At 55.5% G+C, this 57,671-nt stretch carries 48 protein-coding genes and 5 pseudogenes (1 of these 53 running past the window's edge); 27 read left to right on the top strand and 26 right to left on the bottom strand.

Annotated elements, in window-relative coordinates; all coding sequences use genetic code 11:
• Nucleotides 1-285 carry the beginning of an AraC family transcriptional regulator gene (locus tag AC2FJZ_RS10520; protein ID WP_496777452.1) on the bottom strand. It extends 717 nt beyond the left edge of the window, so the window shows 285 of its 1,002 coding nt (coding positions 1-285); the start codon lies at nt 283-285; its stop codon lies off the left edge, out of view.
• On the opposite strand from AC2FJZ_RS10520, the gene AC2FJZ_RS10515 reads away from it, so the two are divergent.
• Genes AC2FJZ_RS10515 through AC2FJZ_RS10505 form a run of 3 tightly spaced genes read left to right on the top strand, consistent with a single transcriptional unit; the run spans nt 275 to nt 3,791 of the window.
• Nucleotides 275-1,825: a metal-dependent hydrolase family protein gene (locus AC2FJZ_RS10515; protein WP_496777451.1), complete on the top strand. Its 1,551-nt coding sequence runs from the start codon at nt 275-277 to the stop codon at nt 1,823-1,825. The two genes, AC2FJZ_RS10520 and AC2FJZ_RS10515, sit on opposite strands and share 11 nt — an antisense overlap.
• 26 nt (nt 1,826-1,851) lie before the next feature.
• Nucleotides 1,852-2,616 (top strand): DUF3299 domain-containing protein, encoded by a 765-nt coding sequence (locus AC2FJZ_RS10510; RefSeq protein WP_496673163.1) that lies wholly within the window; start codon nt 1,852-1,854, stop codon nt 2,614-2,616.
• Complete coding sequence (locus tag AC2FJZ_RS10505) at nt 2,613-3,791, top strand: carbohydrate porin (protein ID WP_496777450.1); 1,179 nt, start codon at nt 2,613-2,615, stop codon at nt 3,789-3,791. Before AC2FJZ_RS10510 ends, AC2FJZ_RS10505 begins: the two co-directional genes overlap by 4 nt.
• Before the next feature lie 326 nt (nt 3,792-4,117).
• Here the strand turns inward: AC2FJZ_RS10505 and AC2FJZ_RS10500 are convergent, their stop codons facing one another.
• The 3 genes from AC2FJZ_RS10500 to AC2FJZ_RS10490 form a co-directional block, all read right to left on the bottom strand.
• Nucleotides 4,118-5,209 carry a GFA family protein gene (locus AC2FJZ_RS10500; RefSeq protein ID WP_496777448.1) on the bottom strand — a complete coding sequence of 364 codons (1,092 nt, stop codon included), beginning with the start codon at nt 5,207-5,209 and terminating at the stop codon, nt 4,118-4,120.
• Nucleotides 5,210-5,420: 211 nt separating this feature from the next.
• The gene (locus tag AC2FJZ_RS10495) at nt 5,421-6,386 is read right to left on the bottom strand and encodes an ornithine cyclodeaminase family protein (protein ID WP_496777447.1); all 966 of its coding nucleotides are present in this window, start codon (nt 6,384-6,386) and stop codon (nt 5,421-5,423) included.
• Nucleotides 6,387-6,625: 239 nt separating this feature from the next.
• Nucleotides 6,626-7,441 (bottom strand): IclR family transcriptional regulator, encoded by an 816-nt coding sequence (locus AC2FJZ_RS10490; protein WP_496777446.1) that lies wholly within the window; start codon nt 7,439-7,441, stop codon nt 6,626-6,628.
• A 209-nt stretch (nt 7,442-7,650) separates the two neighbouring features.
• Between AC2FJZ_RS10490 and bhcA the strand changes: the two genes are divergently transcribed.
• From bhcA to bhcD, 4 genes are read left to right on the top strand one after another with little or no spacing between them, the layout of a single operon-like run.
• Entirely contained in the window at nt 7,651-8,841 is a 1,191-nt protein-coding gene (gene bhcA, locus AC2FJZ_RS10485) for an L-aspartate--glyoxylate aminotransferase BhcA (protein ID WP_496777444.1), read from the top strand.
• 11 nt (nt 8,842-8,852) lie between these two features.
• Entirely contained in the window at nt 8,853-9,827 is a 975-nt protein-coding gene (gene bhcB / locus AC2FJZ_RS10480; protein WP_496777443.1) for a beta-hydroxyaspartate dehydratase BhcB, read from the top strand.
• 10 nt (nt 9,828-9,837) lie between these two features.
• Nucleotides 9,838-11,001 carry a 3-hydroxy-D-aspartate aldolase BhcC gene (gene bhcC, locus AC2FJZ_RS10475; RefSeq protein WP_496777441.1) on the top strand — a complete coding sequence of 388 codons (1,164 nt, stop codon included), beginning with the start codon at nt 9,838-9,840 and terminating at the stop codon, nt 10,999-11,001.
• 15 nt (nt 11,002-11,016) lie between these two features.
• Nucleotides 11,017-12,006 carry an iminosuccinate reductase BhcD gene (gene bhcD, locus AC2FJZ_RS10470; protein WP_496777439.1) on the top strand — a complete coding sequence of 330 codons (990 nt, stop codon included), beginning with the start codon at nt 11,017-11,019 and terminating at the stop codon, nt 12,004-12,006.
• Between the two features lie 185 nt (nt 12,007-12,191).
• Here bhcD and AC2FJZ_RS10465 read toward each other — a convergent pair whose 3' ends face one another.
• From AC2FJZ_RS10465 to AC2FJZ_RS10420, 10 genes are all read right to left on the bottom strand, one after another.
• Nucleotides 12,192-13,706 carry an aldehyde dehydrogenase (NADP(+)) gene (locus AC2FJZ_RS10465; protein ID WP_496777438.1) on the bottom strand — a complete coding sequence of 505 codons (1,515 nt, stop codon included), beginning with the start codon at nt 13,704-13,706 and terminating at the stop codon, nt 12,192-12,194.
• Nucleotides 13,707-13,778: 72 nt separating this feature from the next.
• On the bottom strand, nt 13,779-14,459 hold the full coding sequence (locus AC2FJZ_RS10460; RefSeq protein WP_050604403.1) for a GntR family transcriptional regulator: 681 nt from the start codon (nt 14,457-14,459) through the stop codon (nt 13,779-13,781).
• Nucleotides 14,460-14,573: 114 nt separating this feature from the next.
• A complete protein-coding gene (locus AC2FJZ_RS10455) occupies nt 14,574-15,599 on the bottom strand; it encodes a trans-3-hydroxy-L-proline dehydratase (protein WP_496673194.1) in 1,026 nt (341 codons plus the stop codon).
• A gap of 76 nt (nt 15,600-15,675) precedes the next feature.
• A complete protein-coding gene (locus AC2FJZ_RS10450) occupies nt 15,676-16,926 on the bottom strand; it encodes an NAD(P)/FAD-dependent oxidoreductase (protein ID WP_496777436.1) in 1,251 nt (416 codons plus the stop codon).
• Nucleotides 16,927-16,994: 68 nt separating this feature from the next.
• On the bottom strand, nt 16,995-17,927 hold the full coding sequence (locus AC2FJZ_RS10445) for a 4-hydroxyproline epimerase (RefSeq protein WP_496777435.1): 933 nt from the start codon (nt 17,925-17,927) through the stop codon (nt 16,995-16,997).
• Complete coding sequence (locus AC2FJZ_RS10440; RefSeq protein WP_496777433.1) at nt 17,918-18,877, bottom strand: dihydrodipicolinate synthase family protein; 960 nt, start codon at nt 18,875-18,877, stop codon at nt 17,918-17,920. Before AC2FJZ_RS10440 ends, AC2FJZ_RS10445 begins: the two co-directional genes overlap by 10 nt.
• Nucleotides 18,878-19,287: 410 nt before the next feature.
• Nucleotides 19,288-20,529, bottom strand: a complete 1,242-nt coding sequence (locus tag AC2FJZ_RS10435; protein WP_496777431.1) for an NAD(P)/FAD-dependent oxidoreductase — start codon at nt 20,527-20,529, stop codon at nt 19,288-19,290.
• Nucleotides 20,530-20,541: 12 nt separating this feature from the next.
• Entirely contained in the window at nt 20,542-21,555 is a 1,014-nt protein-coding gene (locus AC2FJZ_RS10430) for an Ldh family oxidoreductase (protein WP_496673208.1), read from the bottom strand.
• A 56-nt stretch (nt 21,556-21,611) separates the two neighbouring features.
• Entirely contained in the window at nt 21,612-23,132 is a 1,521-nt protein-coding gene (locus tag AC2FJZ_RS10425) for a trimethylamine methyltransferase family protein (protein ID WP_496777430.1), read from the bottom strand.
• A 14-nt stretch (nt 23,133-23,146) separates the two neighbouring features.
• On the bottom strand, nt 23,147-25,600 hold the full coding sequence (locus AC2FJZ_RS10420; protein ID WP_496777428.1) for a GcvT family protein: 2,454 nt from the start codon (nt 25,598-25,600) through the stop codon (nt 23,147-23,149).
• A 229-nt stretch (nt 25,601-25,829) separates the two neighbouring features.
• Here AC2FJZ_RS10420 and AC2FJZ_RS10415 point away from each other — a divergent pair, with 229 nt between their 5' ends.
• The gene (locus AC2FJZ_RS10415; protein WP_496777426.1) at nt 25,830-26,726 is read left to right on the top strand and encodes a LysR substrate-binding domain-containing protein; all 897 of its coding nucleotides are present in this window, start codon (nt 25,830-25,832) and stop codon (nt 26,724-26,726) included.
• Nucleotides 26,727-26,761: 35 nt separating this feature from the next.
• Here the strand turns inward: AC2FJZ_RS10415 and AC2FJZ_RS10410 are convergent, their stop codons facing one another.
• Nucleotides 26,762-27,445, bottom strand: coding sequence for a DnaA N-terminal domain-containing protein (locus AC2FJZ_RS10410; protein WP_496777425.1), 684 nt, complete (start codon nt 27,443-27,445; stop codon nt 26,762-26,764).
• Nucleotides 27,446-27,913: 468 nt separating this feature from the next.
• On the opposite strand from AC2FJZ_RS10410, the gene AC2FJZ_RS10405 reads away from it, so the two are divergent.
• Both AC2FJZ_RS10405 and AC2FJZ_RS10400 read left to right on the top strand, forming a co-directional pair.
• On the top strand, nt 27,914-29,221 hold the full coding sequence (locus AC2FJZ_RS10405; protein WP_050604413.1) for an AAA family ATPase: 1,308 nt from the start codon (nt 27,914-27,916) through the stop codon (nt 29,219-29,221).
• A complete protein-coding gene (locus AC2FJZ_RS10400) occupies nt 29,218-30,327 on the top strand; it encodes a ParB/RepB/Spo0J family partition protein (protein WP_496777423.1) in 1,110 nt (369 codons plus the stop codon). The genes AC2FJZ_RS10405 and AC2FJZ_RS10400 overlap by 4 nt, the downstream gene beginning before the upstream one ends.
• 739 nt (nt 30,328-31,066) lie before the next feature.
• On the opposite strand, the gene AC2FJZ_RS10395 is transcribed toward AC2FJZ_RS10400, so the two are convergent.
• Nucleotides 31,067-31,981: a LysR family transcriptional regulator gene (locus tag AC2FJZ_RS10395; protein ID WP_496673229.1), complete on the bottom strand. Its 915-nt coding sequence runs from the start codon at nt 31,979-31,981 to the stop codon at nt 31,067-31,069.
• 145 nt (nt 31,982-32,126) lie between these two features.
• On the opposite strand from AC2FJZ_RS10395, the gene AC2FJZ_RS10390 reads away from it, so the two are divergent.
• The 7 genes from AC2FJZ_RS10390 (at nt 32,127) to AC2FJZ_RS10360 (ending at nt 38,178) form a co-directional block, all read left to right on the top strand.
• Nucleotides 32,127-32,621: a TRAP transporter small permease gene (locus AC2FJZ_RS10390; protein ID WP_496673232.1), complete on the top strand. Its 495-nt coding sequence runs from the start codon at nt 32,127-32,129 to the stop codon at nt 32,619-32,621.
• Nucleotides 32,618-33,916 carry a TRAP transporter large permease gene (locus AC2FJZ_RS10385; protein WP_496777421.1) on the top strand — a complete coding sequence of 433 codons (1,299 nt, stop codon included), beginning with the start codon at nt 32,618-32,620 and terminating at the stop codon, nt 33,914-33,916. The genes AC2FJZ_RS10390 and AC2FJZ_RS10385 overlap by 4 nt, the downstream gene beginning before the upstream one ends.
• A 36-nt stretch (nt 33,917-33,952) precedes the next feature.
• Nucleotides 33,953-34,945 carry a TRAP transporter substrate-binding protein DctP gene (gene dctP / locus AC2FJZ_RS10380; protein ID WP_496777419.1) on the top strand — a complete coding sequence of 331 codons (993 nt, stop codon included), beginning with the start codon at nt 33,953-33,955 and terminating at the stop codon, nt 34,943-34,945.
• Between the two features lie 65 nt (nt 34,946-35,010).
• Complete coding sequence (locus AC2FJZ_RS10375; protein ID WP_496777417.1) at nt 35,011-35,322, top strand: (2Fe-2S)-binding protein; 312 nt, start codon at nt 35,011-35,013, stop codon at nt 35,320-35,322.
• The gene (locus tag AC2FJZ_RS10370; protein ID WP_496777415.1) at nt 35,309-36,706 is read left to right on the top strand and encodes an FAD-dependent oxidoreductase; all 1,398 of its coding nucleotides are present in this window, start codon (nt 35,309-35,311) and stop codon (nt 36,704-36,706) included. The genes AC2FJZ_RS10375 and AC2FJZ_RS10370 overlap by 14 nt, the downstream gene beginning before the upstream one ends.
• Nucleotides 36,703-37,818, top strand: a complete 1,116-nt coding sequence (locus tag AC2FJZ_RS10365) for an NAD(P)/FAD-dependent oxidoreductase (protein ID WP_496777414.1) — start codon at nt 36,703-36,705, stop codon at nt 37,816-37,818. Before AC2FJZ_RS10370 ends, AC2FJZ_RS10365 begins: the two co-directional genes overlap by 4 nt.
• Before the next feature lie 15 nt (nt 37,819-37,833).
• Nucleotides 37,834-38,178, top strand: coding sequence for a RidA family protein (locus AC2FJZ_RS10360; RefSeq protein ID WP_496673249.1), 345 nt, complete (start codon nt 37,834-37,836; stop codon nt 38,176-38,178).
• Between the two features lie 213 nt (nt 38,179-38,391).
• Here AC2FJZ_RS10360 and AC2FJZ_RS10355 read toward each other — a convergent pair.
• Both AC2FJZ_RS10355 and AC2FJZ_RS10350 read right to left on the bottom strand, forming a co-directional pair.
• A pseudogene (locus tag AC2FJZ_RS10355) lies at nt 38,392-38,589 on the bottom strand (IS6 family transposase); the annotation flags it as partial.
• 301 nt (nt 38,590-38,890) lie between these two features.
• Nucleotides 38,891-40,078 carry a YbfB/YjiJ family MFS transporter gene (locus tag AC2FJZ_RS10350; protein ID WP_496777412.1) on the bottom strand — a complete coding sequence of 396 codons (1,188 nt, stop codon included), beginning with the start codon at nt 40,076-40,078 and terminating at the stop codon, nt 38,891-38,893.
• 191 nt (nt 40,079-40,269) lie between these two features.
• Between AC2FJZ_RS10350 and AC2FJZ_RS10345 the strand changes: the two are divergent.
• The 3 genes and pseudogenes from AC2FJZ_RS10345 to AC2FJZ_RS10335 form a co-directional block, all read left to right on the top strand.
• Nucleotides 40,270-40,829: pseudogene (locus AC2FJZ_RS10345) on the top strand (IS6 family transposase); the annotation flags it as partial.
• 321 nt (nt 40,830-41,150) lie between these two features.
• Nucleotides 41,151-43,211, top strand: coding sequence for an adenylate/guanylate cyclase domain-containing protein (locus AC2FJZ_RS10340; RefSeq protein WP_496777410.1), 2,061 nt, complete (start codon nt 41,151-41,153; stop codon nt 43,209-43,211).
• A 390-nt stretch (nt 43,212-43,601) separates the two neighbouring features.
• Nucleotides 43,602-44,468 (top strand): Rossmann-like and DUF2520 domain-containing protein, encoded by an 867-nt coding sequence (locus tag AC2FJZ_RS10335; RefSeq protein ID WP_496777408.1) that lies wholly within the window; start codon nt 43,602-43,604, stop codon nt 44,466-44,468.
• Between the two features lie 145 nt (nt 44,469-44,613).
• On the opposite strand, the gene AC2FJZ_RS10330 is transcribed toward AC2FJZ_RS10335, so the two are convergent.
• Nucleotides 44,614-45,249, bottom strand: coding sequence for a glutathione S-transferase (locus AC2FJZ_RS10330; protein WP_496777639.1), 636 nt, complete (start codon nt 45,247-45,249; stop codon nt 44,614-44,616).
• 168 nt (nt 45,250-45,417) lie between these two features.
• Here AC2FJZ_RS10330 and AC2FJZ_RS10325 point away from each other — a divergent pair.
• The 3 genes and pseudogenes from AC2FJZ_RS10325 to AC2FJZ_RS10315 form a co-directional block, all read left to right on the top strand.
• A pseudogene (locus AC2FJZ_RS10325) lies at nt 45,418-45,561 on the top strand (IS6 family transposase); the annotation flags it as partial.
• Nucleotides 45,562-45,902: 341 nt separating this feature from the next.
• Nucleotides 45,903-46,295, top strand: a complete 393-nt coding sequence (locus AC2FJZ_RS10320) for a hypothetical protein (RefSeq protein ID WP_496777406.1) — start codon at nt 45,903-45,905, stop codon at nt 46,293-46,295.
• A 102-nt stretch (nt 46,296-46,397) separates the two neighbouring features.
• Entirely contained in the window at nt 46,398-47,414 is a 1,017-nt protein-coding gene (locus AC2FJZ_RS10315) for an amidohydrolase family protein (RefSeq protein WP_496777404.1), read from the top strand.
• A 378-nt stretch (nt 47,415-47,792) separates the two neighbouring features.
• On the opposite strand, the pseudogene AC2FJZ_RS10310 reads toward AC2FJZ_RS10315, so the two are convergent.
• A pseudogene (locus AC2FJZ_RS10310) lies at nt 47,793-48,078 on the bottom strand (helix-turn-helix domain-containing protein); the annotation flags it as partial.
• Nucleotides 48,079-48,572: 494 nt separating this feature from the next.
• Between AC2FJZ_RS10310 and AC2FJZ_RS10305 the strand changes: the two are divergent.
• The 4 genes and pseudogenes from AC2FJZ_RS10305 to AC2FJZ_RS10290 all read left to right on the top strand — a co-directional run bounded on the left by AC2FJZ_RS10305 (nt 48,573) and on the right by AC2FJZ_RS10290 (nt 52,204).
• Nucleotides 48,573-49,145, top strand: a complete 573-nt coding sequence (locus AC2FJZ_RS10305) for an RNA 2'-phosphotransferase (RefSeq protein ID WP_496777403.1) — start codon at nt 48,573-48,575, stop codon at nt 49,143-49,145.
• A gap of 44 nt (nt 49,146-49,189) precedes the next feature.
• Nucleotides 49,190-49,786: pseudogene (locus AC2FJZ_RS10300) on the top strand (DDE-type integrase/transposase/recombinase).
• Nucleotides 49,787-51,191: 1,405 nt separating this feature from the next.
• A complete protein-coding gene (locus AC2FJZ_RS10295) occupies nt 51,192-51,881 on the top strand; it encodes a hypothetical protein (protein WP_496727133.1) in 690 nt (229 codons plus the stop codon).
• Between the two features lie 74 nt (nt 51,882-51,955).
• On the top strand, nt 51,956-52,204 hold the full coding sequence (locus AC2FJZ_RS10290) for a ParB N-terminal domain-containing protein (protein WP_083445296.1): 249 nt from the start codon (nt 51,956-51,958) through the stop codon (nt 52,202-52,204).
• A 293-nt stretch (nt 52,205-52,497) separates the two neighbouring features.
• On the opposite strand, the gene AC2FJZ_RS10285 is transcribed toward AC2FJZ_RS10290, so the two are convergent.
• The 6 genes from AC2FJZ_RS10285 to AC2FJZ_RS10260 all read right to left on the bottom strand — a co-directional run bounded on the left by AC2FJZ_RS10285 (nt 52,498) and on the right by AC2FJZ_RS10260 (nt 57,440).
• Nucleotides 52,498-53,172, bottom strand: a complete 675-nt coding sequence (locus AC2FJZ_RS10285; protein ID WP_496673269.1) for an RNA ligase — start codon at nt 53,170-53,172, stop codon at nt 52,498-52,500.
• 608 nt (nt 53,173-53,780) lie between these two features.
• A complete protein-coding gene (locus AC2FJZ_RS10280) occupies nt 53,781-54,770 on the bottom strand; it encodes a 2Fe-2S iron-sulfur cluster-binding protein (RefSeq protein WP_496777401.1) in 990 nt (329 codons plus the stop codon).
• Nucleotides 54,771-54,846: 76 nt separating this feature from the next.
• Entirely contained in the window at nt 54,847-55,332 is a 486-nt protein-coding gene (locus tag AC2FJZ_RS10275; protein WP_496777400.1) for a hypothetical protein, read from the bottom strand.
• A gap of 83 nt (nt 55,333-55,415) precedes the next feature.
• Nucleotides 55,416-56,579 carry an aromatic ring-hydroxylating oxygenase subunit alpha gene (locus AC2FJZ_RS10270; RefSeq protein ID WP_496777399.1) on the bottom strand — a complete coding sequence of 388 codons (1,164 nt, stop codon included), beginning with the start codon at nt 56,577-56,579 and terminating at the stop codon, nt 55,416-55,418.
• Between the two features lie 10 nt (nt 56,580-56,589).
• Nucleotides 56,590-56,853, bottom strand: coding sequence for a hypothetical protein (locus tag AC2FJZ_RS10265; RefSeq protein ID WP_496674516.1), 264 nt, complete (start codon nt 56,851-56,853; stop codon nt 56,590-56,592).
• Complete coding sequence (locus AC2FJZ_RS10260) at nt 56,850-57,440, bottom strand: TetR/AcrR family transcriptional regulator (protein WP_496777398.1); 591 nt, start codon at nt 57,438-57,440, stop codon at nt 56,850-56,852. The genes AC2FJZ_RS10265 and AC2FJZ_RS10260 overlap by 4 nt, the downstream gene beginning before the upstream one ends.
• Nucleotides 57,441-57,671 lie beyond the last annotated feature (231 nt).

Raw genomic sequence — 57,671 nt, 5'->3', positions numbered from 1 at the left:
GGCTTGAGCGAACGGAGGCCACTCTTGCAGGTCAAATGTCTCCCCTACGTTCAATCCAAGGTATCGATCCCCGGACACGTCTGAGAAGGCATTCACCAAACCGTAGACCAGCTCTGAGTGAACGAACACGGATGGGTCAGACAACAGTTCGGCCTTCAATCCGACCTGGTCCAATGCTGGTTGCGGATTGATCTTGTGTTCGGTGAGATATTGCAAAAACGGAGCAGCTAAGGAGAGGCGAATAAAGCCCTCGCTATGCTCTTGAGAGGTGGAGTTGAAAGGCAAGCTCGTCACCCTTGTGATGATTAGTAGTTTTGATTGGTGGCCATTTTTACGATCACATTCGAACATGCCAATTCAAAAGTGGCAACCGAGGCAAAGTTTTCCGGACTACAGTTGGCAAAACATGAATATGAAGGGAGTACTTATGTCCGGTCTACGAATGTCGCTTTGCTCGACGGTAATTGTCGCTGCAGGTCTTGCTTTTTCAGCGTCCGCGCAGGCTCAGGATCAAGAAGAACCCCAAACGTTGTTTACCAACGTGCACATCTTCGATGGCGTGAATGAACAGCGTATCGAGAATGCCAGCGTATTGGTCGAGGGCAATCTGATTAAGGCCGTATCAACCGACGCAATCGATGCCCCCGACGCTACGGTCATTGACGGAGAAGGTAGGACACTGACCCCCGGCTTCATCGAAAATCACGCACACCTGATGCTGCCAGGACCCACGTTGCCCGCAATGGAAGCCAACAGCACTTGGGAAGACCTCGCGATTCACGGCACTCAAATGGCTGAGATGTACTTAATGCAAGGCTTTACCACCGTAAGAGATGCAGGTGGCGCTAATGGAGGTCTTCGCCGCGCAATCGACACCGGGACCATTGCCGGGCCGCGTTTCTACCCTGCGGCTGCTTTTCTAAGTACGCGTGGTGGCCATGCTGATTTCGCCAACTTTACGGCGCCTGTTGGCCAGTCTTCGAACTTCAGCCGTCTGAATATGGCCCAAGAAGTCGACAGCGTCTCTGACATGTACAAGTTTGCTCGTAACAACTTCCGGATGGGAGCAACACAACTGAAGTACATGCAATCAGGCGGTGTAGTTTCAGTGTTTGACCCGTGGCAGTTATTGGCAGGATCGACGGCAGAGTTAGAAGCGGCCGTGCAGGTTGCCAACGAATACGAAAGCTACGTCATGGCCCATTCCTACCGCAAGGAAACGATCATGGCGGCGCTGAATGCTGGTGTCCGATCAATTGAACACGGGTTCATGTTTGATTGTGAAATATCGGCGTTGATGGAAGAGAAGGGGGCCTACATCACAACCAATCTCACCGCATTTGATCCAAATCTCTTCGATATTCCTGCCATTCGAGATGTCCCAGCCAGCTTACGAAAGGCACAGTCCGCTACGCAGGCTTTTGGCGACTACATAAAAAACATGAATGAGTGCCCAGCCAAAAGAGGGTTTCACACGGATTGCGTAGGTTCTGTAGCCGCCTGCAATATTCAAATTGCCTATGAAAAACATCTCAATAATGAGTTCTTTGGCTCTCACGCCTCGTTGGTCGCAATGACATCTACTGGCGGTGAAATCGCTGCTTTGTCCGGACCGTTCATGAACCCCTATCCCGAGGGCAATCTGGGCGTTATCGAGGAAGGAGCCTATGCGGACATCCTGCTGATCGATGGTAACCCACTTGAAGACTTCTCGGTTGTTGGCACGGGTGATCAGTGGTTTGGTGCCGATCCGAGGCCGGAAAGCCCTGAAACGATCCGCCTGATCATGAAGAACGGCGTCATCTACAAAAACACACTGGATTGACCTGTCTAAACAGCCGGAGAGTATTTATGCACCATTGGTTTCGCTCCTTAGTATTTGCAGGGTTGGTTTGGTGTGGTCATCCTGTCATGGCGACGCCAGGAACCGCGTTGGACTGGTCTGACCTGCCTGACCCGTCCGCGCAGGTCTTTGAAGACCCCTATCGCGAACTTAGCGCGGAACAGTTCGACGATGTCCTTTACGTCGTACGGATGCGCGGCAGGCTACAGCAGGATAGTGGCAGCGAAGAAGAGAGGCAGAATTGGCAAGAGCTTCTGACCGAGACTGAGGATGCCTTGGTGTCAGACGGAATTGACGTCGACTGGCTACTCGATCAGCGCGAGGTTGTGACTGAACGTCGAAGAAAGGCAGGAACGAGCGGAAATCAACAATTCGATGGTCAAACTATCACACTCGCGGGCTTTGCCATTCCTGCTCCGAGTGATCCGGACGGTCGGCCTGTGGCGTATTTGGTGCCAGAAAGAGGGATGTGCAGCCACATGCCTCCTCCCCCGCCCAACCAAATGATTCGTGTACGGCTGAATGGCGACTGGACGCCCAGCTATTTCCACGAACCCGTTCGGCTGACGGGCACGCTGACGATCGATCCTTCTGTTCAGAATATGATGGTTGTGGACGGCCTCATGCCTATGAATGCGACTTTCCAGTTAGAGACGGAACGTGTCGAAACTCTGGAATCCGAGGCAGACAGTCTGGAATGGAAGCAGCGTGCCGCTGATCGTATCCGGGCGGCGAGAAATCGCAAGACCGGCGGGGCAAAGGCGTCTGAATGATTAGACTTCTAGTTGCCGCATTGAGCATTGCCTTCGCTGATGCAGCGTCGGCTCAAGGTTTGTCTGGGCCCTCTTCGGTCGAAGCTGATCTAGAGCCCGGAGATGGTCTAACTGATCCGCAATATCGTTCCGATTTTCCACGCAATGTCGCACCGAGTTGGTTTCAATGGAAAGACCGACTGGCTGAGGGTGGGTTCCGGTTCAACATTGATTACTTGGCATTGGGCCAATCCACGAATGCTGATCTGGGAACCGGCGAAGCGGCCAGCGGAATTGCGCGCCTCTACGGTAGTTGGCAGGCAACTGAACGGGGATCTTTGACATTCAAGATCGAAGACCGGCACAGTTACACTGATGTTGCCCCGCAATTCCTTGGGCTAGATGGTGGAGCCCTTTCGATCACGGGAACAGCCTTCAACGATAGTGGTCTGCTGCTGACCAACCTGTTCTGGACCCAAAGGGCCGAAAACAGTTCGTGGACGCTGCAATTCGGGCAGATTGATGTAACAGACTTTGTGGACATCTATGGATTGGTAAGCCCCTACAGTGGTTTCCAAAACCTGTCCTTCAATACCAACCCGACACTTAACGCGCCCAACCAAGGCCTTGGTATTGCCGGTGGGGTAAAGCTGAGCGAGAACCTTTACGCCGTTGCCAGCGTCTCAGACGCAAACGCCGACCCGTCTGATCCTAACTTTGATGTGTTCAGCGATGGCAATCTTTTCAAATCACTCGAATTTGGTTACACTTCCGGCTTTGATCGCATCTATTTCGACAATGTCCATTTGACTCTCTGGCATGCGGATGCGGCTGACGATGGCAGTCGAGCGGAAGACTACGGCGCTGCGTTTTCTGCCGCATGGTTTATTGACAATAAGTGGATGCCGTTCTTTCGGGCTGGGGCCTCAAAGGGGACCGCAGCACTTTATGACCGGTCCGTCTCTGCGGGTCTGGGCTACTATGGTCGCAATACCGATTTGGCCGGGCTGGGCCTGAACTGGGCCGAGGCAAGAGGCATAGACGGTGACCAGTTCACGCTCGAAGCATTCTACCGGTTTTCAATCTCACCCGGATTGCAGATCACGCCATCGGTACAGTTCATTTCCGACCCGCTTCTGAGCCCCAATCAGGACCAAATTACTCTGTTCGGTGTAAGAACCCGGATTGTTTTCTAATGCCGGTGAACGCAGTCGCCAATGGGTTGTGTCAAAGGGCGACCAAGGGAGATCAACAGGACTTTGCAAAGTCCGCTTTCTGCGCGTCGCCTTCATTGGAGCACCACGCAGCATCAGTCAAATTGGGCTCACAGCAGACCTCGGTGCAGACGCAGCACAAGCCCCTGCCCCGTTCTCCACGATACATCCAACGACCCAAAGCCGAACTTGAGCACGGTTTTCAAATGCTACGGTCGCAGCCCGCATTCCGGACTTTAGCGGTAATCGCAAAATCGCAATCAATTTGGAGGTCGGGACCGCGGACAAAGTTGCCGTTACTCACTGTCTCAGGTCTGATCGGACTTCTTTCTTTTTTGCCTGTTAGCAACGCGCGTCTCAGAAGACGACGGTGTTGGTCCAGAACTTGGCTCGCCTACAGAAACCCAACAAGAGGACATCCGCGGATCTTCTTCTGTTCTAATTCTGGGTAAGTCGTCATGTATGTCGACCCACGGGATTTGACTTTCCACCCCATAGTGCAGTTCGGGTGGAAAATCGGCTGGGTTGTCAAGTGTTCCAACCCGGATTGAATAATACCCGATGTCGCTAATGTCGGTATAAATGCTCGTCCCACAATTCTTGCAAAAGGCTCGCTCAGAGAGCTTCGAAGAAGCATACAAACCGGGTTTCTCACCCTCGAAAGTCACATTTGGCTTCTCAAAAATCGCCCATGCATTCACAGGAGAGCCAAGAGCTAGTTGGCAATGCCTACAATGACAAAAACCGACTGCAACTGGCAGAGACCAGATCTGATACCGAATTGCGCCGCACAGACATCCACCTGCAGTGACCGGTTCACTTTTCGCCGCTGTGAGGAAAGGCCACCCAATTGGCTTCACCTCTTCACCGGAAGCTGTCAAAGTCGAACGATAGGCGCGGACAGGCTGAATGATGTTTTTCAGCTTTCGATGGCCAATATCTACAAACGAATGCTCAATCTTTTCTTTGACTTGGTCCAAAACGCTCCCGGAGACGCAGAGCTCACCGGGTTTGGCAATTTCTTGAAGTCGGGACGCCTGATTGACACCGTCTCCAAAGATATCGTCGCCTATGACAACAATATCACCAAGATTTACTCCAATGCGAAAGGTGATTTTTTGTTTACTCGGGTTATCGGCTTCACGGTCAGCCATAACCGTCTGGACTTCCAGCGCGCAAGCGACCGCATCAACAGCAGTAGGAAACTCAATCAGTAGGCCGTCGCCCATCGATTTGACTACACGCCCGTTATGAGTCGAGACCAGACGTGAAACGATGCCGTCAAAGTACATGCCGAGCCGCGCCAGAGTGCCTGCCTCGTCTCTTTGCATAAGGCCCGAGTACCCTACGACATCGATCGAAACGATAGCAGCAAGTTTTCTGATCTCTGGCTTTGGCATGTGGTCAAGTTACGGCAGTTTAACAAGCACGCATAGTCTGCGTCGTTGGTTGCGATGATTATGATCCCGCCTGAATTTCAACCACGCCACATCGCATTTGAACGACTGTCTGGGGCTCAGGAACGGTCAATCAGTGAAATCTGTAACATCTGGTTTGCGGGCGGAAGCTGCCGTCCGGTACGTGGAAGTGAATATCAGCTTCTAACTCTTTTCAGAGCGAAGCTCCCAATTTAGCAGCCTTCACACGGTAAAAGGCTTCTACCGCGATCGCGGTGTCTTGTGCGCCAGTTCCCGTCAAGTCGCAGATCGTCACGGCACCAGTTGGGCGCGAAAATTGGTCCGCTCCTGAAATGATTGAACCGAGTTCTAGTACTTTTCTGCTGCCTTCGCCTAAATTCTGAAGCTCGCCGCCGATGACACACTGATCAATCACATCACAAACCACAACGTTTGCGCGCTCGAGTACGTTCGAATGTAGTTCTTGTTTACCAGGCAAATCCGACCCCATGGCAGTGATGTGCAAGTCACTGTGAAGCCATTCGGCCATGATGATTGGTTCCGTCGCAGGGGTCGTAGTGACGACAACTTGCGCAGACGTCACCAACTCCGCGAGGGACTGGCAGGGTTCCACCGGAATTCTAAGAAGATTTGCCATTTCAGCACAATATCTCGAAACAGATACCGCGTTGCGCCCAAAAACCAGAAGGCGTTCGAATCTACGCACAAGGGCGAGGCTTTCAATCTGATATCGGGCCTGTACGCCTGTGCCGACCACGCCGACAGTTTTGATTTCTTGGGGTGCCAGGTGCTTTGCAGCCACCGCACCGGCAAGTCCGGTGCGCAGGTTCATCAAATATCCGTTGTCTAGGAATATACAATCAAAGGCACCTGTCTTTGCGCTCATCAAAGCGATGATACTACTGCAACTGGGCAGTCCGATCTGCGGGTTCCGAAAGTAGCCGGTGGCGATTTTGACAGCAAGATGCTCAAGGCCATTCACAAAAGCGCCCTTTGTGTCGACAGCGCTATCCTCATCAACGTCGATATGCATAATAGGCGGCATTGAAACACGCCCTTCCGAAATCCACGAAAAGGACTGTTCGGTTGCGCCGAGCGACCCTTTGTCAATCGGAAGACAATTTCTCAACTCTGCTTCAGTGACAACCAAGGTGCTCATCGCAACTACTCCTTAGCGCGTATGCGAAGGGTAATGCATATCGCCCGCCTCACCCAGTGCTTCTTGCTACAGATCATGATTACGACTTCGCCCATGTGCCACTTGTCATTCGGCCGTGGACGATCCGTGTCATCTGACAAGACCCGCTGCCCCAAAAGACGCCAAGACCACACCAAGCTGCTGCCGATCAGTTTAGGACCATCACTGTAGCACTCAGCCGCGTACAAAACGGCCAGGCATCAACGCGCCTGACCGCCGATTGCCGTTGTGATCTCTCGCGCTGCTTCAAGGACCATTTCACCGAAATAGGCGGCGTTGGACTTGTTGATCCGTGCCGTCGGGCCCGAAACCGAAACACCCGCGCAGGGGATACCGAACTGGTTCAAAATGGCAGCGCCTGTGCAGGACATGCCCGAGTACCGCTCTTCATCATCAAACGACCAGCCGCGTTGCCGGATTAGAGAGAGGTCTTCCAGTAACGATGTCTCAGACCGATGGGTGCGATCCGTGTAGGGCTCGAATGCGATATCAGACAAAAATGTATCAAGCGCGTTTGAGGTCATTTCGGCCAGCAGGGCTTTGCCGGTTCCTGACGCGTACATAGGTGCCCGTGCACCGTGTGGAAAAAAGGCACGGATCGGATTGCTGGTTTCGATCTGATTGACGAACACCACATACTTGCCATCCGGCATCGCCATATTTGCAGTCTCGCCCGAGTCGCGCATGAGCCTGCGCAGGATCGGCCGACCGATCTCGACCACATTGTTGCGTTTCAGATAAGAAGTGCCGGTCCGATAGGCTTCGATCCCGATCATCCATTCCTGGCGCTGTTCATCAAAACTGACATAGCCGCGATTGGACAGGGTGGTCAGGATGCGATGCGTTGTAGCCGTTGGTACACCGGTTTCCCTGCTGAGATCGCTGAGCGTGCACCGCTCCAGCGCAGCCACCGTCGTCAATGTTTCCAACGCCCGGTCGAGGGACTGCAATGTTCCTGCCGAGCTTTCCTTGAAAATTGATTTGGGTCGTCCACGCGGTTTTTTTTGATTCTGCACCGGTATTTTCCTGTGTGATTAGGGGGCTGATTTTAGGGTTCGCAGCATTTTTTTCAAAACCAAGTTTTCTTTCCTCATTTATGAAAAATCATCTCTTTCATTTCTTTCAACGCGTTAAGTTAATTTTTCACTCAGTGAAAAACTTTTTCGAGAAAATTGCAAATCCCCCACCTTGGTAAGATCATATTACCAATTCGGAGGAGTACGCGATGTCTCAACAGAACCCAGTTTTCATTCCGGGGCCCACCAACATCCCCGACCGTCTGCGTCTTGCGATGCAGGTTCAGACCCAGGACCACCGCGCACCGGATTTTGTCGAAACTTTCGCGCCGGTGCTTGAAGACACCAAGAAGGTGTTCGGTACAGCTCAGGGCCAGGTTATCACCTTTCCGGCCAGCGGCACGGGCGGGTGGGAGGCGGCGGTGACCAATACACTCAGCCCGGGTGACGCGGTTCTGGTGGCGCGGTATGGCATGTTCAGCCACCGCTGGATCGACCTGTGTCAACGGCATGGGTTGGATGTGCGGATCATTGAGTGCCCTTGGGGCAGTGGCGCTCCGGCACAGAAATTTGCCGAAGCTCTGGCCGCCGATAATAGCCATGAGATCAAGGCGGTTCTGGTGACCCATAACGAAACCGCCACCGGCGTGCGCTCGGATATCGCGGCGGTGCGCAAGGCGATGGACGCCAGCACGCACCCGGCGTTGCTGTTTGTGGATTGCGTCAGTTCGCTGGCGTCGATGCCGTTTGAATTCGACGACTGGGGCGTTGATATTGCTGTGTCCGGCTCGCAAAAGGGCTTTATGCTGGCCACTGGCATGGCGATCTTGTGTGTCAGTCCCAAGGCGCTGGCCGCGATGGAGACGGCAAACCTGCCACGCACTTTCTTTGACTTCCGCGACATGATGAACGCCAACGCATCCGGTGGTTTCCCTTACACCCCACCACTGCAGCTGATCTACGGGATGCGTGAAAGCCTGAAGATGCTGTTCGAGGAAGGGCTGGATAACGTCTATGCCCGCCATTTCCGTCTGGCCGAAGGCGTGCGCAAGGCCACGTCTGCCTGGGGGCTGGAACTGGTGGCGCAGTCGCCGGATCTTTACTCGGATACTGTCAGCGCGATCTTTGTTCCCGACGGCTTCGACAGCAATGCCCTGACGGATCACGCCTTCAATGCCTATGGCGTCAGCTTTGGCATTGGTCTGGGCGAGATGAACGGCAAAGCCTTCCGCATCGGCCATCTGGGCAGCCTCACGGATGTGATGGTTCTGTCTGGTCTGGCGACCATCGAAATGGCTATGGCCGATCTGGATTACCCGATCGAGTTGGGCAGCGGTGTGGCGGCGGCGCAGGCGTATTTCCGCGTGGGCCACGCCACCTCCATGCAATCCGCAGCGTAAGGAGGAATTTGATGTTGGACGCGATGACCACAGCCGATTGCCTGACCCTTGCAGATATGCGCGAGGCGCATGAGCGGATCAAACCCCATATCAACCGCACCCCGGTTTTAAGGTCCGATTACCTTGATGAACTGACCGGCGCGCAGCTGTTCTTCAAATGCGAGAACTTCCAGGAGGCCGGGGCTTTCAAGGTGCGCGGGGCCTGTAACGCGGTCTTCGGCCTGAAGGACGAAGCCGCCAAGCGCGGGGTCTGTACTCATTCCTCAGGCAACCATGCGCTTAGCCTGTCTTATGCAGCAGGTCGGCGAGGTATCCCCTGCAACGTCGTGATGCCGCGCACCGCGCCGCAGGCCAAGAAAGATGCAGTGCGCCGCTACGGCGGCATCATCACCGAATGCGAACCCTCGACCAGTTCGCGCGAGGCAGTATTTGCCGAAGTGCAGGAACGCACGGGTGGCGAGTTTGTGCACCCCTATAACGACCCCCGCGTGATCGCGGGTCAGGCGACCTGCTCGGCGGAACTGCTGGAACAGACCAACGGTCTGGACGCGGTAGTCGCTCCCATTGGTGGTGGCGGCATGATTTCGGGAACCTGCCTGACGTTTTCCAATCTGGCACCCGAGGTGAAGATCTATGCCTCGGAACCGGAACAGGCCGATGATGCCTATCGCAGTTTCAAGGCCGGTCACATCATCGCTGATGACGCGCCGGTTACCATCGCCGACGGGCTGAAAGTGCCGCTGAAGGAAAACACCTGGCACTTCGTGTCGAATTTTGTGACCGACATTCACACCGCCAGTGAGGACGAGATCATCGCGGCGATGAAGATCACCTGGAAATACCTGCGTATCGTTATGGAGCCCAGCTGCGCGGTGCCTCTGGCGACTATCCTGAAACACCCCGAGGTATTCAAAGGCAAACGCGTCGGCGTGATCATCACCGGCGGTAATGTGGATCTGGATAAACTGCCCTGGACCCAGGGCTGAGGAGGAAAACATGAACAAGCCTGTGAACATTGATCAGCTTGAGGTTGGCTTTGACATCCCCGCAGCCATCGGAATGGACGCGTCCGAGATACAGACCCCGGCGCTGGTGCTGGATCTGGACGCTTTGGAACGCAACATCAAGAAAATGGGCGATTACGCCGAAGCCCATGGAATGCGCCACCGGGTGCATGGCAAGATGCACAAATCCGTCGACGTGGCGCGTCTTCAGGTCGAGCTGGGCGGTGCCTGCGGTGTCTGTTGTCAGAAAGTGTCCGAGGCCGAGGTCTTTGCCCGCGGTGGCATCAAGGACGTGCTTGTGTCCAATCAGGTGCGAGACCCGGCCAAGATCGACCGGCTGGCGCGGCTGCCCAAGCTGGGTGCGCGCACGATCTGCTGTGTCGACGATATCGATAACGTGGCCGACCTGTCAGAGGCGGCTGAGCGCCATGGCACCCAAATTGAATGTCTGGTCGAGATCGACTGCGGCGCGGGCCGCTGCGGCGTGACCACCACGGCGGATGTAATCGCCATTGCCAAGGCCATCGACGCGGCCCCAGAGCTGAAGTTTGCCGGCATTCAGGCCTATCAGGGTGCGATGCAGCACATGGACCTTTACGAGGATCGCAAGGCCAAGATCGACATCGCCGTGGCACAGGTGAAAGACGCTGTGGACGGGTTGAAGGCCGAAGGGCTGGACTGCGACATCGTCGGTGGCGGCGGCACCGGGTCCTATTACTTCGAGAGCACCTCGGGCGTTTACAATGAATTGCAATGCGGCTCTTACGCGTTCATGGATGCCGACTATGGCCGCATCCTCGACAAAGACGGCAACCGCATTGACCGGGGAGAATGGGAAAACGCTTTCTTCATCCTCACCAGCGTGATGAGCCACGCCAAGGCCGACAAGGCCATCGTGGATGCAGGGCTAAAGGCTCAATCCGTGGACAGCGGGTTACCGGTGATCTTCGGACGCACCGATGTGGAATATGTCAAATGTTCCGACGAGCATGGCGTTGTTGCAGACCCCGGGGGCGTTCTGAAGGTCAATGACAAGCTGCATCTGGTGCCCGGCCACTGCGACCCGACCGCCAATGTGCATGACTGGTATGTGGGCGTGCGGGGCGGCAAGGTCGAAACCCTTTGGCCCGTTTCTGCGCGCGGCAAGGCGTTCTAAGGCGAGAGAAGGATCATGAAAGATATGCCCGAAAAACCCCTGCTCATCGTTGGAGAAGACCTCTGCCAGCAACTGGTCGGCCGCGCTGAGGCGTTTGACGCGGTACAGAACGTCTTCGCCGCCATGGCGCGTGGTGACGCCTATAACTTCCCCGTCATTCGTGAGGCCATCGGCTATGCCGACGCGCTTTACGGCTTCAAATCCGGCTTCGACCGCGCCGGTCAGGTGCTGGGCGTCAAATCCGGCGGTTATTGGCCCGGCAACATGGACAAGGGGCTAACCAACCACCAGTCCACCGTCTTCCTGTTCGACCCCGATACCGGGCGGTTGTCGGCACTAGTTGGCGGCAACTACCTGACCGCCCTACGCACCGCTGCGTCCTCGGCAGTGTCCATCGCGCATCTGGCCCGCAAGGATGCCAAGGTGCTGGGCATGGTCGGCGCCGGCCACCAGTCCACCTTCCAACTGCGCGCCGCAGCTGAACAGCGTGATCTCGAAAAGGTGGTCGCGTGGAACCCCCACCCCGAGATGCTGCCGCGTCTGGGCGAAGTCGCCGCCGAGATCGGTCTGGAGTTTGAGGCGGTCACGCAAGAAGAGCTGGGCGCGCAGGCAGATGTCATCATCACCATCACATCGGCCTTTGAGTCTTTGCTGATGAAAGACTGGATCAAGCCCGGCACGCATCTGGCCTGTATGGGCACCGATACCAAAGGCAAACAAGAGGTCGACGCGGCGCTTGTATCCCATGCCACTGTTTTTACCGATGAGGTCGCCCAGTCCATCTCGATCGGTGAGGCGCAGCACGCCATCGCTGATGGAACGCTCACAGAAGACCGGATTACCTCCATCGGGTCGGTCATCAACAACGACCACCCCGGACGAACCTCTGATAACGAGATCACCCTTTTCGATGGCACAGGTGTCGGGCTTCAGGATCTCGCTGTCGCGTCCGTTGCTGCGCGGCTGGCAGATCAAAGCGGAAAAGCCGAACGCGCCACGTTGTGAACACTAGGATCGGAGGACGCCACGCCCACACTCGATCAAACGATCCTGTCTTCGCTGATCACTCTGTGGGTGCTCTCGGTAACCTACTGACTAAAAGCGGCGGCACCTGATCCAGGTGCCGCCGTTTCTTTTACCAATCAGAACCCGCTCGGGTTGCACGCGGTCTTTTAAGCGTTCAGGACAGATCAGCCGATCTGTTCCGGCAACAACGCATCGGGCAGGTTCTGATAACACACCGGGCGCAGGAACCGCCGGATCGATAGCGTCCCGACCGAGGTTGCACCGAAATTGGTCGATGCCGGATAAGGGCCGCCATGCACCATGCTGTCGCAGACCTCGACCCCGGTTGGGAACCCGTTGGCCAGGACACGCCCCGCTTTGCGTTCCAGGATCGGCATCAACGAACGAGCCGTATCCAGATCGGCGTCATCCATATGCAGGGTGCAGGTCAGCTGACCTTGCAAACTGCGCGCCACGGCTTGCATCTCTTCAGAGGTCTCGGCGGTCACGATAACACCCAACGGGCCAAAGACTTCCTCGGCAAGCGCTTCATTCGACAGCCAGGTCTTGGCATCTGTCCGATACAGGTAAGGTGAGGCGCTGCGCTGGTCACACACCGAAGTCAGAACCTCCTGAACGCCAGCACTTGCCGCGATGCGAGTCTGCCCGGCGCGGTAAGCATCAGCGATACCGTCCGTCAGCATGGTTTGCGCCGGAACCTCGGCTAACGCGGCCTGTGCAACGTCGGCGAAACGATCTGCGGCCTCGCCAGCCAACATCACGGCCACGCCGGGGTTGGTGCAGAACTGCCCTGCTCCCATGGTCAGCGATCCGGCCCAGCCTTTGGCCATGTCTTCGCCTCGGTTCGCTAGCGCAGCATCCAGAATGAACATCGGATTGACCGAACCAAGTTCGCCAAAGAACGGAATCGGCTCGGGACGCGCGGCGCAGAGGTCAAACAGAGCACGACCGCCAGCCAGAGACCCAGTGAAACCGACGGCCTTGATCAAAGGATGCTGCACCAGCGCCGATCCCACGGCGCGGTCGCCGCCCTGGATCAGGCTGAACACACCAGGATGCAGGTTGCAGCGTGCGATAGCAGCAAGGACAGCTTCGGCCACAATCTCGCCCGTACCCGGATGGGCACTGTGCCCCTTGACGACGACAGGACAACCGGCGGCCAATGCCGCAGCGGTATCGCCTCCGGCCGTGGAAAAGGCCAGCGGGAAGTTCGAAGCGCCAAACACCGCAACCGGGCCGATCGGGCGTTGGATCATTTTCAGGTTAGGTCGCGGCAAGGGGGCGCGATCCGGCAATGCCGCGTCGTGGCGGCGGTCCAGGTAATCACCGTTCAGGATATGCGCAGCAAACAGGCGCAGCTGGCCGGTCGTCCGGCCCCGCTCGCCTTGTAGGCGGGCTTCGGGCAGACCGGTTTCCTGCGTTCCGATTTCGGTGATTGCATCGGCGCGCGCCTCGATCTCATCCGCAATGGCATTCAGAAAGGCCGCACGGTCTTCGCGGGTGGAATACCCAAAGCTCCAGAACGCCTCTTCCGCAGCCTGCGCGGCAGCATCGATGTCTGCAATACGTCCTTTCGAAAACGGGTGCGACGGCCCATGCGCGGGCTGCGACGCGAAGAAATCATCCCCAGCCAACCAGTTGCCGGCGATCAGATGTTTACCATGCGGGGTGAATGTCATTGTGACCTCGTTTGTCAGAATCTTCTGATTGTGGATATTGTATCCAAAATGACCCGACTTACAAGCCCCACCTCATGACTCCTCGGCCGCGCGTTTAGAAGCGATCATATCCAGAAGTTGGTCTTTGGTGCGTTGAATATGGCTTTCCAACAGCGCGCAAGCTTCATCCACCTTGCCCGCTTGCGCCAGCCGCAGCAGATCGCGATGTTCCTTTTTGGCAGGTTCGCGCTGCTTCATCACACTCAGGTGCATCCGCACATACCGGTCAGATTGAAGGCTGACGCGATCCAGCAACTCATTGGTCAGTTTCCGCTGCGAGGCAGCATAAAGCGCCGAGTGATACTGATAGTTCAATATCCCCCACGTCCCCACGTCGTTTTCGTCGTATGACGCCTCCATCTGGGCCAGGATTTCCTCGCATCGCGCAAAGTCAGTCGATGTCATAATTGGAATGGCCCGTCGAAACAGGTCTACTTCGATCAGGATACGCAGATCAAAAATCTCACCAATCTCGCTGAGCGAATGTTTCGTAACCGACCCACCGCGGTTGTTGGCCCATTGCACCAGACCTTCGGCATTCAGACGTTTAAGCGCCTCACGGATCGGCATTCGCGAAACAGCGTATTCTTCGGCCAATGCCTCTTGGCGTATGGTTTCGCCCTCGGCAAGCTCACCGCTCAGGATGCGTTCGCGCAGATCATCAGCAATGACATCCGGTAAGCTTTGCTTGGTGATCGCACGTTTTCCTGCCATGTCCGAATATTCCTGCTGCGTTTTGGTCAGACCTATCGATTTTTCACAGTTTTTCCAAGCCGAACCGAAGATTAGGCATCTGCAGGACCTCAGCCAGGACACGCACCAGCGTGTTTAAACACCCCAAGTGTCCGACAGGCGATAGCCACCCGGCCATGGATCATCCGGGTCCAGCATGTGCTGATGAATGCCGGTGATCCATCCGCGGCCACTGATTTCGGGAATGATCGCCGCGCGATCCCCAACTTGCGCGGTGTCGATGATCCGCCCGGTGAAACGGGACCCGATGATCGACACCGCTTCGAAACTCTGGCCAGGTTTCATCAGCCCTTTCGCTGCCATAATCGCCATCCGTGCAGACACCGCCGTTCCCGTGGGCGAGCGGTCAACCTTGCCTGGCTGAATCGCCACCGCAGACTTTCCGGTGAATCCGGCTTCGGTTTCACTGAGCGGGCCGCAGAAGGCACAGAACGAGATATGGTCCCAATCCGGGTTCTCGGGATGCGAAAACCCAAGCTGTTCATTCGCGGCATTGGTGATCTTTATGCCCAGCCGGGCAATATCGCGAGCTTCGTGTTCAGCGATTTCGAAGCCCAGCGCCTGCGCGTCAACCACCACGAAACTGTCGCCGCCATAGGCCGTATCCACGGTGATCGCGCCCACCCCCGGCACCTCAAGCGGAACTGACAGCTTGTCGGCGAAACTGGGCAGGTTCTGCACAAAAATGCGCTGGGCCTTGCCATTGCTGCATTCCGCCCGCACCCGGACCAATCCACCCGGGGCCTCAAGAACCATTTGCGTTTCGGGTTCCTGCATCGGAATGATCCCGCCATCCAGCAGCACGGTCGAGACACAGATCGAATTCGATCCGGACATGGGCGGCGTGTCTTCGGGTTCCATGATGATCCACGCTGCGTCCGCTTCGGGGTGTTTTGGCGGCACCAGCAGATTGACATGGCGGAACACTCCACCGCGCGGTTCGTTGAGGACAAAATTGCGCAGCGTCTGGTCCTGCGCAATGAAACTGCGCTGCGCCCAGATCGTGTCACCGGGTGGTGGCGTGACACCCCCAACGATGACATCCCCAACTTCACCTTCGGCATGGGCCGAGATCACATGTATCGTTTTGCTGCTACGCATTTGGTTCCTCAGTCATGGTATGTGACAGGCGCCCAGCGCCCCGGAAGTCGATATGATTGTTATCGCCCATTACGGATCAAAACCGTGTGGATGCATAAGGCGTCACGTCAAGCACTGGCTTCGCATCCATGGCCAGATCAGCGATCAGCTCTGCCGTGCCTGCGGATTGAGTGAGCCCCAGATGGCCGTGGCCGAAGGCGTAAAGAACCTGCGGCGCGCGGGCCGCACGATCGATGACCGGCAGGCTATCTGGCAACGACGGACGAAAACCCATCCATTGGGTGCCGCCTTCAAGGTTCAGCTTGGGCAGGAACCGTCCGGCTTTGGCCAGCAATGTGTCGGCGCGTTTGTAATTCGGGGCCAGTTTCAGCCCTCCAAGTTCCACTGCACCGCCGACACGCACACCGCCATTGATCCGTGTCACAACAAATCCATGCCCACCAAAAGTCAGGTGCGTCCGCAGGTCAAAGGCTCCCTCTGGCAGGGTGGTGTTGTAACCCCTCTCCGTCTCAAGAGGGATGTGATCCCCCAGAGAATTCGCCAATTGATGCGACCATGCCCCGGTCGCCACGATCGCCTGACCGGCTGAAATTTCACCGCTGGCCGTCGTCATGCGCACACCCGCTTCGGTTGGCGTCAATGACGTGACGCCTGCAACTTCAACACGACCTCCACGCGCGGTGAACTGAGCCGCCAGATGGCTGGTCCAACGTGCCGGATCGACCGTGTTCATCCAGGTGGGTGTAAATCCTGCATGGGTAAACCGACGATCCAAACCGGGCTGAATATCGGCAATCGCATCCGGACTGTCCAGCAGATCAAAGGGGATGCCATGATCCCGGCGCAGGTCCCACGTGGGCAGGCTGGCACGGAACTCGGCTTCGCTTTCGAACAACTGCAATTGACCATCGCGCTGTATAAGCGCCTCGCCATCCACTTCTTTGATCTGACGTTCCAGCGCCGCGCGGCAATGATCCATCAAATCGGCTTGCGCCGACAGCGACGCAGCATAGCGATCCCGCCAACTGGCCCGCCAGAACCGCAGCATCCAAGGCGCAATATTCAACGCATAAGCGGGTGGCACCGACAGCGGACCCAGCGGATCGAGCAGCCATTTCGGCGCTTTGCGCATGATCCCAGGCGTGGCGAGTGGCACGATGTCGGTAAAGGCAAACGCCCCGGCATTGCCTTTTGACGCCCCTGCCCCGGTACCTTCGCGATCCAGCACCAGAACCTGCTTGCCGCGATATTGCAGCTCCAACGCAGCGCTGATCCCGACGATACCCGCGCCGATCACAACAATATCTGCTTTAGTGTCTTGCTGCATGGCCAGATGTTCTCAGTTATTTCGTCATGTCCGGGGGCCGCATTACACCGGTCCCCGGTTTTGGTGTGTCACAGGTAGATCCCTCCGCGGAACGGATCGTTCTGCGCAAAAATCAATTTGCCCTCGGCCATAATATGCGCCTGACCGGTCAGGGTCGGGATAACCCCACCAGTTGGGCCGGGTTGATAGCTCAGCCGATAGGGGCTGCCGATCACACTTTCCTGTATGATCTCATCCCCCGGCGCCAGCACCCCATCCGCCGCCAGACAGGCCAGACGTGCCGAGCTGCCCGTGCCACACGGGGATCGATCGTATTCATCGTCCGGGCACAGCACGAAGTTGCGGCTGTGAATGCCCTGCGACGGGGATTCGCCCTGCAAGATCACGTGATCCACGTCTTCTCCGTTCTCGCCGGTCAAACCCTGCGCGATACAGGCTTCGCGGATAACAATGGTCAGATCTGTCAGGGCGCGGATGTTGCCGGTCTCCACCGCAATCGGGCTGGGGTCGACAATAAAGAACCAATTCCCGCCATAAGCAAGATCACCCGTCACCTGCCCATGGCCTGCAACTTCAATCGACACCGACGCCCGTACTCGGCGGCTTTCGATATTGGTGACGCGTACAGTATTGGCGTCCAGCAGATCGATCGAGATCAAGCCAGCAGGCGTTTTGATCCGGTGTGCACCCGGTGCGATCCGGCCCAGATGCGCCAGCGTCACCCCCAGCCCGATGGTGCCATGTCCGCACATGCCCAGTACGGCATCGGCATCGAAATAGATCACCCCGGTTTCGCAGTCCGGGTCTTCAGAAGGCACCAGAAGCGCACCAACCATGCCGGGCTGTCCACGCGGTTCCAGCAGAACCGATTTATAGAACGCTTCATGCTCGGTGGCCAGAAGGCGGGCACGTTCTGCCAGCGGCCCCGATCCCAGATTAGGGCCACCATCCAGGATCACACGCGTGGGCATCCCACCGGTATGGCTGTCGATCACATGCATTCAGCAATCACTCCGCCCTGGCTGGACCAGTCGGCGAACCAGGTACGGAACAGGCTGTATTGCTGTTCGCAGTAATTGCGTTGCGCATCCGACAATTCGTCGGTTTCAACAAAATGCAGGCGGTATTCCTCTTCCCCGTTCAGAACCAGCAGATGCTTGTAGTACAGCACCAAATCGGTGCCCTCGTCAAAGCTGGCCAACACACCAAAGGCTTCTTCCAGCTCTCGCGCGCGCAGACGGGCTTCGGCATGTCCGGCCGCTGCTTTTTGGCACAAAGCAGCCAATAGCAACGCCTCTTTCGGCAGCGCCGTTCCAATCCCGGTGATCGACCCCGTAGCACCACAATTGACAAAGCCGTGATAGACTTCGGTGTCCACACCCACCATCAGCGTGACCTGATCGTCTTGCGAGGTGATATGCTCGGCAGCATAGCGCAGGTCATCCTTGCCGCCGAATTCCTTGAACCCCACCAGATTGGGGTGCTCGGCCCGCAGGGCAAAGAACAGCTCGGCCCGTGTGGCAAAACCATAGACCGGGCTGTTGTAAATGATGGCCGGAATGTCCGGCGCTGCGGACAAGATCGCCTTGAAATGGTTACGCTGCGCCGCGACAGAGGATCCGCGCGACAGCACGCGCGGGATGACCATAAGCCCCGCCGCGCCCACCTTCTGCGCGTGCGCGGCCAGCGCCACGGCAGATTTCGAGTTGATGGCGCCGGTGCCGACGACCACGGGCAGGCCGGCGTCGACCAAACGTTCAACGCCTTCCATCCGCTCAGCATCCGACAGCAGCGGCCAGTCACCCATCGATCCGCAATACACCACGGCAGACATGCCTGCCTCGATCATTTCCTTGCCCTTTTTCACCAAAGCATCGAAGTCCGGTGTCCGGTCGGCTTTGCATGGGGTCATCAAGGCTGGCATGGTGCCGGTGAAGATATTCTGGGACATTATTGATAACCTTCCTCGTTGTTTCAGGTGGCCCGTGCGTTCACGGCACAACCCGCATGGTGGCGTATTTCGACAAAGTTGAACCCACCGGAACAAGTGGGTCCGAAAACATCCAAGGAGACGCTGAACAAGACGTCACCACTTGCATCCGACTGCGCAGAAACAGCCGCAATGGGAAAAAAACCCATCAAGACAGCCAGCTTTCTGACCATGCGTTCCCCTGGAATCGTGTTCTGATAATGGGGTATCGTATATTGTATCCAAAATCCAGCAATTTGTTATACCCATCCCAAAGACGCAATTTGGTACGACAAACACTATCGCCGCATACGCCGCGCTTCATCAATCAGGGCCAAGCATCTCCACCTGCAAAACGCGTCACGGACGCATCACCGCAGTACGATGCGAGATCAGGAAAACCGGTCGGGTGAAAAAGCCTGAATAACGATGTGACGGCGTCGCCCCGCCATATCGTCCGCCACAAGCCGGGCCGTAGTGGCCGCCAATGTCAGCCCCAGCTGACCATGGCCAGTGGCAAAATGGACGTTATCCAGACGATCGCTGCGTCCTATGATCGGTCTGGTGTCCGGGGTGAAGGGGCGGTACCCGATACGACGCTCGGCAGCTTCCGTTTTCAGACCAGGCAAGACGCGATGTGCCCGTCGGACAAGCACGTCGGCCCGATTCCAGTTCGGCTCCGCATCCAAACTGGCGAACTCGATCGTACCGGCAACGGCCAAGGCTCCGTCATAAGGGGTAACGCCAAACCCGCCCTTTGGGTAGAAGATCGTATGTTTCAGTTCCACGCCTGGATCTGACAACGCGGTTGAGTACCCTGCCACGCCCTCCAGCCGGATTGGCACACCAAGATCACGCGCCAAGCCTTTTGATCGTGCTCCCGCGGCCAAGACAACATGATCAGCAGATAACTCAGCTCCATCAGTGAGCTTAACTGAACGCACCTGTCGGCCCTCGCGGTCAAACCCCGCGGCCCCTGCCCGTTTGACTATGCCGCCACGTTTAAAAAACGTCTGGTGCAGGGCTTCGACCAAGCGCTTGGGGTCGGTCACAAAGCTCCAATCCCGCAACAGCGCTGCATGTTTGAAATCGGGTGCTATGGCGGGGTCAAGCTCATGGGCTTCGTGACCAGAAATTTCGTCAATAGTGCACCCAAGTTCGCGTGCAAGATCAAAGGCAGCCCCCATGGTCGCCTTGTCAGAGTCATCATCAAACAGCTTGATGATGGGGCGTTCCACCAGCATTTCAGGATGACCGATATCCCCCAACTGAGCCTTGAAATCCGCAGTGGCCGAGAACGTCAGCCGCGCAAGATCCGCCGCGATGGCACGCATCTTTGATGGGCGGGCATTCGCTGTGAAACGCGCAAGCCAAGGCAACAATTTCAACGCTGAACTTGGACGCAACGATAAAGGTGCCTCACTGTCCAACAACCACCCAGGCACTTTCATCATCATTCCGGGCTGCGACAGCGGAACAACTTCACCTACGGCTATGCAGCCGCATGACGCCCAACTGGCCCCCTCACCGACGGTGTTAGGCTCAAGCACTGTCACCTGATGCCCCTCAGCCTGCAGCGCCAGTGCACAGGAAATACCGACAATACCGCCGCCGACAATCGCAACCTTTGCCATCTAAAAGCGGTCCTATTGCAAATCATGCAGTTGCGACAGCAACTCCGTGCTGACAACGACGCCCTGTTGCTGCGCAGTAGCGCGGTTTCTCAACCGCCCGTCACCCGGAACGCGGGCCGTACCGTTGCCTTCGATTTCGGCACAAATACGTTTGACGTAATCATCAAAACCCGGGTTCCCGAAGCGCGCGGGATCAATTGCGATCAGAGTGGACCCGCCTTTGATATTCAAGGCGCCATGCTCCACCCGTTTGGCATTGTCCACCGATAGCGTTCCACCGGCGAGTGCTGCGCCCAGAACCTCGATCAGAAAGGCAATCGCGGCCCCTTTATGCTCACCAAAGGGTAACAGGCTGCGGGTTTCCAGAATGGCATTTGGATCGGCAGTGGGCTGACCATCCGGGGCCAGGCCCGCCGGACGCGGCAAATCGTGCCCCTCTGCCGCCGCCATACGAATATCCATCAGAGCGACCATCGAGGACGCCTGATCCCAAACAACCGGCTCGGCCCCTTCGCGCGGGCAGGCGAAAGACATCGGGTTGGTCCCGAAAACCGGGCGCACACCACCCTGCGGCACCACCATCGACAGTGAGTTCACAACACCCAGCGCCACCAGCCCCGCCTCGGCCAGCGGCTCGGTGTCAAAACGCAACGCTGCCAGGTGGTGGCAATTGGCACAGGTGAACGAGGCAATGCCGTTTTCATGCGCCATCGCAATCAGCTCGTCCCGTGCCGCGCCCGCTGCAAGCTGGTAATAGCCGTTGTCGCCATCCCCGCGCAAAACGCCGGGAGCGATACGCTCGACTTTGGGGGATGCCGCCGGATTGGCATATCCCGAGGTGAAACTTTGAACATAAACCGGCAACATGCGCAGCCCATGACTGCGGGGACCGTCCCGTTCGGATCGGGTGACGATATCCGCCAGCACGGCGCTGCCACGCGCATCCACGCCTGCCGCCACAAGGACCGATCTGGCCAATTCCCTGACCTCTTCGAGTGAGAGCGTTTTCGTCGAGATTTCCGTCATCGAGGTGATCCTGTCCTTGTGTGGCGCAGCCGGGCGCGCCAGCGCCCACGTCGGGGTTAACTGCTGTATTCCCGGCGCTTTTTGGCAACAAACTCGTCCAGCGCGCCGCGTTGATCGTCAGGCATCGGAGGCCGCACATAATTGTCCAACATCCGCCGCGCGGCTTCATTGCCAACAATCTCGGCCGTTTTCGATCCCTCTGCCTCCCACTGTTCAAAACTGTCATTGTTTTGCAAGAAGTTCATATGCATCGGGTTTTCGCGCGTGTGGTCCGTACCCAGGAAATGCCCTCCGGGGCCGATCCGGGCGATGTCGTCCAGCAACGAGTCCAGATTTTCGTCTTGAAGCCCGCTGAAAAAGCGGTGGAAGTTTTCAAGCTGCATCGTGTCCTGCACCCATTTCGAGTAGCTGACCCCCAACGCCCCTTCCAGAAAACCCGCCGAGTGGACGATATAGTTCGCCCCGCCCAGCAGCACCGGCCACATCGTGTTGGCGGTGTCAAAACCAGCTTGCATGTCGGGCGACTTTGACCCGGTCCACATAGTGCAGGTCCGCCACGGCACCTGATAGAACCGCGCCATCTGACCCACGAGCAGGTTCATCAGACCCGGTTCAGGCGACCCCATCATCGGCGCGCCCGTTTTCATCGACACACCCATGATCGCCACGCCCAGAACCATTGGCGCGCCCCGACGGATGATCTGGCTGTAAGCCATGCCCGCCAGTGATTCCGCAATCAGCAGCGCCACACCCCCCTGCGGGCTGGCCGGGGTCGAAGCCCCTGCCAGTACAAAGGGCGACAGCAGGCAAGGCTGGTTGGCTGCTGCGTAAACGCGCAGGCTTTCCAGCATGGTCTCATCCCATACCAGCGGCGTGTTGCAATTCAGCAGCGCGGCCATCACCACGTTATTGTCCACAAACTCTTCGCCAAACACGATCCGGGTCATGTCCACCGAGTCACGCGCCGCCTGTTCCGACAAAACCGAACCCTTGATCGGCTTGTCGGTCAGAGTCAGCGCGGCATGCACAAGCTCAAGATGGCGCTGCGGAACCGGAACGTCCTGCGGTTCCACCGGCAATATGCCCGGAACCATCATCGACTGGCTCATCTGGCTCATCTTGAAAAAGTTCTGTGCATCCTCCAGCTGCGAAGGACGACGCACACCGTCCAGATCATAGACAAATGGCGCGCCATAGGCGTTGGCAAACACCGAATGCTCATTGCCCACCCGCAAAGACCTCTCTGGGTTGCGTGCCGCATAAGACCATTCCGACGGCACCGACGAAATCAGGTCCATCAGCATATCGCGCCCGATACGGACGCGTTCGCCCTGCACGTTCGCGCCGAATTTTTTCCAGTCAGCCAATGCTACCGGATCGCGGAATTCAATGCCGGTGGTTTCCAAAATGGTCATGGCGGCATTGTGGATACGCTCGACCCCTTCGGGGCCCAGCAGATCGATCGGTCCAATCTTGCGGTTCAGGGTCGACAGATAAACGGGGGGTGGGTTGGTGCGGGCCTGAACGCGCGCTGCGCGCCCTCCGCCACGGCCGGGCCGACCTCTTGCTTGTGCCATTTCAGCTCTCCTTCTCAGGCCCGCGCGCGTGCGCTGGAGGGGTCGACGGCGCAAATGTCAATCACCTCGGCATCACGCATTTCATTGTGAACCATCACCTGCATTTTCGTGCCCGGCGTTGTCATGTCCTGTGTCACCAGGGCCATCGCGATGTCATGGTTGCAGTAATATGAGAACCCGCCCGAGGTGACGCGCCCGATCAACTTGCCATCGGCATAAACACCTTCATCAAACATCACCGAGGTCTCGCAGAACGGCAGTTTCAGTGTCACCAGCTTCCTGTAACCGCCCTCTTCCTTTTGCTTTTGCAGCGCAGCCTTGCCGATGAACTCCCGCTCGACCATCTCGCCATTGACCTTTTCGGTCATGGCAACAAAGCGACCCAGATCAGTTTCGTACGGCGTCATATCCTTGCAAATCTCGCGGTTGATCGCGCGATAGGATTTCTCAAGCCGCATGGACTCCAGCGCTTCCAGACCAAACGGCTTCACCCCAGCCTTCAGAAGCAGATCGACAAGATGGCGGTTGTAGCCGACGGGGTGGTGCAATTCCCAACCCAGTTCGCCGGTGTAAGAGACGCGCAGCAGATGTACGCCCTTGGCATACCCTACTTCACCCATCTGCGCCGACAACCACGGGAAGGCTTCGTTCGACAGGTCGTTGTCGGTCAGCGGTTGCAGGATCTCGCGTGCTTTTGGACCGGCCAGAGCAATCACGCCCAGCTGTTCCGAGATATCCTCCATCACGACCGAGCCATCCTTGGGCATCAGGCGCTGCAACTGGTCCCAGTTGTACGCCCGCCAATTCGGGGTCGAGATCAGATAGAAATCATCCTCGGCATACCGAACGATGGTGTATTCAGCATCCATGCCGCCTTTGTCGTTCAACATCAGCGACAGGGTCATGCGGCCAATTTTGGGCAGCTTGTTGGCCATCAGACCGTCCAGCCATTTCGCGGCACCGGGACCGCGCACGGTGAACTTGGTCATCGGCGACATTTCGATAAACCCTGCCTCTTCGCGGGTTGTGCGCACCTCAGCCTGCACCAGTTCCATATGGTTGGTGCGCCGGAAAGAGTGCTCCGGGATCGCCTCTTCAGGCGATTTGGCGAACCAGCGGGGGAACTCATACCCGTTGAAGCTGGTCCAGACCGCACCATGCGCGGTTAGCAGATCATAAGATCCCACAGTTTTCATCGGGCGCGCGTCCGGGAAGTCCTCGCCTGGAATATGCGCGTCCATGTGGGTGCCCCAGGTCTCGCGCACCTTGTCCATGGTCCAGCGTTTCGAGGCGTAGTCCGAAAAGCGGCGCGGGTCGAGTTCGGACATGTCTATACCCGGATCGCCATTCACGATCCATTTCGCCAGGCGATTGCCGACTGTGCCACCCCACAGAATACCGCCCGGCATCCCCTCGGCCAGCCACAGGTTTTCGTGTCCCGGCGCAGGGCCGGCCAGTGGCAGCTCGTCCGGGGTCATCTGAAACGGACCGCGGGTGTTGGCCTTGATACCAACCTCGCCCAAGGTCGGCACCCGTTCGATGGCGCGTTCCCACTGGGTTTCTACCGCATCGAAATCCTCGGGTAGCAGGTCGGCCCCGAAATCAGGCGGTACGCGGTCCTCGGCAAACAGCTTGAGGTCTTTGGTGAATTCATAGGGACCAAACTGAATGCCCCCCACATCCTCGCGCAGATAAGCGCCATAATCCTCATCCCGCAGGATCGGGAACTCCGGCAGGCCCTGTGCGCGCCGTTCCTTCAGCAGCGGTACGGTCTCGGTCGTCCAGTACTGGTGCACGATTGGAATACAGGGCAGATCCAGCCCCACCCGCCGCGCGTTTTCGCGTGCATAGTTGCCGGTGGCAAAGATCAGATGCTTACAGGTGATCTCACCCTTGTCGGTTGTCACTTTCCAAAGCCCGTTCTCCAGCTTTTCATAAGATTGCGCTTCGGTGTTCTGATAAACTTTGGCCCCTGCGTCACGCGCCAGTTTCGCCAGCGCCATGGTGATGTCAGCTGGGTTCACATAGCCGTCTTCGGTATGCAGAATACCGCCCCGGATATCTTCAGACTGGTTCAGCAGCGGGTGAACCTCGGCAACCTGTTCCGGGGTCAGCAGCTTGCATGGCACGCCGGCGGCTTCGGCAATCGAGATATACGACTGGAACTCGTCCCAGCGTTTTTCGGTGTTTGCAACGCGCAGCTGGCCGACTTTGCGCAGACCGACCGAGCTGCCCATCTTTTCCTCGACTTCAGAATAGATGCGAATGGTTTCCATCGTCATCTTCGACACGTTGTGCGAGCGTACAAAAGTCACCAGCAGACCCGCCGCGTGCCAGGTTGAGCCCGAGGTCAACGTCGTCCGCTCCAGCATCACGGCATCGGTGCACCCATTTTCGGTCAGGCCGTACAGGATCGAGGCCCCGACACAGCCGCCCCCCACAACAACAACTTCGGCATGTGACTGCATTTGAATTCTCCTCTTCCGCTGCGCCTAAATCCCGGCCAACGTTGTTCCGCGGGGCGGACACTCGATTTGACCGGAACTCTGCGCAAAACGCGCTGCTTTGGGCAAATCCTTGCGCTCATGGGCCAAGATCGCAATTGCAAAAATATTCACTCTGGGCAAATTCAGCTAATGCCAATAATCCTGAGAAAGCGAAAATAACTTAAAACCACCAGATACAGGTCAGACTACCTTGCCCATTGGCCCATATGAACTTCCACCGCTCAGCTCACTGATCAGTTTCGAGGCCGCGGCCCGACATGTCAGCTTCAAACAGGCCGCAAGCGAACTGAACGTTACCCCCGCGGCCATCAGCCATCAGGTCAAAGCGTTGGAGGTCGAACTCAATTGCGCGTTGTTCCACCGCCACCACCGAGGGGTCGAACTCACCGAAAGCGGCGCCTATTTGCTGGTCTCTCTGCAACGCGGGTTTGAAGGGATCAGCGAAGCGCTCAGGCAGTTGCGGTCGCAATATGATCGCTCTGGCGTCACGATTCGATCCAGTACAGCCGTCAGTTCGCTGTGGCTGACTCCGCGCCTGGCGCGGTTCTGGAAGAGTTACGGGCATATCTCTGTCACGCAGGTCGTCACCGATCTGGGATACGACACGCAAAAATGTGATATCAGTATCCGCTATGGTGATGCCTCTCGGGAACGCGGCACGTGTCATGTTCTGTTCCGAGATCGGATCATGGCCTTGGCCAGCCCGCAGTTTGTCCGCCAAAATAAAATCGAACAGTTACAGGATCTGGCCAGCGTTCCCCTGATCCACCTGGACGCGCCGGGCACCGGCTGGACCGGCTGGCAGGAATGGGCCACCGGCTTGGGCTATTCGGGGTCGCTTAAATCCGGGCACAGAGTAAACAATTACACCATCGCCCTGCAAGCCGCGCAGGATGACATGGGGGCTGTTTTGGGATGGGAAGGATTGACGGCCGGATTGGTCCGTACGGGAAAACTGTGCAAGCTCTTGCCGCAGACATTATCGGCTCCGCTGGATTTTTACGTGGTGCTTCACAACAGCTCTTCGGATCGCGCGGCTTTGGTTTACAGATGGCTGGCCGAAGATTCCGAACCCGGGGCCGAATGATACAGTAGACGCGCAGATCTTGCAGAGCGCCCCATCTACTCGGCGGATTCCACACGAACCGTTCTAATACTGGGATCAACCCGGCTATAGGCTGCAAGCAAGCGTTGGCTCCACTTTTGCGAGATATAATCAGCCATGAACCGCGACGGCGCCATCAAGGTGACAGAGCCCCCTGCCCGATCGGTTTCGGACAGATGCTGAAACCAGCTGGCCCACAGTTCTGGATCACGCCCATGCAGAATTGATTGCACCTGTGTCCACGCATCCGCCTCGTCAGAAACACTGGGACCGGGTTTCGCGGTGAATGGCACGATGTTTGTTTCCGGCTCAGGCACTTCCGACATGCGTGCAAGAAAATCGGATCCAATGACCGGCCAGATGTCCTGTGTGTCGATCATGATCTGCTTGAGATCAATTTCATAAACAGCAACTCGTCCACGAGCTGCAGGTCTTTTGACCGCTATCCACCCTAATGCGCGAAATTTAGACATTTCGCGCTTTACTGTCCGTTCATTCACTGTCCACAGGCGTGCAATTTCCTCACGCCCAATCGACAATTCATTGCTCCGCCAGTTATACCGAGTCGTAATCAAGGCAATGATGCGCAGAATACTGCGTTGTCGATGTTTGTCTCCGGACAACGCGTGAACGGTTAGCGCAGAGAGTATATCGTATTTTATGGCCGCCGCATTCCGCCCGACCGGTTTCGCCAGCTGCATACCCGTTCTCACCGCTCTATCTGCCTCAGACGGGTTAGCCCCGCCGTGTTCGCGCCGTTTGCCAACGCTTTTCGTCATCTTGGCCTAATTAGCGTCCAAACCTTCGATTCTGTCAAGAAGAGTCTGAATCCGGGCGAAAATTGCTGACCCAAAAATCAATAAATGAAAAAGAATCTGGTGAATTACTGGTGATGGGGGACATCCTATTTGTCCCCTTATTGGGCCCTTATGTCCCCCTATATGTAGGTTTCCTGCCCTACCTGCCCCCCTAAATGCCGGGGCCAGGGGGTATAAGATTCGCTGGGCGGCGCAGCCATGCACCCGAATCGATTTTGACCCCTCAACGCCTTGTTTTCTTACCCGTGGGTAAGATTACAGTTTCATCATATTTTCTTTTGCGTAAAGTGCAAATCGGTCGTAAATAAGAAACGAACAGAATTTAACGTTCCAAACAAAGAGACCTGAGGCATGTACACGCACGAAGACCTGAATGCATTGCGCAACCAATCCCTCAAGCTGCAGGGTTGGATTCGCCAGCAGACCTTTAGTCCAGAGATGGAGAAGACCCTCCGCCGATTTTCCAGCTGGGAGGTGTCCGAGCTGATCTTCCGGGTCAACCAGTCGACCTTTCGCGGCAAGCTGGCGGCAGATCCGTCTTTGCCGGGCGGAGAGGTGGAGCCCGACGGACGTCAGCGGTGGTTCAGCCTGGAAGAGGTGAACGAGCTGCGTCGACGCCTCAAGGTGAATCGAAAATCCCTGATGCCCCCGCGCCCCGAGGGCAAGCGCGCCATTCGCGCTGCTGTCGCCAATTTCAAAGGTGGGGCCGGTAAATCGACCGTGGCGCTGCATCTTGCGCATGCTTCTGCTCTGGATGGGTATCGCGTCCTGGTGGTGGATTTTGACCCTCAGGCGACGCTGAGCCATTCGATGGGTTTGACAGACGTAACCGAGGATTACACGGTCTGGGGGATTATGGCGCGCGATCTTATCCGCGAAACGGAACGTATGAACAATCGGTCCGTAGCCGCCCAATCAGGAACCGCCCTGCCCCACCGGGAATTGCCGCCTGCAATTACGGATATGGGTCTGGGTGATCTTCGAATTGGCGACTTCATCAAAAAGACGTCGTGGTCGACCATTGATGCCATTCCGTCTTGTGCCAACGCAGCCTTCGTCGAATTTGCCTCGGCGCAGTATCGACACCTTAACCCCGAGTGGTCGTTTTTTGCGGCCGTGTCCCGGTATCTGGATCAAATTCCGGATGATGCTTATGACCTGATCATTTTCGATTGTCCTCCGGCCATTGGGTATCAGTCCATGAATGCGGTGTTTGCCGCCGACATGCTTTATGTCCCGTCAGGCCCCGGATATTGGGAATACGATTCCACCACGTCCTTTATTGGTCAGCTGGCCGAAGCGTTGGAGGATCTTGCTTACGGTTTCGATAAAACCTTACCCACGGGTAAGATTGGGCTGCCAAAGACATTTTGCGAGTTGAGGTTCTTGCTGACGCGCTACGAGCCCGGCAACGCGCTGCACTTCGCGATGTTTGAGGCGTTCAAGAAAGTCTTTGGCGCGCACGTCGCAGAGCATCCGGTTGAGATGACCCGCGCAGTTGAACAGTCCGGACGCTTCCTCAGTTCAGTTTACGAAATGGATTATCGTGAAATGACGCGGGAAACCTGGCGCCGCGCCCGTTCGACTTTTGACAATGTATATGAGGAATTCCGGGACGTCATGCTGTCGGCCTGGGACAAGCTGGAGGATGACGCATGAGCCGCAAGCGCAGAATGTTCGATATCGACATACCGGCAATGGACGACATTCCTGTCGGCAAAGTTCCGGACAAGGTCCTTGAGAAACGGCGCGGCCCGATGGCGGCCGCAATTTCTGAAAACGCTGATGCGCTCCGGGATCAACAATCGACTGAGCAAACCATTCGGGCAGAAAACGACCGCCTTGCGCATGAACTGGTTCGATTGCGGAGCGAGGGATTGGTGACGGAACACGTAGCTTTAGCAGATGTTCTGTCTGAAAAACTGACGCGGGATCGCAAGCCAGGACCGGATCCTGAATTGGATGAGCTCAAAGCATCCATTCGGGAAATCGGGTTGTCCAACCCAATCCGGCTTGAGCGTCGAGCGGACGGCCGGTTTGAACTGATTCAAGGTATGCGACGTTTGTCGGCTTATCAGGCGTTGTATGAAGAAACCGGAGAAGAGGCATACGCCAGAATCCCGGCAGGTATTTCCGAGTCCAGTGATCTCGACAACAGCTATCGTCGCATGGTGGATGAAAACCTGATCCGTAAGGATATCTCTTTCGCGGAAATGGGTGCTCTGGCGCGGGCTTATGCGGACGATCCGGCAAATGATTGCCCGGATGTGGACAAGGCGGTTTCAACGTTGTTCAAGTCGGCCAGTTACACCAAGCGCAGCTATATTCGGTCTTTTGCCAGTTTGCTGATGATGCTGGACAAGGTGTTGATGCATCCCAATAACATTCCGCGTAACGTTGGTGTGGAATTGAAGCGTAAGTTCGACGCGACGCCTGGTCTAGTGCGGCAGGTAAGTGATACTCTGATGAGTGAGCCGGATCGAAATGGTGGCCGGGAAGTTGAGATCCTCAGATCTTATCTGAACGAACAAGAGAGCAGGGTTCCCAAAAAAGCCGCTTCAGATGCTGGCAGCAAGCCACGCCGGGCAAAGACAACGTTTCAGGTGTCCGGAAGGGCAGGGATCGCAAAATGCTCGGCTTCAAGCGGGCGGCTTGATCTGAGGTACGATCTCGACTTTACCCGGGTTGATCGGAACACGTTGGAAGAGGCGATTGCAGCGTTTATTGATGCTCTGCCCGAGGAAGATGATCTTACCCACGGGTAAGGTTTTTTTGACAGGATATTTGAACGGGCGCGGATAGCAAATCCGCGCCCGTTCTTATTCCCGACGTTGAAATTCACATTCTCACTCCGCACCGCGTGGTCAATAAAGATGCCGTCTGTTGACGCCATCTCTGACGCGGTTCATTGAGGCCGCGTGGTCCTTTTGAGATGCTCCGCATTTGAACAGAGAGCATGAAAACTATCGCGTGTTCACAGGCCAATTCTCGAAGGCCCCGATGGCGTGGGTCCGCATCAGTGAATTGCGAAGTGTTCAGACATCTGCGCGGATTTTTCTTTGAAGAGTACTCTTGCGAGACCCAAACATGTCATTCGAGAAGGTGCTATGCGCTGCGTCTTACCTTCTTCAGGCCTACAACGCGGCTCGCGGATTTTCTTTGAGCGGAGAATGCCAGCAGGGCAGGGCGGGAATATTTTGTCTTGCATATTCGAGCGCATTTGGCTTGCGGGGCGGATTCGCGGAATTGGCATAAAAATCACCGTAAGACTATATCTGAACAAGTGTGCAAAAATCCTAAGAAATGACCATTAAATACAATTCACTTGGATGTGTCGCAAACATTTTGTCTGGATTGAAGGGCCCGCAGGTTCCGACGTGGGGTTCTGTTGCAAAGATTTGAGCCTGTTGAGTTGTTTCAGCAATTCGCAGAACTGGCCTCATAACTCCACTGCGTTCGCCTAAACACGTCATCGTTCTCAAAAGAGTGCAACAGAACCACCTTTCAGAACTGTCTGTTGATACGCTCCAGAGCGGCCCCCAACTGCTGGACAAATTCACTTGCCAGGGCCGACGGGGGGCGATGCGCGGGTTGCATGATTGAAACGTTTAGAACGACATGGGGACGAAACGCCCGGAAGACGACGGGCCTGGGCTCGGGCCGCATGTTGACGTATCCAGCAGCAGTAATCGGGTCGCAGATACAGTAACAAAGCCCTTTTTCCACAAGGGTCAATGCCGGGTTGAAAGTCCTAAGTTCGAACCGTTGTTCGAACCGGGCTTTTTGACTCTCGAATGCCCTCTGGGTCGCGACCAGGTTAGGATGTCCTTCTTGCAGCCCGGCCATTGGTTGGCCCGACAGATGACCGGCTTCGACTGCGTCCAACTCGGCCAGTGGATCGCCCTTTGGGATCGCGCACACGCATCTCATGTCGAAATCGACGGTATCAATCGCCGCTGTGGGTTTCGGGGTTTCGCCTAATCCGATGTCATATTGCTGAGAGGCAACCCATTCCTCGATCACTGGTGACGCACGCATCATCAAAGAAGCGCGTACATCTGGTTTGTCCAACAGGAATTCGCTCAGAAGCTGCGGCATCAAAAGACTGCTGGCCGCCGGCATGCATGCTATGTTCAGGCGCCCCTTTGTCAGGGCCCCAATCTCGCGCATTGTCCGGGTTGAAAGCGACAGCCGATCCAGAACTGCTTCAGCCTCGGTGATGAAGTACTGGGCTTCGGGGGTAGGGGCCATTTTACCGCGTTGCCGGCGGAACAGGGCGATGTCCAACTCGGCCTCGAGATTGGCAATCAGCGCGCTGACGGCAGGTTGGGTCCGTCCGAGGATTCGGGCGGCTTCAGACACGGAACCTGTCCGCATGACTTCGCGAAAAGCCTGCAATTGGCGAAAACTGAGATTCATGCGCTGTTGTTAATCCTCAATTTTTGGACAAGTCATAAAGAAACTTTATTCAACAATCAATTTAATCGTTTTGACTTAATGCCCCAAGCTCGTGATCTTCCTCACCACGAATGCACCGCCTGCATTCGTCATGTGGGAGGGGAAAATGACGCGCTTTGCAAGTGTCCTGCTGACAGTGCTGATCTGCCTGGTTGCTCTTGGGCAATTCGTGCAGGTGATCACGCGCTATGTGCTGGAAATTCCGGTTATGGGGCTGGAAGAGAGCCTGCTTTATCCCACCCTGTGGCTATACATGTTGGGGGCGGTCAACGCTTCGCGTGAAAACACACATATTCGCGCCAATGTGCTGGAAATCTTTCTGTCTACCGAACGTCAGCATCAGGTTCTTGCGGTCATAGGTGAGGTCATCAGCTTGATCGTTGGTATCTGGCTGACAACCTGGGCATGGGATTTCACCAAATACTCAATGCGTGTCTGGCGCGAAAGCCCGACGCTGTATCTGCCGACTTTCTATGTCGATGTCGCTTTGTTTGTCGGGTTGGTCCTGATGATGATCTTCACGGCCTGGCATCTGCTGATGCATCTGCGCGCCTTGTTTTCCCCCATTCCTGAGCCCGCCGTTGAAGGAGGTCTAAAATGATCGAGATCGCGCTTTTTGCCGTACTGGTTTTGGTCATTCTGCTGACTTTGGGCGTTCCGCTGCCCTATTGTTTCGGTGCCGGTCTGATGGTGATGTATTTCGCCGGTGACGTGGTCATGAAGGGCAACATGCTGTGGGGGTTCCAGCAGCTTGGAAACCCGGTGCTGCTGGCCATTCCGCTGTTTGTTCTGGCCGGAACGATCATGTCCGTATCCGGCATAGCGGCTAGTCTTTTGAATTTTGTCAATATCTTCATCGGCCACCTTAGAGGCGGGCTGGGCGTTGTCGCCACCGTGTCCTGCGCGCTTATCGGAGCGATCTCGGGCTCGGGCCTGACCGGTGTCGCAGCGATTGGTCCGTTGCTGATCCCAGAGATGGAGAAGCAAGGTTATCCTCGCGAATACGCAACGGCGCTGATCGCAAATGCTTCGCTTCTGGGTCTGCTGATCCCACCCTCGGTCACCATGATAGTCTATGGCTGGGTGACAGATACGTCGATCCTGGCCTGTTTTCTGGCGACGCTTGGGCCCGGCCTGCTGATCATGGCCAGCTTTTCTGCGGTCAACATCCGTATGGCCCGCAGGTTCCCCTTGAAACTGAACGAACCCCTCCAAGGCGCGGCCTTCATGTCCGAGGCAACCCAGCGCGGTTTCAAGGCCACGCCCGCCCTTCTGATGCCGGTTATCATTCTGGGCGGCATTTACGGTGGCATCATGACCCCGACTGAGGCCGCCGCCGTGGCGGTGATCTATGCGATCCCGGTCGGGTTCCTGATCTACAAAGGACTGGACGTTCGCACCTTCTTAGGTGCGGGTAGAGAGGCCGCCACGTCGGTCGGGGCGATCATGCTGATGATCCTCTTCTCGATGATCCTGTCTCAGATGTTTGTACTGGAAAGCATTCCACAAGCCATCGTGCAGGCGATCTTTTCAGTGACCGAAAACAAGGCACTGCTGCTGGTACTGATCAACATCCTGCTGTTCCTGGTAGGGATGGTCGTCAATGACGTCACTGCCATTATCCTGATTGCGCCACTGCTGTTGCCGCTGATGCAGGCGATCGGGGTCAGCCCGATCCAGTTTGCCGCGATCATGGGCGTCAACACCGCAATGGGAGGTGTGACCCCCCCTTATGCCTCGATTCTGTATCTGGGTGCGCGCATCGGCCAGGTGCCGGTCACAAAGGTGATCCGCCCGGCCATGACCCTGATCCTGCTGGGATATCTGCCTGTCGTCTTTCTGACCAGTTTCTGGCCGGACCTGTCGATGTGGCTGCCCCGCTTCTTTGGCTACTAAGCCACCCACTTCATCACTCACGGAGGAGACTTATCCATGATGAACTTTCTGAAATCCACCTGTATGGCCGCTGCCGTTGTGGCAACCGCCGGTATCGCTGCCGCGGATACGCTGAAGATCAGCCATATCCGTCCTCAGGGCGCAACAATCGACAACGAGTTGCGCGCCTTCGCAGAAGAGCTGAAGACCGTCACGGATGGCTCGGTTGAATTGAACCTGTTCCCAGCTTCGGCGCTGGGGGACTATACCTCGGTGCAAGAGCGCATCTCAGTTGGCGCCATCGACATGGCCGTTCAGCCCGCAGCCACGGCCGTTGATCGCCGCATGCAAATCTCGGCGTTTCCCTATGTGGCGGCGAACTGGGAAGAGGCAAAAAAGATCTACGGACCGGGCGGTGCAATCCACGGCGCGATGAAAGATCTCTATGCCAAGCAGGACATCACCATGCTGGCAGCCTATCCGGTATACTTCGGCGGCGTGGCACTGAACACCGACGCTTTGAACCCAGGCGATCCAACCTCAGCCAAGGGCATCAAGGTCCGCGTGCCGGGCATCAAAAGCTTTCAGCTGACCGCCGACGCATTGGGCTATATCTCGTCGCCTATCCCGTTTTCGGAAGCGTTTACAGCGGTGCAGACTGGTGTGGTTGACGGTGTCGTCGGATCGGGTGCCGAGGGGTACTATGCCTCGTTCCGCGATGTGACCACGGCTTATGTTCCAGTCAATACGCATTTTGAAGTTTGGTACATGATCATCAACTCGGGCACGTTGGCTGACATGAGCGACGAAGATCGCGCAGCGCTGGAAACGGCAGCGATGGAGTTCGAGGTCAAGCGCTGGGAAACTGCCGAAGCTGATCAGAGCACGTTTGAGCAAAAGCTGGCCGACAACGGGGCCACGATCGTTTCGCTGACCGACGAAGAGCTTGCCGCCACTGCAGCCCATGTGCGCGCTCAGGTCTGGCCGCAGGTCCTGCAGGACGTTGGTCAAGAATGGGGGCAGGGGATTCTCGATAAGATCGGCGAATAACCCTGAACCTGGGCAAGGCGTGCTCCTCCCTGCGCCTTGCCCTGCTTTTCGACGGAGATGCTCTAATGTTCAGATCCTTGCAGTATGACGACCGTGACCAGGTGACGCTGACCATAAATGGTTGGGAAGTCGGCGCGCGCGAGGGTCAGACCGTGTGGTCCGCCATGGCGGTAAACGGTCAGGTCGAAACCCGGAAAGCGGCACTGTCAGGCGATGCACGCAGCGCGTATTGCGCGATGGGCGTCTGTTTCGAATGCATGGTGGAGATCGACGGTCTTCCGAACCAACAGGCCTGCCTGAGGCGAGTGTCTGAGGGTATGAACGTCACCACTCAGCGTATTACAGAAGAGTCAGAGGCGGACGATGCAGGCCTTTGACTGTGCGATTGTCGGCGCAGGTCCGGCAGGTATGTGCGCCGCCATAGAACTGGCGCGGGCAGGCGTTCAGGTGGCTGTTCTGGATCGCGCGCCAAGGGCAGGCGGGCAGATATACCGTTCGGCCGCAAACAGCCCGGTTCCGGATGTCGCCGCCCTCGGCGCGGACTATGCCGCCGGAGCGGCCCTGATTTCCGAGTTCGAACAGGCCAACCTGACACATTTCACCGGCGCGGATGCTTGGCATTTGGGCGATGACGGACGCATCCTGTTTTCTCACGAAGGCAACACACAAGAATTGCGCTGCCGAGAAATGCTGTTGTGTCCCGGAGCGATGGAACGACCGATGCCGATCCCCGGGTGGACTTTGCCCGGCGTCATGACCGCCGGAGCGGCACAGATGATGCTGAAATCAGATGCAATCGTGGCCGAGGGTGCCATCTTCGCGGGTTCAGGCCCGTTGCTCTATCTGATCGTGGCACAGTATCTGCTCCTAGGAGTGCCGGTGACGGCATTGGTCGATACCACGCCTCGGCAGCACTACCTTGATGCTGCGCCGCATCTGCTCCGGGCACTACGACACGCAGGTCAATTGCGCAAAGGCCTGGCATTGCTGCGAGAGATCCGCACTTCAGGTGTTGCGATCCACTCCGTCGCCGAGCGGTTGAAGGTGGTCGGTGACAATAAGGCTGAAGGGCTCAGGTTCGTTGCGGCAGGCAGGCAGCACGAAATCACCGCCGACACTGTATTTCTGCACCACGGTGTGCAACCCAATCTGAACATGACGCGGGCGATGGATCTGGATCACCAGTGGAATTCCGAACAGATGTGTTGGCAGGTTTCAGTGGATGATTTCGGGCAAAGTTCGATTGAGCACGTGTCAGTGGCCGGCGATGGTGCAGGCATTGTCGGTGCCGATGGCGCATGTGCCGAGGGTCGTCTGGCTGCACTGAATATTTTGCGCCGTCTTGGCCATCTTTCGCGGGCCGAGCGAGATCAAAAGGCGGTTAAAGATCTGTCCGTTTTATCGTCACTAAAATCGTTTCGACGTTTCATTGATTGTCTCTATCGCCCGACCGATGCATTGCGACTGCCGCATGACCCGGAAACACTAGTCTGCCGTTGCGAAGAGCAGTCTCTGGACGATTTGCGTAAAGGGTTCGACCAGGGTGCTCAGGACCCGAACACCCTGAAGGCCCTGACGCGGTGCGGAATGGGTCCATGTCAGGGTCGGCAATGCGGCCATGTGGTGGCCGGACTGTTGGCGCAGTGGCGCAATGAGCACCCCGAAACGGTTGGTTACTATCGGTTGCGCAGCCCTCAGCGCTTGCTGACGCTGGACGAATTAAGTCGGTATCACACAGTACAGGCGGAAGCTGCAGAATGAAGGCGGATGTTTTGGTCATCGGCGGCGGGATACAGGGCTGCGCCACGGCATTCCATCTGGCGCGTCAGGGAGTATCCGTGATCGTGGTCGAGAAAGACTATGCCGGGCGTCATGCATCGGGTGTCAACGCTGGCGGCGTGCGTCTTTTGGGGCGCGATATGGCCGAAGTGCCGCTGTCTAAAACATCAATGGAGATGTGGCAGACTCTGGATGACGACTTAGGGCACGACACGGGTTTTCGTCGTCATTCCCTGATCAATATTGCTGTGGATGATGCGGATCTGGGCGCGCTACAGGTGCGTGAGGACAAGATGCGCGCGGCGGGATACACGCACGAGCGTATTATTGACCGGTCCGAATTGATGGATCGTCTGCCACATGTAAATCCCGATTGTGTGGGCGGCGTGATCTCGGATTTGGATGGTTATGCGATCCCTTATAAGGCCACGGCGGCATTTCACAAAGCGGCTGAAGACTTAGGCGCACAAGTGATTGAAGGCGAAGAGGTTCTGGGGCTCAGACGGATCGGAAATGTATGGCTGGCGCAAGGCCGGCAACACCGCTACGAGGCCGAAACCGTCGTCAATTGTGCGGGTGCCTGGGCGGACCGGATCGCGTTAATGATCGGAGACAACGTGCCGCTCAGCCACGCGGCGCCGATGCTGATGATCACGGCCCGGATGCCGCATTTCGCCAAGCCGGTTGTTGGTGCGGTCAGTCGCCAGCTCAGTTTTAAGCAATTCGAGAATGGCACAGTCCTGATCGGCGGCGGCGCCAAAGGTTTTGCAGATCGCGCCAACAATCGTACCCGGTTGGATTATTCGAAACTTGCTGCCGCCTGCCGGACCACAGCAGAGTTCTTTCCGATCATGCACAAGGCCAGCATCAACCGGATGTGGGCGGGGCTTGAGGCATACATGCCAGACAATCTGCCAGTCCTTGGTCCGGCTGTGAATGCTCCCCGTGCCTTTCACGCATTCGGCTTTTCGGCGCACGGTTTTCAGATGGCCCCCGTGGTCGGTCAGGTCCTGGCCGATTTGGTCACCGGCAGGCGTAGCCGTTTCAATTTATCGCCATTCCGTATCGATCGCTTTGACCGCAAGGTCCTCTAACAGGAGACTTCCAACATGACGATTACTCGAATCGAAACCGGCCAGCGCATGAGTCGGATCGTCAAGCACAACGGCACTGCTTATCTGTGTGGGCAAACTTCGGATGCAGCCAAGGTCGCTGACCAGACACGTGACATTCTCGCTAAAGTTGAGGATCTTCTTGCCAAGGCAGGAAGCGATAAAACCCGGATGCTGCAATGCGTGATCTGGCTGGCCGACATGGCGGATTTCGCCGAGATGAATGAAGTTTGGGATGCCTGGGTGTCGGAAGGACATGCGCCGGCTCGTGCGTGTGGCGAAGCCAGACTGGCGCGCGACGTGTTGAAGGTCGAGATGATTGTAACGGCAGCATGCGATTGAGTCGGACCATCCGTTCGCTCCAGTTCTTGATAAGAGCAAAGGTTCTGTCGCAATCTTTTTCCCTACCTGTCAGGTCGATCGTAGTTTTGGTAGCGTATGCTCGAATTTAACAGGAGCAGACAGTGACGATCTCATTTAGGCGCGCGCATTATCCGAAAGAAGTGATCTTGCACGCGGTTTGGCTCTGCCGCAAACTTTGGCGTGGTTCGAAGCTTTCCGTTTCTGTGCCTCGCGAGCGGCTGCGGGTGAGTACTTCGCAACCCAGCGGTTCAGCGTCACATGATCGACCGACACACCACGTTCCGCCATAATCTCTTCCAGGTCGCGGTACGAGACGCTGTATCGAGCATAGAAATAGACAGCGAACAGGATCACCGATTGTGGGTAGTGCGCACCTTCTAAATCGATCACCGGACACTCCTAAACATCGTCGCAGACCAACAACCAATTGGATCAAAGCACCCAGAGGTGCAGCCTACTGACCAAAGTTTGCGACAGAGCCCATGCGGCACCATTGCTTGTGCAATATCGCGATCAGCTATGCACGTTCAATGATGATATTCAGGGCACGGCGACCGTAAGTATTGTTCAAGCAAGAATTGAAGGCCGACACTCAGAACGAGAGGGTCCAACCATTTCCTCCCGGCGTTTCCCACTGGGCCTTCTGCGGGGAATGAAACGCGGTATCTCAGCCTGGTTCTGATTACGACGACTACGCCACCCCTGGCCTGAGCGGTTTTTGTACAGCAGCACAAAGAGCGCCCACAAGCAGGACGGCAGATGCCACGATCAGGCTGTCTCCTATTTCTCCGGTTATGTCGCCGATGACGCCGGCCCCAATAGGTCCCAGTGCCTGTGAGACGGCGAAAACAATTGTAAAAAAGCTAATGGTTGCACCCCAGTCCTGTTGGCCCACGTTCTGGCGGACAAAGCTGGTTACAGCAGTGGGCGGCATAAAGACCGATAACCCAAACACGAATGCCGACATAATCAACCCATATCCATTTGGAACGAGGATTGGCAGAGCTGAACCAAGTGCAACTCCGATCAGGATCAGCGCCAATGGCGTTCCAGACGCAAAGCGGGCCAGTACGCCTCGCCAGATAAAGGGAGATGCCATAATACTGAATCCAAGGACCATCCACGTCGCGGCGGTCAAAAGGGCGCTGGAATGCTGCTCTTTCATCCAGACAGAAATGAAAGTGACGTACACGATATACCCCATTCCAAACAGTGCGTACCCACCAAGTTCGCCAAGCATCTTGCGCACCGGAGGAATGGAAGGAAGCGCGGCGTCATGCTTGGTTTCGTTCAACGTTCTGGAAGCCCAAATCGAAAATGGGCAAATGGCGAGAGCTGCCAACCCAAGTCCGATCCACGCCCAGTCCCAGGATTTGGGGCCGAAAACGTCCAGCATGGTCGGAAGGGTTGCGCCGCATAGCGCGATACCCAATCCTCCGCCGCCGCCAAAGTACAAGGCGATGGCCAGTGCATTCCTTCGGGCGCAATTCTGGAACAGTGATGCCGCCAGAACGCCGCCAGACACAAAGGAAAGAGCGCCGAACAATCCCACCAAAGTACGACAGGCAGTTTGAAATACGAGGCTCTCATCAAATCCAGTCAGCAGAAGACACAGTGCGGTGGCCACGGTACCACCCGCGAATAGTCGCGACGGAGAAATATGCCGGATCAGGAAAAGTGTTAGAATTGAACCCATTATATAGCCGATCGAATTAGCCGTATTCAGCCAACCCGATTGAGTAAGGCTCCAGCCGAGACTACTTTTCATAGATGGCAGAATAAGACCGTAAGCAAATCGACCAAAGGCATTGGAGATGCTGACACCAAGCGCAAGGCCCAGCAAAATGAACCAGGGGTTGGCAGGTTTTGCAGCGGTCATGAAAATCCTTCCAGGTAGGACAACACCGTGCCTCAAGGTGACTGGCCGTGCAATCCCATCAGACCCGGCACTGATGTTTTTTGGTTTGGCTTGGGCAACTTAAGACTGCATATATTCAACAAGTTTTGGGGTGTTGTCACGTTAACCGTCGTTCGATTGCTCATATTTGGATTTGGAAGTAGGTGACATCGATGAATTCATCGTCGATCAGCTACAAGCGCCACCGATTTCCTCCTCATATCTTCGCCCACGCGGTGTGGCTGTGCGTCCGCTTCAATTTGAGCCTCCGCGAAGTTGAAGAGATGCTGCTGCAACGTGGTATCGACGTTTCTTACGAAACGATCCCACGTTAGGTGATCAAGTTCGGACCGCAGATTGCTCGAAACTTGCGACTGCGGCAGGGCCGTCCAGGCGATGTCTGGCATCTCGATGACGATGTTGTGAAAATCTCTGGTCGCAAGTATTGGCTTTGGCGAGCGGCCGATCAGCATGGCGTCGTGCTGGACGAAATACTCCAACCGAAACGGGACAAACGGGCCGCAAAACGGCTGTTGCGTAACCTGATAAAGCGACTTGGTTTATTCCAAAGCGGATCATCACGGACAAACTGCGGTCGTATGGTGCTGCCAAGCGGGAGGTTGCGTCAGGCCTGGATCATTTGTCGCACAAGCGGCTGAACAACTGTGCAGAAGACAGCCATCTCTCATTTCGAAAGCGGGCGCGGACAACACCGTACAGTCCTCAAGTTGGATGAAGGCTTTGTCCGCGGTCCGGTCATCCGACTCTAGACAAATGCTGCGCGCTGCACGAACGGCAGCAATGCGGAATGCAATCGCAGCATCTTGTGCTATCGGTGGACAGCTGCTTTGGGCCGCAAGTCCACCTGCGTGAAGTGTCTGAAAAAATTGCAAAGGTCAGGTACTGCGGATAATGTTCGGGTGTCCGCTTCAACACAGTCCTTGGCTTGCACCTAACAGTTACGTGAGATTTCGGGACTGGCTCTAAGAAAACTTTGCTCTTCTCGTTCTCCCAAATCAATACTGAAGCACATGTCTTTGAAAGCAGGATTTTTATGCGAATTAGCGTAGGCGTCGCTGTCTCAATTCTGGTTGCCGTGTCTATCGGCGTGTCGACGTTTATTGTCCATTCTCTATGGTGGGCAACAGCGCGCGATAATAGCCGCATGCTCGCAGCAGAAATCAACAGTCAGATTGCAAACACCGTGCGTATCGAAGTTGGTGTGACGCTCGAGTCGGCCGAGGCCGCCTGGGCAGCCGTGCGAACGATCTTTGTCCAAAACGTTGTCGCGACGCGACAGGCCGACAAGCGAGAGTTTGTCTTTTTGTCACAATTGCAGGCGCAACCGAATATCTCGTGGATGTTCTTCGGCTGGCCGGATGGAAACTTTTTCGCGTCACACCGTCTAGGTGACGGTGGACTTGAGATGATTGAAATCGACAAGGACATTCGTGACCGGATGCTGCGGAGGGACCGCTACATATTCATTCCGGGCGACATTCAGTTCGAAGAGCGGACGTTTACGGAAACGTCTTATGACCCGCGGGATCATGCTTGGTTTGAAAATTTCATGGGCCTTAATTCCGCAGGGTGGATTGAAGCGCGCGACCTCCCGGAGAGTGACAAAACCATCTATGCTTTTGTTGGTCCGATTGACGTCAACCGACAGCGGCAAGGTGTTCTCGCCGTTGCGATCGAAACAGACCGGCTTTCACGCTTTCTTGCCACGCTTGCGCCCGGCGAATTTGGTGCGGCATTTATTCTGAACGCTGATGGAAAAGTCATTGCGGTACCCGATGCTGAAGCTGATGAGGTCAATCCGGCGCGTATGGGCGAAGGTGAGCTGTATGAAGTCGCTATGATCTCGGGGGAAAGGCTATTGGGTGAGTCCGGAGCGAATGCCCCCGGGAGTTTGACGAAACGCGTCGTCATCGACGGCGTGCCCTACGCAGTGGCACTGACGCCGTTGGGATTCTATGGCTGGCGTGTTGCCACGGTCATTCCAGAATCGGCTTTTCTTTCGGGGATCGACGAAACACTGATAAACCTGATCTATGTTCTGGTCGTTGTAGTCGTTGTCGCAACCGGACTGGCGATCTGGCTGATCCGAAGTGTTGTCGCAAATCCGTTAGCGCGTATCGCCGAAGACCTTGGCAAAATTGAACGCTTTGACGTCGAACGCATTTCGCGCAGACCCTCAAAATTGTCTGAGCTTGCCAATCTCTCTGCGGCAACCGCCAGCATGGCAGCTGGCCTGTCCGCATTCCGAAAGTACGTTCCCACCGATCTCGTGCGCATGCTGGTTGCTGAGGGCATCAAGCTGCAGCCTGGCGGAGACATCAAGCAAATCTCCGTGCTGTTTTGTGATGTTAGGGGTTTCACTGGCTTATCTGAGAAACTTGGGCCCAAAATCGTCCAACTGATGGAACCCTTCTTCAGCGCGGCCTCAGCGGCCATAACTCACAACGGTGGGACTATCGACAAATTCATGGGTGATGCTGTGATGGCGTTCTGGGGGGCGCCGCGCAAGGATGTCAACCACGCAGAAAACGCCTGTCGCGCTGCACTGGACCTTGTCGCTGCCTTGGAAAAATCCGGAATTGAGGATGACGCCGGCAACCCTTTACGCGTCAGAATTGGGCTGAACAGCGGCGAGGCATTGGTCGGAAACATCGGATCGGAGCAGCGTTTGAATTACACGGCAATTGGCGATGTGGTGAACGTTGCCAGCCGGTTGGAGGGGGCCAATAAGGAGTATGGTACGTTAATCCTGATCGGCCCAGAAACAAGACACCAGGCGGGTGACAAAATTATAGTGCGCGAGCTGGATACCCTTAAGGTATTTGGACGTATCGAAGAGCTGGTGGTTTACGAACTGATCTCAATGGCGGATGGGTTTGACGGATCATCTACTTGGATAGAGGCCTATGAACAGGGCCTTGCACACTATCGGGCAGGGCGGTTCGACAAGGCAGTTGCTGCATTTGAGACTGCTGACCACGCACGAAATGGAGATCCTGCCTCAGTCGCCATGATCTCCCGCGCCCAAACTCTATTGGATACGCCACCACTGGAAGACTGGCGCGCTTTTACAAGTACCAGTAAGAAGAAGTAGTTACATCCGATCAAGTATAGGCGCTTTGGTCTTGGGGCCCTTCGCAGAAATGATACCTGCTGATTGCGCGCTTGGCCCTTCGCATATGCGAATTGATGCTGCACCAGCAATCTCCCGTTGCGGATAGCACCGAGGTTAGGGAGCTCAGCGGTTTCGATCTGGTTCTGGCATTTCTCGTAGGCGTAGCAATAAGGCTCTAGACCAAAAAAACGTCATTTGATTGCCAGTGTCTGCTTTGCGAACTGTATCCGCAGCATCTGGCGATGGCGCTCAATGTCAGCAGAGGGCCGCTCCGGTTGGTAGTTGTTTTGGATAAATTGGTATTGATGAAACGGTCTGTCGTTTAGATGTTCCACAAGGAAGCAAGAGCGTATGGTTCGGAGGCATTGAATGGCAAAAGTCAGAGTAAATATTGTTGGTGCCGGTCGCGTGGGTCAAACCATCCTCGGCCTCTTGCGACACTCATCCAAGTATTCGGTTCAAGGCATAGTGAGTTCTCGATTTAGATCAGCGGAAAACGCCGCCCAAATTGCGGGAACGGGGAGAGCGGTGAAGAAATATGCGGACCTGGCACCGGCCGACCTGTGGATTTTGGCGGTGCCGGATTCTCAGATTTCGATTGCAGCAACTGAACTTGCAAAAGTTGTTGGCCAACACGATACCAATGAACCGCCTCCAGTTGCGTTTCACTGTAGCGGTTTCTATCCGGCAGATAAAATGGCGCCGCTTCAGAAGTTAGCCTGGCGACTTGCCAGTGTGCACCCGGTACTTACGTTCGCAGAGCCGGCAACCGCGATCCAGCAATTCGAGGGAACACTTTGTGGCATTGAGGGCGAAGAATCTGCCTTGGATTTTGTCAAAGACTTTCTGGCTGAGATTGGTGGAATCCCATTTCAGATCAATTCCGATAGCAAAAGCCTTTATCATGCGGCCGCCGTGTTTTCGAATAACTTCACCGTGGTTTTGCAGGCGATCGCGCGTGAGGCCTGGGCTACTGCGGGAGTGCCTGATGACATTGCAAAGCAACTGACCACTACGCTGCTTCAAGCCACAAGTGAGAATGTTGCCGCCCATGGACCGTTGGGAGCGCTTACCGGACCCGCATCACGAGGCGACACCTTTGTCGTCTCGCAACAAGAGAAAGATGTAGCCGCTTGGCACCCGGCTGCAGGAATCATCTATAAAGAGCTGAGCTTGCTCGCTCAGAAATTGAAGGCCGACGGTAAGACACAGGATTGGTTGGGTCCCGAAGGATAGCCTGACCTACAATTCAACTGAGGCTATGCGAATTCTTGGAGCCTTTGATCTTACGCTTGCGGCGAACGGCTGGTTCGACGGGCGGCACTGCGGCGTCTCAATGTAAGCCCATGAGACCGGAATGGGCCGGTCCGCGATGTTGAGTCTAACCGCTGAACCAAAGCGGCGCGTCGCCTTCCGCCCATGGTGAGTACTTGTTCATTATGTGCATGAAGGCTCCGCTTGCCAGGAAACGATCCAGCCATGCGATCAAATTCGGCCATTCTTGTGCGTCAAACCACTCCCTGTCTATATGGGCGAACTGGCGGACAAAGGGCAAAAGTGCCAGATCGGCAAGGGCTGGGCGATTTCCAAATAGCCAGGACTGCCCGGCCAGCCGTTCGTCGAGGCTGACTAAATAGCTCGCCGCTTTCCTGCGTTCTACTGTTTCGTCAACATCCGGATACCGAGTGGCATACTTTGTGTGATCCAATGCAACCTTGAATGGACCATCATTATCCGCGATCAGGTCCCACCCTTCCTGAGGCATGCCCAAAAGCCGTTGTGGATCATTTTGTTCCAGCGCCCAGATCATGATATCCAGGCTTTCGTCAAGAACCTGATCTGGCAGGCGAAGCGCTGGCACCGTTCCGGACGCGGATGTTTGCAAAAAGGCTTGTGGCTTGTCCTTTAGCCGAACCTCACGCAATTCGACTTTGATACCCGAACTCGCCAACGCGAGGCGTGCCCTCATTGCATACGGGCAGCGGCGGAACGTCCATAAGATAGGGTGATGAGCCATATGAGGATTTATCTGCACTTCGCCAGTACCGTCAAACCCTTCCTTGCCTGTCATGTTCGAACTTCTGTTTCAATGACGCCAGGTAGGATCTGTCGCAAGCTCCGTCCCCAACGTGTTAGATTGAATGCAGTTCTGGCAACGCGCGCTGGACCATGACAGGAGGGGACCGTGACGCTCTCATTTAAGGGTGCGCATTTTCCGAAAGACGTGATCTTGCACGCGGTTTTCTTCTACCTGCGCTACAGTGTTTCATACCGGGATCTGGAAGAAATCACGGCGGATCGTGGCGTTGATCTGGATCATGCAACGCTGTGTCTGACATCAACGCCAATGGGACAGTCCAGTAAGACCGACGTTGCACCTCGTGGAAACGACGACGTTCAACGACGTTATACGTTTGCGTAGAGGGGTTGTGCTCCAAGATGCGAGCAAGGAACTCGATTGCTCAACCGTATGCGTCGAGGAGAACCTGTTTTGAATAAAACGCGCGCTCGATCAACATTTGAGCCTTTTGAGTTTGGGCAACTGAGATAGCTTGGTCAAAACGTCGAACATCCACATCCTTGTCAGCGCTTTAGGTTGGCATTACCAGCCAGATTGGTACTGTGTAATAAGATCCATGAGAATGATTGTTCAATTTCAGAGGGCTATTGATGAACTTGGGAATTTGGAACTCAGCACTCCTTGCTTTTGCCGGCGCCGTGGCCTGGACCGGCACTCAATCCATTGCACAAACGGATCTGTTTGAGCGTGCGACCGAGGGCTCCGGCTACGATCTCGTGATCGAAAATGGGCGTGTGCTGGATCCGGCAACCGGTAGTGACCGAGTTCTCAACATCGGAATTGCGGATGGGGAAATTGTCACACTCTCAGATGACGATCTGAAGGGAAAACGCGAGATCGACGCATCCGGCCATATTGTTGCGCTGGGTTTCATCGACCTTCACACGCATTCGCCCTTCCCGTTTGGGGAACTCCTGCAGGTCAAGGATGGTGTTACCACTTCGCTGGATCTTGAAGCAGGCGCGTGGCCGGTGGCCGAATAAGGCGAGTTCATTCGTGGCCAGGCACGGGCGAATTACGGATCGTCCGTTGGCCATTTTGCAATTCGCATTAAGGTCATCGAGGGCAAGAATCAGCCGTGGATTGTGACCGAAGCTGGTCAGGCCGTTCCGGGCGCCGCTTTCAGTCAGATCGCGACGCCCGAACAGATCGAAGAGATGCGCACTCTGTTGCAACAAGGTCTGGACAATGGCGGTCTCGGGATTGGTTTTTTGCTGGATTACATGTCCCCCGCAATCAGTGATGAAGAATTGCGGATGATCTTTGAGGTTGCGGCCGAAAATGACACGGTGGTCTGGGCACATATCCGACGCGGGATCAACGGCGACATTCAACCGTTGCTGGATTTGCTGCCGCTTGCGCAGGAGCTCGGAGTAAAACTCCATATCTGTCACATCAACGCCAATGCGATGGGAAATGTCGGAAACTGGCTTACGGCCATAGACGAAGCCAATGCCAAAGGTGCCGATATCAGTGCCGAGATTTTCCCGTACACAGCGGGTTCAACCACCATCAAGGCAGATGTCTTTGACCGGGATTGGCAAACAATATTCGGCATCACTTACAAAGACGTGCAGTGGGCGGAAACAGGTGAGTGGTTCACCGAGGAAAGCTGGAACCGCATTCGCGAGGAGCGCCCGGATAGCAGCATCATCTACCATTACATGAAGGAAGAATGGTTGACCGAAGCCTTGCAGTGGCCAGATATGATAGTGGCGACCGACGCAATGCCCTCCTTCGATTCCAGCATCAAATCAGCACCCAATGGCGCAGGCTCATACACGCGTCTTCTGGCCCGGTTTGTTCGCGAGCTGGAAGTATTTGACACAATGGAGGCGTTCTGGCGTGGCAGCTACTTACCGGCGGCGCGTCTGGCGGAATTTGCTCCCGTTTTTGAACAGAAAGGTCGGGTCAAGGAGGGAGCAGATGCTGATCTGGTAATCTTCAAACTCGAATACCTGCGAGATAATGCTCGCTATACGGATCCTTTCCGCGAAGCGACTGGATGGGACTACGTGATCGTTGGCGGTGAAGTCGTTGTCGAAGCCGGGGACCCAACAGGAGCAACCCCGGGAGTTCATATTTTCAACAAAGCAAAGTAATAAGCTTAGCGTGGCTTTTGTTAATTCCGCTTTGCAGGTCATATATTCCCTGAAAACGTAAGGGCCTGGAAGGAATGGCAGCAAGGCCGAAAATTGCGGTACAGTGATTGTTCGGGAGCCAAGGACAAATTTCCCGCTGTCAATCATACTTTGCAAATTTCCCCTTCCGCGTTTTTCTGGCATCTGGGCGGATTGCAGCATCCGTAGCTGTTGGGCTCCAAACCGTAGCTGCCCCCTAGATCACCCAGCGACCGCTTCTGACCTCAGAATGTCTGATTTTCCAGCACTTCGTTGAATTGAATCAAGAATTTTCCGGAGCAGAACGGCAGCTCCCGGCGAGGCGATCAAGGTCAGGCGCTGGGCTGTCACAAGACGGCAACCAGCCTTCAGGTGCTCTTCGATGGCGGCCTTCAAGTTCGGATTCACGATCATCTTTCGATGAATGGCCCGCCGACGTAAACATGTTTTGCGCGGGTATCGCGCAATACCTATTAAGCTCTGGCAATTCTTTATCATCGTCGTGATTGCGCTTCAGCTTGCGATGGATCGTCGACGGCGCACGATCCAGCCGATCCGCGATCTCTGACACCGGCATGTTGGCTTCGTGCCAATTGGCAATTTTGTGACGTTCTTCCAACCTCACGTCAGGGTTGCAACGGCCCACTCGCCACCCTCCATGCAAATATCTTTCGTAATTCGGAAATTGCACTTCATTTGTGAATCCACGTCTTGCTTTTGCTACACCACACGGACAACGCGGTGTCCGCGACATTGGTTTTTTGCGTCCACGATGAAGATCGCAGAAATAGTTTCCGGCTCGACCAAAAGTCTTTGCACATGCTGAAAAACTGACGGATTGCGAAATCTGGGAATTCATTAAAGGCAAGCCTGTTGCTTTGGCCAAGTTGAAGGACGCCTATTTTTTGACGATTTCTGTTGGAAGAACATCCGTACAAGCGTGATCAATGAGCTTGGCCGCGGGAGCGAAACTTGGGCACGCATCTTGGAAGATGCCCTTATTGCCTCGTGCTGCATCCTAATTACACTTTCTACTTGCTTAGCCGAAACCCGATTGGGAAAACCGACATAGCAAGATTGCTGGATAGCCATCTACGTAATCGGCAGAGCAAAAGGGACCGGTAATTCCGGTGGAATTTAATGAGTAGAGATAGCAAATTTCTTGGCATGCTTTTGCGTCATAAGCCCGAAACGATTGGCTTGAAACTCGATCATAATGGTTGGGCTGATGTGAACGACTTGCTACTGAGGCTCAAGAAAGCCAACCGTCAGCTTACACGCGAAGAACTAGAAGAGATTGTTTCCGGCAACGACAAAAAGCGATTTACACTGAGCCCAGACAAGTCCCGCATCAGAGCAGCCCAAGGTCATTCCTTTGCTATTGATCTGGGTCTTATCCCATTGAAACCCCCGCAGCTTCTCTTTCATGGGACGGCGCGATCAAACTTGGACAGTATTTTTTCCAATGGGTTAGAAGCCAAGGGTCGAAACCAAGTTCACCTTTCCGCGGATGAGGAGACTGCTCTAAGTGTCGGTGCTCGTCATGGAAAACCGGTGGTGCTTTCGGTGGATGCGCAAGGCATGCAAAAGGAAGGTCACCAGTTTTTTCAAGCGGACAATGGCGTTTGGTTGACGGACTTTGTTCCCGCTGGTTTTTTGGGCTTCGGAAGGATGTGTCGCAACCTACAAAGTCCAATTGACGAACATGCGTGATCTGACGTTTGTTCCCGTCGAATAGATTTCGAACATGTTTCAACATGATCTCATTGAAAGGCTGCCATTTCCCCAGGGATGCGGTTTTGTACGCAGTGTACTTCTACCTGCGGCACGCGGTGTCACATCGCGATTTCGAAGAGATCATGGCTGAGCGCGGTGTCCAAGTTGACCACGCTACTCTCAACTGATGGGTTGTAAAATTCTCACCCATGGTCGCCGCGCGAGCGCAATTGAAGAAACGCCTGACACAGAAGCCCTGAAGAATGGACGAGACTTACATACGTGTTCGCGGCAAATGGAATCCCGAGCAAGATCGTCATCGACAAAGCGGCGCTAACGCGTCCGGTATTCGAGACGTGAACAGAATTCTGAGGCGATTTGGGTGCCCAACCAAAATACAGACAAGCAGGTCCAAGTATCTGAACAACATGATCGAACAGGATCATCGGTTCATCACGCGGTGTGTTCGGCACATGTGTGGGTTTAAGTCGGTCGAAACCGCCTCAGCCACATTGGATGGCATTGAGGCGGCCAACAGGATCCGGAAGCAGCAATTCTCTGGCGCTACGACCTCGGGCTTCAAGCGCTTGTGCATGATCTCTTCCAGATCTCGGTATGAAAAGGCGTATCGAACTTAGAAAAACACTGCAAACAGGATCACATCCTTTGGATATTGCGCACCTTTGATGGAAACCCTGAACAGGCTCTTGGTTGAATTATACCGGCGTCCTCTCACAGTCTGCCTTCGCGCGCGTCAATGGGGATAAGTTTGCTACAGATCTCGTCCTTGACTCTATGCTGGTTAGGAACCACAAGTGTGCATTGGTGAAATGTACTTGTTGCCGCAATGCTGCCGGCTTCGATGAACCAATGGCCTTAAAGAAAACCGTAGCATATGGCCCAGCAACAAAACGGGTTTTGCTGGGGTGTTCGGAATGTACTCGTTACTCGCAAATGTTGGCATTTGTCACATGATAAGTTCCAGACGGTGTCCAACACCGGAAAGAAGGCGATACATGAAAAATACATGGCTCATAACTTGCGTGTTTGATGTCTGATAGATCAGACAGCGGACTTCATTTTTTTCTGACTACGATTGTACTTACGCGAAGTGTTCCGTGTTTTAGCCTGACTATCGTTGTATCGGTTTTGGGAGCACAACTTACTGCTCAGGTACCGTCTGAAAGTTCACAAAACACTGGAAATGCCGATCAGTTGGTTTGCGATGACGGAATCGAAATTAGGGGGGGATCTTGTCTAAGAGAAAACCCACCCGAAAACGCATATTTGACTGGCAACTCTTACGGTTCAAGCTGGGCATGCAACCATGGTTTCCAGCGTGCTGAGGATCTATGTGAGGAAATAGAAGTTCCTGTAAATGCATATCTCGCTTCAACAGGCGACCGCTGGAAGTGCAATCGATTGTTCCAACGGGTCGAAGAGAAATGTGAAGAAGTGTTTCTACCTGAAAACGGGTTTGTCGAAACCCGATTTGGCGTACAGGAAACACATTGCAATTGGGGTTTTCGCAAAGAGGGCCAGGATTGTGTCGAAATAGAAGTCCCTGAGAACGGGCGCTTATCCGACAGGACAAGGACGGCTGGCTGGGAGTGCCTCAGGGGTTACAGGGCAACGGATACCGGTTGCGACTCTGTGGCCGTTCCTGATCATGCTTACCTCGCGTCTGACGCCTATTCTGGATGGAGATGCGAGCGTGGTTTCCGCGCGAACCAAGACAAATGCATGGCAATCATCATCCCAGCAAACGCTCATTTGAACCGAAGAGGTGATGGATGGGAATGCAATCAACCCTTCAAGCGTCAGAACAATAAATGCGCTGAAAATGTACCGAGACAATAGGCTGGTGGAATTCAACATCTCCTGACAAATCCGGAAGGACGAAGCCGTGAATCTTAACTCGATTAACGAGAATCTGGGTAAAAAGCTCAAAGCCGATAAGGCGCGCCGCTGGTCCCACGGGGTCAAATTGATAGTCGTGTCAGTGGTGCTCATCGCAGCAACAACAATAGTGGTTTTTCTTTGATGCGTAAAAATGCCCCTCCCGTGACTCTTCGGAGTCCAAAGAAGTCAACCCGAGGTCTGGAGCAGAGAGCGTTTCAGGATCGCAGTGTTCGTAAGTCGCGGAATGCTGACGTGTCAGGAGTTATTGAAGAAGAGTACGGAAAGTACCTGATAAAAGCTGGCATTCTGAGTGGCAACAGCGTAGCGCGGGCGTTTCCCAAACCACCGGCCAAGACGCAAGCCATGATTGCTGATGCCGTCGGTGAAACACCGGCAATCGCTATCGAAGCTCTAAAAGAAATACTCGAAGAGCGTGACAGGCAGCGCAGCACCCAACGCCGTTTGGAGGGAAACTCCGGCACCCTTGTTCCCAGCGAAAGGGAATATACAGAGGCTTTGCGCCAGATCAGGTTTACTTCTGCGCAGGTGACAATGCTCAGAGCGCTTTCAATTGCAGGAAAGGAAGGTTTGACTATTGGTCACCTTTCTCAGGCAGCTGGGTACACGTCGCGCGAGGCGTCCATCAAGGTCTTCAAAAAAATCGGATTATTGATCGCGGAGTATCTGGAGCTGGATCTTCCCGAAGCCGGATCGGCGCAGGCTGATGGTGCTGCTCAGATCCTGGCGTTTTCTCACATCGAAAGTGAGGATGAACCGGCAACCTGGATTATGCATCAGGAACTGCGCAGCGCTGTCCGGTCTGTTCTGTGATGCATGTATAAGTGTTTGATTGCGATGAGAATACCGAACCCGAGCCAACTCACGAAAGGTTGCACAAGTAACTTATGCTGGAGAAAAAACCATACCCGCTCGACTTGATCTATGTGCCTGTGAAGCGTGCAAAAACACTTGATCAGAACAAAGTTCTGACGCTTGCGGAAGATATCCTGAAGAACGGCCAGAAGACCCCGATTCAAATACGCGCGGACAACAAGAGGTTCGTGCTGATCGAAGGTCTCCACCGATTAGAAGCTATTCGTGCCCTTGGCGGCGATACGGTCGAAGCCTTTCTGGTGCGCGCCAGGTTACACTGACCTTTCCTTGGGTTTAGCTCTGCCTTGGCCTTCTGCGCGAAGTCCTTTCGCACCAGGTCCCGGTGCTCAGACACGAAGGCGTCGATCTCGCCAGCCTGCACATCGACCGCCTTCATGACATCGTCATGGTGGGATTGAACCTGCGCGGCGGCGTCCGGTGCCAGTAACGGCAAGACATCGTCCAGGGCACCTTTTGCAACCCAGGCCAGCAGGTTCTTTTCGTGTGCCAACCCGGAATGCGCCTTGTGACGCAGGACATAAGCGTCGGCTTTGATCTTCAGCCTGTGGCCGTCCTAGAACGCGATGACATAACCTTCGACACCCTCCAATGCCTGCGCTTCAGTCCAGAACCGATGAAGGTCCTCGACGCTTTGGAACTGCGCGACGATCGGAACGCCGTGCCGAATGGCGATGGCCTCCAGCTCCGCGTGTGGCATGTACGCCCCCGTCCACATATGCCGGATCGCCAGCAAGGTCAGCTGCGGAACGTCATAAGCTAGAACGACCCGGTTCTCGGGCGACGTGAATTCCAAGATCGGCGTGAAACCTGCCGCGATCATATCGGCGCAAAGCGCTTTGACCTCGGGCCCAGCAACGGCCCAGGCTGCCCGGGATTGGGCGGAAACACCCATCCGGGTCATGAACACCATCTCACCACCGACAGTCGACGGGTGGATCATCGAGTCGTCCAGCTTATCAAAAACCGCATGAGACATGTCCCACGGCTCTTCCTGCACCGGGCGCTTTTCTCCAAGGTTGAAGAACTTGTGGAACGGCCGTGCGATCAGTTTGCCTTCGGGGTCAAATTTTAACCCCCGGCATTCCTGCGCCAGCGCGCTGTCGAACGTGTTGTCCAGCGAGTAGAGGTAGTTGATCACCGAATATCCATCGTGGTCGAAATGAAAGATCCCGGTGTCGGGGACAATGTGCGGGAGGACGTCCTCCAGCGTTTCGATGATATGGTCCATGTCTATACTCCAGAAAAAGAAAAAGCCGCCTCGGGGTGAGACGGCCTGTTTCGGACAAAAAAGGGTGGTTTTAGATCACTCGGGTCTTAGTCCACCTGTCGAAGAGAAGCCGTCAAAAAGCACTGCGCCGCGATCATCCGCGCACAGCCGTTGTGGTATGTATGAGCTTACAAAGGTCATCTCAGCTTCTCCTGATCCCGCGCCTAAAGGGTACGGCCCTTTCGGGTCAAGAAGTTAATCCACTTTGAAAAAACGCGTAAACCGATGGGACTGGAATGACACCGACACTAAAAGCGCTGCAAGACTACAACCGATCCGATGCGAATTAGATGTATTGCAATTCCGCAATCCAGACGTTCTGCTCGCGCCCTACGAAAAGTAGCTAAGCGGGACGATACTGACTTTCGCTGCCAGCGCACCAACGGCAGCTATTTACGCATCGCGTCTGTCGCAAAGAGAAAGAGGCAAAACCGGATACAGGCCAATCACTTCGGACAATTTGAAACGGATTCCCCAGTATTTATTCACGTCAACGCCGCACGAACTTACGGCTTTCAAACTAAGTTTTCGTCGAAATTGGTAGCGAACTTATTACTAGAACCGCGCCTCTAATTGTCGAAGCTAATGCTCAGTTTATCTGAGGTAGCGATACTCTGGCAGGTTAATATATCTCCTCGGGTGACATCGCTGTCTTCAAGGGCCATTCGAGCATGCATATGGACCTGACCTTTTGTTAGACGCGCTTTGCAAGCGCCGCATACTCCGGACTGGCAACTGAAAGGTGGTGTTAAGCCCGCCGACAATATTGCATTCAGTAGCGTTTGATCTGCGGCAACAGGAACCTCGTGTGTCGCCCCGCCCAGTTCAACTTGTGCATTAGCTGCGATACCCGTCACGCTGGAAGCTGTGACTGCTGTCCCTCCGAAGCTTTCCATGTGAATGCGGTTCGCGGGTACATCCAGCGCCATCAGCGCCTGCTTTACGCCCGTATTCATGGCTCCGGGACCGCAAATCCAGTATTGGACATCTTGCGCTACAGGCGGGGCTTCCGTCACGGCGGCCTTTATAGCTTCAGCATCCACGCGTCCTTTTCGCCACGGGCTGACCCAACTCCACAGCGAAAGTGCGGATAGGACATGGCGCAGTGTGAACTGGTTGGCATGATCTGTTTTCAGCTTGTCCAGTTCTTTGCTAAAGATGATGCTCTCGCTATCAGCGTTGCCATAAATCAGATGGGCCACTGAATGAGGTTCTTCTTTGAGGACCGCGTTGATCATTGCGAAAAGCGGCGTGATGCCACTGCCTGCGCCAAAGAAATAGTGCGTGCGACGATTCACTGGGTCCGGTGTCAGGGAAAACTGACCGAATGGCGGCATGACATCGACCGTATCGCCGGGCTTTAGGTAGTCTGCGATGTGATTTGAAACCAGCCCCTTGGCCACCCGTTTTACCGTGATGCGCAGCGGGGCACCGGGTGGGTTGGAAATAGTGTAACTACGGCGCTGCTCTTTGCCATTCAGATGAAAGCGCAAGGTCACATGCTGCCCGGCTTGCCAGCGAAACGTCTCTGACAGGTTTTCAGGCAAATCAAAGGTCACGCTTGTGGCCTTGCCTTTGATCTCAGGTCGGATTTCAGCAACTTTCAGGGAATAGAAATTGGGGTTCATAGCAGCCTCAGCGATAGTCAAACGTGGTGTCGAGCGCACGGATGGTCATCCGGCCGGCCTGAGAGACGATGAGGAATTCATCCGTCTGATTCAGCGTTCCGGTTGTGTCACCCCAAATGTATTCAACACGGGTCGCGGCGGTGACACGCGTGCCGCCCTCGGTGATTTCTGAGGCAATTGTGGGCGCATTGCGCCTGGTTTCCCTGTATCCCTGGCTCGCGTCGACCACTGTGGGATCCTGATGCCAATCAGGAAGTGTTTCCCAATCGGCCACTGGATAGGAAAACTGCTCATCCTGTTGGCCCAGCCCGTATTTGATCGTGACGGTATGCACCGCCTTCGGGTGCCAGTCTGTCCAAGTCGCGGCTATTGCTGCCTCATCTGTTGCATTGAGATAGCGCGCCGCCAGGTCCTCGGGTTCGTCTGACGGACTGGCCAAGACCAGTCCGGTTGCCAGGATCGTACCGATCAAGGTTGCAAAAATGCGTTTCATTTACTTTCAAATTTGCCGGAGTGGATGGAGGTGTACGAACAGTCAATTGAAGGAGTGATCCGATATTGACTCAAGGCATCTGGCTAAGTTCCGGCCTCTTGTGTCTCAAGGAAGTCCAGGATTGCTTGTTGGTGTCTGACAACGGGGCTTTCTCCGTTGGCGGCTGGGCCGACCTCAAAAAACGGGCTGGTCAAAGACTTTTGCTGTTGCTCACAGGCGTATATGTCCTCGGCAGTGAAATCACCTGACGCCATTGGATCATCTTCGCCGATTGCGTCGCTGTCAGGATATTTCGGGCCGCCGAAATCCTTCCAGAAACTCCAACTGCTCCATTCCTGTTTCTGAAATTCCCACCCTGAGGCATTCGCGAGTTTGGTGCGGTTTTCCACGCGCGTCAGATCAGGACCCAAGGGCGTGATAATGAAGATGTTCCAGCTATCCTCGCCCGCGCCAAGCCCTATACCGGGAAACAGCATTGGCACCCAGGCCCCAATATGGGGTTCCGGTATTGCCCGGGGTGTAGGCAGGTTTTTCTCCAAATCCTTTGCATAATCAGACGCCGGCGGTTCCCAGAAGTGATAATGCGGACCTTTCCAGCCGTATTCCGCCCGTGCATGATCATACATGTGGAGCGTGTTCGAATGAAGATGGCTCAGGTGATAGACGTCGATATAGTTCTCGACCACGATCTTCCAGTTGGCCTTGATCTCATAGCTTTGCCGCGCATCGGGATATTCCATCAACTCTTCCGGTTTGTGTGGTCCCAACAGCGGATCAACCGCACCGAACCACTCAACAAGGCTTGGCGGATTTGGATCAGGATGCACAAAAAGCATACCACGCCAGATATCGACACTGGCGGGTTTCAGGCCGAGGCAGGATTTGTCGACCCCATTGGGATATTCCTTTGCTTCATCGGGAATAGAAATCAGGTTGCCCTCAAGGTCGTATGTCCAGTCATGGTAGGGGCACGTCAGCGCCTTTTGCGTTTTCCCGACAGCCCGGATCAACTGTGTACCACGGTGACGGCAGATGTTATGAAATGCCCGCAGACGGTGATCGCGCCCCATCACGATAAAGATGTTGTTCAGCCCGGCCTGGACCGAAATGAAATGACCGGGTTCCGGCACATCCTCAGCCAACCCGGCATAGCGCCAGGTTCGCGAGAAGATCAGTTGTTGTTCGCGGTCGAACCAATCTTGTGATGTATAGGCGTCAACGGGAAGGCGGTGATACATGCGGGTCATTGCAAACCTCTTAAACAAGCCAGATGGCGTAGGTCGGAAACAGGCTGGCCGCGATCATCATCAGGCCGAACACAGCCCAAAGGATCGCTACTGCCCAGAAAAGGATAGGGTCCTGATCGCGTGTGATGTCAAAGACCAGCGCGGTCTGGCCTGTCATGATCGATGGCACCAACCACCACAGAAACAGCAGACCCCAAACCCAGTAGAGCCCCAGTACAGCCGCAACCAAAAGAACTGGTAAAGCGGTATAGTTGAAAAGGCTTCGGGTGCTCATACGGTCGTCCCCAAGCTGGCGGCAAGAATCTGTGCCGCCTGTTTCAGCTCCTCGCGCCACGCTTCAGGCGGATTGAGCGGGGTCAGGGAATCCAAGTTCACATATGTAGCGGCAATCCCCTGAGAGACTGCGCGGATCTGTGTGGCAGAGGCATCCGGGGCAGCCCGTTTCAAGACAACTTCGATCACCTCAAAGAACCGTTCCAGGCTGTCGACAAGGGGTTGTCGCATTGACGGGTGATTGGCGACGGATGTGACAAGCGACTGGTAGGCCAGCATTACACGCGGATCATTGGGGACAGATTTTTCAAACAGCAGATCGATCAGATCTGCTGTCGTGCCTGTTGGTTCCAACGCGCCCCGAAGGGAGATTGTCGCCTGCGCAAACCTGTCTACAACATGGTTTATAAGGGCCCCGGTCATCTGGTCTTTGTTGCCCAAATAGTGTCGCAGGATGGGTCGTTTGACGCCGGCCTCAGTGGCGACTCGCTCTTGGGTTGCCCCCTCCAATCCGAAACGGGACACACAGGTGAGATATGCATCAAGGATCTGTTCTGATCGCTGGTCTTTCAGGCTGGGGCGGGGCATGGTTTCTCTCGTTTATTGTCACATCTGACAAATAACTACGTAAAGTATATTGTCAATAGTGACAATTAATGAACCCTTGTAACGACCAGTGCGCCCACAGCCCCGAGAGGTTGTCTCAATGCATTAAGGTTTCAGTGTTTGTTGCCGACTTAGGTAGGGTCAGGACCCATTGATTTTCGTTTTGCAGCATGATTCACGGTTCTAAAACTGAGCGGTGAACATGTCTGATCT

It is taken from the genome of Ruegeria sp. CDSA079 (assembly GCF_059612245.1).
The sequence above is the reverse complement of the archived record's forward strand: the minus strand, read 5'-3'. Positions and strand labels throughout refer to the sequence as shown.

Bases quoted from the DNA above. Each gene is read 5' to 3' on its own strand.
- AC2FJZ_RS10320 (WP_496777406.1), top strand. From the start codon at position 45,903: ATGAACTTGGGAATTTGGAACTCAGCACTCCTTGCTTTTGCCGGCGCC.
- AC2FJZ_RS10290 (WP_083445296.1), top strand. From the start codon at position 51,956: ATGCTGGAGAAAAAACCATACCCGCTCGACTTGATCTATGTGCCTGTG.
- AC2FJZ_RS10395 (WP_496673229.1), bottom strand. From the start codon at position 31,981: ATGAATCTCAGTTTTCGCCAATTGCAGGCTTTTCGCGAAGTCATGCGG.
- AC2FJZ_RS10335 (WP_496777408.1), top strand. From the start codon at position 43,602: ATGGCAAAAGTCAGAGTAAATATTGTTGGTGCCGGTCGCGTGGGTCAA.
- AC2FJZ_RS10285 (WP_496673269.1), bottom strand. From the start codon at position 53,172: ATGGACCATATCATCGAAACGCTGGAGGACGTCCTCCCGCACATTGTC.
- AC2FJZ_RS10495 (WP_496777447.1), bottom strand. From the start codon at position 6,386: ATGAGCACCTTGGTTGTCACTGAAGCAGAGTTGAGAAATTGTCTTCCG.
- AC2FJZ_RS10440 (WP_496777433.1), bottom strand. From the start codon at position 18,877: ATGTCCCAGAATATCTTCACCGGCACCATGCCAGCCTTGATGACCCCA.
- AC2FJZ_RS10260 (WP_496777398.1), bottom strand. From the start codon at position 57,440: ATGCCCCGCCCCAGCCTGAAAGACCAGCGATCAGAACAGATCCTTGAT.
- bhcC (WP_496777441.1), top strand. From the start codon at position 9,838: ATGAACAAGCCTGTGAACATTGATCAGCTTGAGGTTGGCTTTGACATC.
- bhcD (WP_496777439.1), top strand. From the start codon at position 11,017: ATGAAAGATATGCCCGAAAAACCCCTGCTCATCGTTGGAGAAGACCTC.
- AC2FJZ_RS10400 (WP_496777423.1), top strand. From the start codon at position 29,218: ATGAGCCGCAAGCGCAGAATGTTCGATATCGACATACCGGCAATGGAC.
- AC2FJZ_RS10275 (WP_496777400.1), bottom strand. From the start codon at position 55,332: ATGAAACGCATTTTTGCAACCTTGATCGGTACGATCCTGGCAACCGGA.
- AC2FJZ_RS10405 (WP_050604413.1), top strand. From the start codon at position 27,914: ATGTACACGCACGAAGACCTGAATGCATTGCGCAACCAATCCCTCAAG.
- AC2FJZ_RS10330 (WP_496777639.1), bottom strand. From the start codon at position 45,249: ATGGCTCATCACCCTATCTTATGGACGTTCCGCCGCTGCCCGTATGCA.
- AC2FJZ_RS10425 (WP_496777430.1), bottom strand. From the start codon at position 23,132: ATGGCACAAGCAAGAGGTCGGCCCGGCCGTGGCGGAGGGCGCGCAGCG.
- AC2FJZ_RS10270 (WP_496777399.1), bottom strand. From the start codon at position 56,579: ATGACCCGCATGTATCACCGCCTTCCCGTTGACGCCTATACATCACAA.
- AC2FJZ_RS10500 (WP_496777448.1), bottom strand. From the start codon at position 5,209: ATGCCAAAGCCAGAGATCAGAAAACTTGCTGCTATCGTTTCGATCGAT.
- AC2FJZ_RS10340 (WP_496777410.1), top strand. From the start codon at position 41,151: ATGCGAATTAGCGTAGGCGTCGCTGTCTCAATTCTGGTTGCCGTGTCT.
- AC2FJZ_RS10370 (WP_496777415.1), top strand. From the start codon at position 35,309: ATGCAGGCCTTTGACTGTGCGATTGTCGGCGCAGGTCCGGCAGGTATG.
- AC2FJZ_RS10265 (WP_496674516.1), bottom strand. From the start codon at position 56,853: ATGAGCACCCGAAGCCTTTTCAACTATACCGCTTTACCAGTTCTTTTG.
- AC2FJZ_RS10435 (WP_496777431.1), bottom strand. From the start codon at position 20,529: ATGGCAAAGGTTGCGATTGTCGGCGGCGGTATTGTCGGTATTTCCTGT.
- bhcB (WP_496777443.1), top strand. From the start codon at position 8,853: ATGTTGGACGCGATGACCACAGCCGATTGCCTGACCCTTGCAGATATG.
- dctP (WP_496777419.1), top strand. From the start codon at position 33,953: ATGATGAACTTTCTGAAATCCACCTGTATGGCCGCTGCCGTTGTGGCA.
- AC2FJZ_RS10510 (WP_496673163.1), top strand. From the start codon at position 1,852: ATGCACCATTGGTTTCGCTCCTTAGTATTTGCAGGGTTGGTTTGGTGT.
- AC2FJZ_RS10505 (WP_496777450.1), top strand. From the start codon at position 2,613: ATGATTAGACTTCTAGTTGCCGCATTGAGCATTGCCTTCGCTGATGCA.
- AC2FJZ_RS10295 (WP_496727133.1), top strand. From the start codon at position 51,192: ATGCGTAAAAATGCCCCTCCCGTGACTCTTCGGAGTCCAAAGAAGTCA.
- AC2FJZ_RS10360 (WP_496673249.1), top strand. From the start codon at position 37,834: ATGACGATTACTCGAATCGAAACCGGCCAGCGCATGAGTCGGATCGTC.
- AC2FJZ_RS10385 (WP_496777421.1), top strand. From the start codon at position 32,618: ATGATCGAGATCGCGCTTTTTGCCGTACTGGTTTTGGTCATTCTGCTG.
- AC2FJZ_RS10410 (WP_496777425.1), bottom strand. From the start codon at position 27,445: ATGCAGCTGGCGAAACCGGTCGGGCGGAATGCGGCGGCCATAAAATAC.
- AC2FJZ_RS10465 (WP_496777438.1), bottom strand. From the start codon at position 13,706: ATGACATTCACCCCGCATGGTAAACATCTGATCGCCGGCAACTGGTTG.
- AC2FJZ_RS10390 (WP_496673232.1), top strand. From the start codon at position 32,127: ATGACGCGCTTTGCAAGTGTCCTGCTGACAGTGCTGATCTGCCTGGTT.
- AC2FJZ_RS10375 (WP_496777417.1), top strand. From the start codon at position 35,011: ATGTTCAGATCCTTGCAGTATGACGACCGTGACCAGGTGACGCTGACC.
- AC2FJZ_RS10445 (WP_496777435.1), bottom strand. From the start codon at position 17,927: ATGCATGTGATCGACAGCCATACCGGTGGGATGCCCACGCGTGTGATC.
- AC2FJZ_RS10460 (WP_050604403.1), bottom strand. From the start codon at position 14,459: ATGGCAGGAAAACGTGCGATCACCAAGCAAAGCTTACCGGATGTCATT.
- AC2FJZ_RS10305 (WP_496777403.1), top strand. From the start codon at position 48,573: ATGAGTAGAGATAGCAAATTTCTTGGCATGCTTTTGCGTCATAAGCCC.
- AC2FJZ_RS10350 (WP_496777412.1), bottom strand. From the start codon at position 40,078: ATGACCGCTGCAAAACCTGCCAACCCCTGGTTCATTTTGCTGGGCCTT.
- AC2FJZ_RS10450 (WP_496777436.1), bottom strand. From the start codon at position 16,926: ATGCAGCAAGACACTAAAGCAGATATTGTTGTGATCGGCGCGGGTATC.
- AC2FJZ_RS10455 (WP_496673194.1), bottom strand. From the start codon at position 15,599: ATGCGTAGCAGCAAAACGATACATGTGATCTCGGCCCATGCCGAAGGT.
- bhcA (WP_496777444.1), top strand. From the start codon at position 7,651: ATGTCTCAACAGAACCCAGTTTTCATTCCGGGGCCCACCAACATCCCC.
- AC2FJZ_RS10420 (WP_496777428.1), bottom strand. From the start codon at position 25,600: ATGCAGTCACATGCCGAAGTTGTTGTTGTGGGGGGCGGCTGTGTCGGG.
- AC2FJZ_RS10430 (WP_496673208.1), bottom strand. From the start codon at position 21,555: ATGACGGAAATCTCGACGAAAACGCTCTCACTCGAAGAGGTCAGGGAA.
- AC2FJZ_RS10365 (WP_496777414.1), top strand. From the start codon at position 36,703: ATGAAGGCGGATGTTTTGGTCATCGGCGGCGGGATACAGGGCTGCGCC.